This window comes from Leifsonia tongyongensis (genome assembly GCF_010686705.1).
In the GTDB taxonomy this organism is placed as follows: domain Bacteria; phylum Actinomycetota; class Actinomycetes; order Actinomycetales; family Microbacteriaceae; genus Diaminobutyricibacter; species Diaminobutyricibacter tongyongensis.
In genome coordinates this window covers 1,018,197-1,074,957 of the sequence record NZ_JAAGWY010000002.1, presented here as the reverse complement: position 1 = coordinate 1,074,957, position 56,761 = coordinate 1,018,197, and the positions used below count along the sequence as shown (strand labels likewise).

The window sequence follows — 56,761 nt, the reverse complement described above, 5'->3', positions numbered from 1 at the left end:
GGTTGCACAGTTTCTCCGACTGAAGCTCCGGCTGATGGGCAACGTCTTCCGACGGAGCCCCTGGCAGGTCTTCGGCCTCGTGATCGGCCTCATCTACGGGGCCATCATCACGGTCGTCGTCGTCCTCGCGCTGGTCGGCGCCCGGCTCTCGCCCGACATCGCGGTCGTCCACACGGTGCTGGTCGTCGTCGGTTCGGTCGTCGTCGCCGGGTTCCTGCTGCTCCCGCTGGTGTTCGGGGTCGACGACACCCTCGACCCGCGAAAATTCTCGCTGTTCGGCATCCCGAACCGGAGGCTCGCGACCGGACTCGCGCTCGCCGCCCTCATCGGCATCCCCTCGCTGGTGCTCGCGATCTGCTCGCTGACGACCGTCATCACCTGGTCGCGCGACCCGGGGTCGGCGTTCATCGCACTCGTCTGCGCGGTGCTCGCGGTGCCCACCTGCGTGCTGGCGTCGCGGATCTCGACCTCGGTCGCCTCCTTCCTCCTCGCCACCCGGCGGTCACGCGAGTTCGGTGGCCTCGTGGGTGTTCTCGTGATCGTGCTGATCTCGCCCGTGGTCGTCCTCCTGCTCACCGTGGACTGGGGCCGCGACGGTCTCCGCGTGCTCAACGGGTTCGCCGGCTGGCTCGCGTGGACCCCGCTCGGCGCGGTGTGGTCGGCTCCGGGTGCCGCCGCACAAGGCGACTGGGGGGCAGCATTGCTGCAGGTGCTCATCGCTGCCGCGACGCTCGGGCTCCTCTGGCTCGCGTGGGCAGCACTCGTGGCCAAGATGCTCGTGACTCCCCAACGCGAGGCGCAGGCGAAGGCGTACACGGGGCTCGGCTGGTTCGATCGGCTTCCCGGCGGACCGACCGCTGCCATCGCCGCCCGCTCGATCACCTACTGGGGCCGGGATGCGCGGTACTGGATCGCCTTCGTGATGATCCCGATCTTCCCGGTGTTCATCGTCGTCGCGCTGACCGTCGCCGGCATCCCCGCGCACTACACGGCCCTGCTTCCGCTGCCGATCATGTGCCTGTTCCTCGGGTGGACGATCCACAACGACATCGCCTTCGACAACACCGCCATCTGGTTGCACGTCGTCTCCGGCACGCGAGGGATCGCCGACCGGGTCGGCCGGATGTTCCCCGTCATCCTGGTCGGCATCCCGCTGATCGCGATCGGTTCCATCGTGACGACCGCCGTCTTCGGCGACTGGGTGGTCCTGCCGGCGGTCGCCGCCCTCAGCGGTGCCCTGCTGCTCATCGGTCTCGGCCTCTCGAGCTTCGCGTCGGCCATGTTCCCCTATCCCGCGACCAAGCCGGGCGACAGCGCCTTCGCACAGCCGCAGACCTCCGGGGCGTCCTCGGCGCTGGTGCAGTCGCTGAGCTTCTTCGCGATCATCCTGCTCGCGGCGCCCATCATCGCCACCTTCGCACTCGGTCTCCTCGTCGCGCCGTTCTGGATCACCGTGTCACCGGTCGTGGCCGTGCTGATCGGCTTCGGGGTGCTCTTCGGCGGCCTCTACCTGGGCGCCAGGGTGTTCGACCGGCGCGGACCCGAACTGATGGCGTTCGCGACACGGAACGACTGATCACCGACCGACCTACACTGGAACCATGTACGACGCGAGCATCTCCGAACCGGGCGGCATCCCCGACGGTGGTGGAACAACGACCCTCGACCGCGAACTCCAGGAGCTTCTCCAGCACGAGAACATCGAACCGGGCGATCACGAACGCTTCGCGCATTACGTGAAGAAAGAACAGATCCTCGAGTCTGCGATGACGGGCAAGCCGGTCAAGGCGCTCTGCGGCAAGATGTGGACTCCTGGGCGCGACCCGGAGAAGTTCCCGATCTGCCCGACCTGCAAAGAGATCTACGAGCAGATGAAGGACGGATAGGCGCCGATCCGCTAGACGAAGATCGTCGGGAGCACGGGGTCGCCACGCCCCAGGCGGAAAGCCTGGTCGGGGAGTTCGGCCATGGCCGAAGCGCGGTGCTCACGAGCCAGGCGCACCCCGTCCGCGCCCAGGTACCGTCGGTCGGCGACGCCGTCGGTGATCAGCGGGACCAGCAGGTCCCGCCCGCGATCCTTCACGACGTCGTCTTCTCCGATCACGTGGATGGCCTCCGCCACCGCCCGGCCGGACTCGTCCAATCGGCGCACCGGATGTTTGCGCCCGCCCACGCTCGCCTTGCCGTCCGACTTCTTGGCCACCGGGATCCAGTCGCCCACGTGTCCCCGGGGACGGTGGGCCACCAGCTTGTACACCATTCCCGATGCCGGGAAACCGGAACCCGTCACGACGGCGGTGCCGACTCCGTACGAATCGACGGGAGAGGCGGCGAGTGCTGCGATCGTGAACTCGTCCAGGTCGTTCGTGACGGTGATGCGCGTCTTCGTCGCGCCCAGGGAGTCCAGCTGGGCGCGCACCGTGCGGACCAATGACGGCAGATCGCCGGAGTCGAGCCGCACCGCGCCGAGTTCGGGGCCGGCGATACGAACCGCCCGCTCGATGGCGCGCTCGACGTCGAACGTGTCGACCAGGAGCGTCGTGCCTGCGCCGAGCGCTTCGACCTGCGCGCGGAAGGCGTCCTCCTCCGAGTCGTGGAGCAGGGTGAACGCATGGGCTGCCGTACCCATCGTCGGCACGCCCCAGGTGCGCCCTGCCTCGAGGTTCGACGTCGCACTGAAGCCCGCGATGAAGGCGGCGCGCGCTGCCGCCACAGCCCCGCGCTCGTTCGCGCGCCGGGAACCCATCTCGGCGATCGGCCGGCCGACCGCTGCCGTCACCATCCGTGCGGCCGCACTGGCCACCGCCGAGTCGAAGTTGAACACACTGAGGATCAGCGTCTCGAGGATCACCCCTTCAGCGAACGGCGCATCGACGACGAGGAAGGGTGACCCGGGAAAATACACCTCGCCTTCGCGGTAGCCGCTGATCGACCCCGAGAAGCGATAGTCGGCGAGCCAGTCGATCGTCGCATCCCGCACGACGTGGGCGCTCCGGAGCCACTCGAGCTCTTCGTCCCCGAACCGGAACTGCTCGATCAACTCGATGAGGCGGCCGGTGCCGCCGACGATCCCATACCGGCGACCGGGTGGGAGGTGACGGGTGAAGGCCTCGAACACGCACTCGCGATCGTGGGTTCCCGCGAGGAGCGCGGCATCCAGCATCGTGAGTTCATAACGGTCGGTGAGGAGGGCGGATGAACCGGACACGGGGCAAGCCTAGCGATCCGGCCGAAGTTATAGGCTGGCTTCTTGTGACCGATGCGCCGATTGGAATCTTCGACTCGGGTGTTGGCGGCCTCACCGTCGCACGTGCTGTTCGCGACCAGCTGCCGGGGGAGTCGATCCTCTACGTCGGCGACACCGCCCACTCGCCGTACGGGCCGAAGCCGATCGCCGATGTGCGCCGCTACTCGCTCGAGGTCCTCGACTTCCTCGTCGAGCAGGGCGTGAAACTCCTCGTGATCGCCTGCAACACGGCGTCGTCGGCCATGTTGCGCGACGCGCGGGAACGGTACGACGTGCCGGTCGTCGAGGTGATCCAGCCCGCCGTTCGACGAGCGGTCGCCGCGACGAAGACGGGGCGTGTCGGCGTGATCGGAACCGTCGGGACCATTAATTCCCGCGCGTACGAGGATGCGTTCGCCGCGGCGCCCGACCTCGAACTCTTCAGCCAGGCGTGCCCGCGGTTCGTGGAATTCGTCGAAGCGGGGGTGACCAGCGGCGCCGAACTCCTTGCGGTCACGGCCGAATACCTGCAGCCGCTGCGGGACGCGCAGGTCGACACTCTCGTGCTCGGATGCACCCACTATCCGTTCCTCAAAGGTGCGATCTCCTACGTCATGGGCGAAGGCGTGACCTTGGTCTCCAGTGACACGGAGACGGCGAACGATGTCTACCGGGTGCTCGTCGGCCAGGGGCTGGAGCGGACGGCGCCCGGCGCGCCGAGCATCCGCTACGAAGCGACCGGGGCCGATGCAGGCGATTTCATGCGGCTGGCGCATCGGTTCATGGGGGCCGAGGTCGCCAGCGTCGACCTGGTGCGCACCGGCACCATCGACCTCGGAGCGATCGCCGCGCACTCCGACGGGAAGATAGTCTGACCCGGTGAACGAAATCATCCGCGCCGACGGGCGCACCACCGACCAGCTGCGCCCGATCACCGTCGAACGCGGGTGGAGCCGCCAGGCAGAAGGATCCGCACTCATCTCGTTCGGCGACACACGCGTGCTCTGCACCGCATCGTTCACCAACGGCGTCCCCCGGTGGATGGCGGGCAAAGGCAAAGGCTGGGTCACCGCCGAATACGCGATGCTTCCTCGCTCGACGAACGACCGCATGGACCGCGAGTCGGTCAAGGGGCGGATAGGCGGGCGCACCCACGAGATCAGCCGGCTGATCGGCCGGAGCCTGCGCGCCGTCGTCGACATGAAGGCGCTGGGCGAGAACACGATCGTGCTGGACTGCGACGTGCTCCAGGCCGACGGCGGAACCCGCACTGCCGCGATCACCGGTGCCTACGTCGCCCTGGCCGACGCGCTCGAGTGGGGCCGCGAGCACCGTTTCATCGCGCAGAAGGCCACTCCTCTCATCGACTCGGTCTCCGCGGTCTCCGTCGGCATCATCGACGGTGCGCCGATGCTCGACCTCGCGTATGTGGAAGATGTCCGCGCCGAGACCGACATGAACGTGGTCGTCACGGGACGCGGACTCTTCGTCGAGGTCCAGGGGACGGCCGAAGGCGCACCGTTCGACCGCAACGAACTGAACTCGCTGCTCGATCTCGCACTCCAGGGCACCACCACGCTCGCCGGCATCCAGGCCGCGGCGATCGCGGCCGCGAGGTGACCGTGCGCCTGGTCCTCGCGACCCACAACGCGCACAAGGTCGAGGAGTTCCAGCACATCCTGGGCGCATCCGCCCCCGAGCTCGAGATCGTCGCCTACGACGGCGCGGAGCCGGTCGAGGACGGCGTCACCTTCGCAGAGAACGCACTCATCAAGGCGCGCGCCGCCGCGGCGCACACGGGCCTGCCTGCGCTCGCTGACGATTCGGGCATCTGCGTCGACGTGATGGGTGGCGCGCCCGGCATCTTCTCGGCGCGTTGGGCGGGCCGGCATGGCGATGCCGCGGCGAACAGGAGACTGCTGCTCGACCAGCTGTCCGATCTCGGCGACGGCAAACGCCGTGCCCACTTCACAGCGACGATCGCGCTCGTCCTGCCTTCGGGTGAGGAGACGGTCGTCGAGGGCGTGTGGCCGGGTGAGCTCGCCACAGCCGAGAGCGGCGAGCACGGGTTCGGATACGATCCGATCTTCGTGCCTGACGGGCACGACGTCACCGCCGCAGAGCTCGACCCGGCCGTGAAGAACGCCGAAAGTCACCGCGCGAGGGCGTTCGAGAAGCTGGTTCCCGCCGTACGCGCTCTCGCGAACCGACGTTGAGAACGGCACTCATTCCCAACTGCGCCGCGCGACTGGCGAGCCGTGCGCGGCACGCCTACCGTTGAATCACGATGACTCATAACCACGGCCACGCGGCCAACCGCAACCGGCTCCTGATCGCGATCGGGATCGTGGGATGCGTGCTGGTCGTCGAGGCCGTCGGGGCATGGATCAGCGGCTCGCTTGCCCTGCTGGCCGACGCCGGGCACATGCTCAGCGACGTCACCGGACTGATCATCGCGCTCATGGCGACCATCGTCGCGGCCCGCCCGCCAACCGATCGGCAGACCTTCGGCTACCAGCGGGCGGAAGTCTTCGGCGCGCTGATCAACGGTCTGATCCTCGTCGTCGTCGCCGTCTTCGTGACGGTCGGCGCGATCACCCGCCTTGTCGAGGCGGGGCAGCCCGACGTTCAGAGCACGCCGATGCTGGTCGTCGCCGTCATCGGTCTCGTCGCGAACGCCGTGGCACTCCTAGTCCTGCGACCGGGAGCAGGCCACTCGATCAACATGCGCGGAGCCTACCTCGAGGTCTTCGGAGACCTGGTCGGGTCGTTCCTGGTCATCGTCGCTGCGATCGTGATCATGCTGACCGGGTTCGTCGCGGCGGACGCCATCGCGTCGCTGGCGATCGCCGCGATGATCCTTCCGCGTGCGTTCGTGCTGCTCAGAGACGTCGTGCGCGTGCTCAGCGAGTCGGCTCCAGCGGACACCGATGTCGCGCAGATCCGCGAACACATCCTCGGGACGGCGGGCGTCGTGGATGTGCACGATGTGCACGTCTGGGCCATCACCTCCGGTGCGCCGGTATTCACTGCGCATGTCGTCGTGGAGGCGCAGGTGTTCCGGTCGGGTTCGACCGGCGCACTCCTGGATGAGTTGTCGGGATGCTTGTCGAAACACTTCGACGTCGAGCACTCGACCTTCCAGCTGGAGCCGGCCGAGCACGCCGCCCACGAGGACGAACTGCACCGGTGACGGGTCAGAGTTCGTTACGGGTCAGAGTTCGGAGGGCTTCCGCTGGAACACGCTCGGGTCGAGCGCGACCTCGGCGTCCGTCGGCAGCGCTGCTTCGGCGCCGCGTGCGATGGCCGCCTTCCTGGCCTTCCGCGTCGACTGGATGTAGTGGTACAGCGTCGGCACCAGGGTGACGACGACCGCGCCCAGCAGGATGAGGTCGATGTACTTCTGCACGAAGTCGGCGACCGGCGGGATGTAGCCCAGTACGAATCCGAAGTACGTGAGGCCGGCGCCCCAGATGAGCGCGCCGATCGCGTTGTACAGCGAGTACTTCTTGTAGTTCATGTGGCCGACGCCGGCGGCGACCGGCGCGAAGGTGCGCACGATCGGGACGAAGCGGGCGAGGATGACCGCCAGTGCGCCGAAGCGCTCGAAGAACTTGTTCGTGCGCCGCACGTTCTCCATGCTGAACAGTCCGGTCTCTTTGCGTTCGAAGACGCTCGGCCCGAACTTGTGGCCGATCAGATAGCCGACCTCACCGCCCAGGAATGCTCCGACGGCGATGGCGAGCCCGACCCACCAGATGTCGAGACCGAACACGAAAGACGTGTGGGTGAGGAGACCGGAGATGACCAGCAGGGTGTCGCCGGGGAGCAGGAACCCGACGAGCAGTCCCGTCTCAGCGAAGATGATCCCGCACACCACCAGGAGTGCCCACGGTCCGGCCGAGTGGATGATCACGTTCGGGTCGAGCCACGGAATGAGTGCGGCGTGATGGATCACAATTCTCCAGGTGATTCTCGGGTCGAAGGAATGCTCAGAGTTTAGCTGCGGCCGCCTGCGGAATCGATGCGAACGCTATGCGCCACCCGAAAGATCATCCTGAGGTCTCATTGAGCCCCCGATGGCCGCCCATTGTTCGTAATTCAGGAAGTCTGGGCGCCGTGATGCCGTGGACGGGCATCCGACCAGGGGTTTTGTCGCGATTGTGCGCCATGCGGCCGCATCCGCCGCTCAAACTCCTGTTTTACGAACACCGCGGTGAGCGCGTCGCCCGTCCAGGTCTGTAAGTGCGGGAGAAGGGACGTGAACCCTCGGAGTCTGGAAAGTGCGGGAGAAGGGACTTGAACCCTCACGCTCGAAAGCACAGGAACCTAAATCCTGCGTGTCTGCCAATTTCACCACTCCCGCTGGCGCGGTAACAGGTTACCGTGTCAGGCGAGTTGGTCCTCGACGAGAGGCCTCACCTGCGTGCCGTACAGCTCGATCGCCTTCATCAGGTGGTCGTGGCCGAGGGTGCCGTTGCTGATCTTCAGGTCGAATCGCGACAGGCCGAGTCCCTTGGCCGCGTACGCGATCTTGCGGGCGACCGTCTCGGGGGAGCCGACGACCAGCGCGCCGTCCTCGCCGGCCTCGTGTTCGAAGCGCGCTCGTGTCGCCGGCGGCCAGCCGCGCTCCCGTCCGATCCGGTTGGTCATCGTCTCGTAGTGCGGCCAGAGGATCTCCTTGGCCTCTTCGTCGGTCTCGGCGATGAATCCGGGGGAGTGCACCCCGATCGGCAGGTCCGTATCCTTGCCGAACTGTTCGAGCGCGCGCCTGTACAACTCAGTGAGCGGCTGGAACCGCATCGGCCCGCCTCCGATGATGGCGAGCATGAGGGGGAGGCCGTAGTGCGCCGCACGAACGACCGACTCAGGGCTGCCGCCGACGCCGACCCAGGTCTTCAGCGGGCCGTTGTCGAGTTTGGGGTAGACGCTCTGGTTCTCGAGGGATGCCCGCAGTCCGCCCGTCCACGTGACGGGTTCCTCCTTCAGGAGCTCGGCGAAGAGGTTGAGCTTCTCTTCGAACAGTTCCTCGTACTGGGTCAGGTCGAAGCCGAACAGCGGGAAGGATTCGATGAACGACCCGCGGCCCAGGATCACTTCCGCGCGCCCGCCGGAGACGCCGTCGAGTGTCGCGAATCGTTCGAAGACGCGCACGGGGTCGTCCGAACTGAGCACGGTGACGGCGGTGCCGAGGTGGATGTTCGTGGTGCGCCCTGCGATGGCGCCGAGGACGATCTCGGGAGCGGAGACGGCGAAATCCTTGCGGTGGTGCTCTCCGATGCCGATGAAGTCGAGCCCGACCTGGTCGGCGAGCACCCCCTCCTCGACCACATTGCGCAGGACCTGCCCGTAGCTGAGTGGTCGTCCGTCGGCATCCTCGGTGACGTCGCCGAAGGTGTCGATGCCGAGTTCGAGTGTGGCCATGATCGCGATCCCGTCTCTGTGTATGCGTTTGCATGCATCACAACCGGCGCACCTGCGCGCCTATTCCAGCCCAGACTATTCGGGAGTCGCGCGTGGGCTATTCGGGAGTCGCGCGTGGGCGCCGCGGCACGTAACGGGGGATGAACCGCGAGAGCATCACGGCTCCGGCCACGCCCACGATCCCCAGCACTCCGCTCGCGAACGCGATCGAGACCACGGCCGTCAGGAGCGACACGACGAGCGGTGCGATCGCGGATCCCGCATCGCCGGAGAACCGCCACGCTCCGAGGAACGGTGCGGGCTGCTCCTTTGGGGCGAGGTCGGCGCCCAGGGTCATGATGATGCCGCTGCCGACACCGTTCGCCACGGAAAGGAACATCGACACCGCGATGTACCAGCCCACATTCGTCGGGAGATCGTGGGTGAATGCGAGAACGATGAATCCGAGACCGAGACCGGTCATCGAGGGGATCGCACTCCACATCCTGCCGAAGCGGTCCATGATCTGGCCGCTCGAATAGAACAGGGCGAAGTCGATCGCGCCCGCGATCCCGATGATGAGAGCTGTGTTGCTCTCGCTGATCCCGATACTGACCGCCCACAGCGGCATGAGGACGGTGCGCGCCGAACGGAGTGCGCCGATCAGTGCGACTCCGGTGCCCATCCGGGCAAGAACGCCGCGATAGGACCAGATGGTGCGGAACAACCCCTGGGTGCGCTCCGCCGCCTCCTCTTCGCCTTCGCTGCGTCTGACCCCGTCGGAGCCGACCTCCGTCGGGGGCGCACCGAACATCTTCTCGGGGTCGGGGAGGGCGATCAGGACGATCACGGAGCCCAGGCAGCTCACGATGAAGATCCAGAAGACGGACTGGGTGCTGCCGGTCACCTGGATGACGACCGACGCGATCAGCGGTCCCACGAACCATCCGGCCCGGAAGATGCCGCCCAAAGTCGACAGCGCCCGCGCCCGGTATCGCACCGGTACATACGACGTCATGAAGGCGTGGCGCGCCAGTGCGAAGACCGCCGTCGCGAGACCGACGACGAAGATCCCGATCGTCAGGACGAGCGGGTTGGGGGCGACGAGACACACGATCACACCGGCGATCGCGAGAACAGCCGCCCAGATCATCGATGTGCGCTCGCCGAAGCGGCTGACGACCCATCCGCTCGGAATGTCGCCGACGAGTTCGCCCACCATGATCATCGACGCGATGAAGCCAGCCAGGGCGAGGCTCGCTCCTAGATTGTTGGCGGCGATGGGGATGATCGGAATGATCGCGCCCTCGCCCACGGAGAAGAGCAGAGTCGGGAGAAAAGCGGCCAGCGCGACCGAACGGAAACTGAAGGCGCGCTCTTCGGAAGTCATTGATTATCACACTACAACGACCTCAGGTGGTGGTCCGGGACGGGGCATGAACTCAGAACGGTAGGCTGGGATGGCCATGATTGAACTTGATCTCACGCAGCAGATCGCCGAGCTGCGCTCCACCTTCGGTGACATCCGGGCCGTCGTCGATGTCGACAGGCTCACCGAGGAGATCGCCCGCCTCAGCGCAGAAGCGGGTGTGCCCGACCTGTGGGACGACACCGAGCGTGCACAGAAGATCACCAGTGCTCTGAGCCACCGCCAGACCGAGCTCGCGCGCATCACCAGCATCGAGCGGCGCCTCGACGACCTGGAGGTCCTGGTCGAGCTTGCAACGGACGGCGAGGGCGACGAAGAGTCCGCGAACGAAGCGCGGGCCGAACTCGAGTCGCTGCAGAAGACGCTCGGTGAACTCGAAGTGCAGACCCTGCTGAGCGGCGAGTACGATCCTCGCGCGGCCGTGGTCACCATCCGTGCTGGAGCCGGGGGAGTCGATGCTGCCGACTTCGCGGAGATGCTGCTGAGGATGTACCTGCGGTGGGCCGAACACCACAACTACCCGACGACCGTTCTCGACACCAGCTACGCCGAAGAGGCGGGCATCAAGTCCGCGACTTTCGAGGTCGACGCGCCGTATGCCTTCGGCACCCTGTCGGTCGAGGCGGGCACGCACCGCCTCGTGCGCATGAGCCCATTCAACTCCGCGGGAAAGCGGCAGACGAGCTTCGCCGCCGTCGAAGTCGTTCCCCTGATCGAGCAGACCGAGTCGATAGAGATCCCCGACAACGACATCCGCGTCGACGTGTTCCGTTCGTCGGGCCCCGGCGGCCAGTCCGTGAACACGACCGACTCGGCCGTTCGGATCACGCACCTCCCGACCGGCATCGTCGTCAGCTGCCAGAACGAGAAGAGCCAGATCCAGAACCGCGCTGCGGCGATGCGCGTGCTCCAGTCCCGGTTGCTCCTGCTCCAGCGTGAGCAGGAGGCGGCGACGAAGAAGGAGCTCGCGGGTGTCATCACCGCGAGCTGGGGCGACCAGATGCGCAGCTACGTGCTCGCGCCGTACCAGATGGTCAAAGACCTGCGCACCGAATTCGAGGTCAACAACCCGTCGAACGTGTTCGATGGCGACCTCGACGGATTCATCGCTGCGGGTATTCGATGGCGCTCCATGGCTCACATCGACTGACAAACCTTTTGAGTGTCGCTGCTGCATTTGCAGCGAGGTCTGCTTAGGCTCAAGGGGTCATGATTCGGTTCGATCACGTATCCAAGCAGTACTCGGGCACAACGCGCCCTGCGCTCAATGCCATCAACCTCGAAGTGCTGCGCGGAGAGTTCGTCTTCCTCGTCGGTGCTTCCGGCTCGGGCAAGTCGAGCTGCCTCCGGCTGATCCTCAAAGAGGAGAAACCGTCGAAAGGCAAGATCCACGTCCTGGGACAGGACCTGGGGACGATCTCGAGCCGCAAAGTCCCGTACTTCCGGCGCAACATCGGTGTCGTCTTCCAGGACTTCCGGCTGCTGCCCAACAAGACGGTGTTCGAGAACGTCGCCTTCACGCTGCAGGTCATCGGCAAGTCCCGCGGCTTCATCCAGGAGGCCGTGCCGGATGTGCTCAAGATGGTCGGCCTCGACGGCAAGGCCGCGCGGCGCCCGCACGAGCTGTCCGGAGGTGAGCAGCAGCGTGTCGCCATCGCGCGCGCCGTGGTGAACAAGCCGCAGGTGCTCCTGGCGGACGAGCCGACCGGAAACCTCGACCCGGCGACGAGCGCGGGCATCATGGCCGTTCTCGAACGGATCAACGCCGGCGGGACGACCGTGCTCATGGCGACCCACGAGGCCGGAATCGTCGACCAGATGAAGCGCCGTGTGATCGAACTGGTAAACGGCCAGATCGTGCGCGACGAGCGTCACGGTGGCTACGGCTTCACAGCCGCGATCCCGACAGCGCACATCGCGGTGGCCGACGAGCCTGCCGACACGGTCACGCGCGACACCGCGCCGACCCGTCTGCCGCTCCACCAGGCGACCGGGCCCGTGCCGCCTCTCACGCGCGCACCCTCCGCCCCGCAGCACGCGCAGGCCGCCGAGCCGGCACCGCAGTACGAGCCCGCGCCGCAGCACGAGCCGGCGCTGCGGCACGAGCCCGCGCCGCAATCCACGCCCGTGCCTCAGTACGAGCAGGTCGAGCCGGAGCCGCCGTTCGAGCAGCCCCAGCCGGACCCGCAATACGAGCCGGTGCCAGCATCCGCCCCGTCCGACACCGGACAGACCCGGCTGAGCGCACACTTCGCGGCACCCCCGACCCAGCCGGTGATCCGTCCGCGACTGACCGATCACGAGCTCCCCGAGCAGCTCAGCCTCGCCGAGAAGCTCGGGCTTCGCGCGCCGGGCCGCGACGAGGACCCGGGCGAACAGAACGTAGGGCCGACGAAATGAGATTCGGACTCATCTGGTCTGAGGTCGTCAGCGGTCTCAGGCGCAACATGTCGATGGTCGTCTCCGTCATCCTGGTGACGTTCATCTCGCTCACCTTCGTGGGAACGGCCGTTCTGCTGCAGATGCAGATCGGCCAGATGAAGACCTACTGGTACGACCGAGCGCAGGTCGCGGTCTACATGTGCACCGCCACCGACGCGTGCCCGGGCGGTGAGGCGTCGGCGGAGCAGATCGCAGCAGTCAAGACCCAGCTCCAGTCGGCGACGCTCACCCCGTACATCCAGAAGTTCTACTTCCAGGACCACAAACAGGGCTACGAGCAGTTCAAGCAGCAGTTCAAAGGCAACCCGGTCGCCGACTTCGTCACCCCGGACCTGATTCCGCAGACGTTCTGGGTGAACCTGAAGAACCCGTCGCAGTCCGACGTGCTGACCGAGACGCTGTCATCGCTGGCCGGAGTGCAGAGCGTCGTCGACCAGCGCAGCTACCTCGACCAGATCTTCTCCATCCTCAGCGCCGCCAGTTACACAGCGATCGGAATCGCCGTGCTCATGCTGGTCGCTGCGGCGCTCCTCATAGCCACGACCATCCGCCTCTCCGCCTTCTCGAGACGGAGGGAACTCGGCATCATGCGGCTGGTGGGAGCGTCGAACCGGTTCATCCAGACTCCGTTCGTGCTCGAAGGCGTGTTCGCCGCTCTCATCGGGTCGGTGCTCGCGGCAGGAGCGGTCTTCGCGATCGTGCACTTCTTCGTGCGGGGCTACCTCGCCAATCGCATCGTCTCGATCAACTTCGTGAGTGAGAACGACGCGCTGGTGGTGGTACCGATACTGCTCCTCGTCGGTATCGTGCTCGCCGCGATCTCGGCGAACTTCGCCATCAGTCGTTACCTCAAGGTTTAGACGCGATAGACTGTCTGGCTCGCTGAAAAGCAGCGGGAACCCGACGAGTTTGTTCAGGAGAGAGCCGTGCCCAGGGAACGTGGCCAGAAAGTGGTGGCCACCAATCGCAGAGCCCGCCACGACTACACCATCGAAGACACCTATGAGGCCGGACTGGTCCTCACCGGTACCGAGGTGAAGTCGCTGCGGGCCGGCCGCGCATCACTCGTCGACGGCTACGCGTACGTCGACGGAGGCGAAGCGTGGCTCGACGCCGTGCACATCCCGGAGTACGCGGACGGTACGTGGAACAACCATGCGCCTCGCCGCAAGCGCAAGCTCCTCCTGCACAAGGCGCAGATCCTGAAGATCCACAACAAGGTCAAAGAGGGCGGATACACGCTGATCCCCCTGTCGATCTATTTCAGCGACGGCCGCGCGAAAGTCGAAATCGCCGTCGCCAAAGGCAAGCGCGAATACGACAAGCGGCAGACGCTGCGCGAACGCCAGGACAAGCGCGAAGCCGATCGGGCCATGGCCAGCCGCCGGCACCTGGGGGAGTAGGTGCAGCCGTTGCCCGCTGAACGGAAGGACGCCAGAGTGGAGACGATGAGAACCGCGCGCCGCATTCCCGTTCCCGGCACCTACAATTTCCGCGATGTCGGAGGTTATCCGGCAGACGGCGGCACCATCCGGTCGGGCAAGCTCTTCCGTTCTGACGGCATCCACGCCCTCGGTGACGCGGGGAGGCAGGCTCTGCGCGAGCTCGGGGTCCGGGAGGTCATCGACCTCCGCGACGACTTCGAAGTCGAAGCGATGCCCGACGACATCGCCGGCCTCGACGCGAAGGTGCTGCGACTTCCGGTGTTCGAAGGATCCGGCGCGTCCCAGGACACCGTGGGGATCAGCCTTGAAGCTCTCTACGAGCGCATCCTGACCCTCCATGCCGATGTCGTGGTCTCAGCACTCCGCGAGCTCGCCGGCTCGGGCGACGAGGGCGTGCTGATCCACTGCACGGCAGGCAAGGACCGCACCGGCATCGTGGTCGCGCTGGCGCTCCTGGCCGTCGGTGTCGATCGGGAGACGGTGATCGCCGACTACGCGGAGTCGGAGTCGAATCTCAGCGGAGACTGGCTCGATGCCATGCTCACCCTGGTCGAAAGCCACGACGTCGAGATCACGCCGTCGCTGCGCATCCTGCTCGGCGGCAGCCCTCCCGAGGCGCTGGACGGCGCGATCGCCCGCATCGAGAAGGAGCATGGGAGTGTGCGCCAGTACCTGCTCGACTCGGGTCTCAGCGAGCTCGAACTCGCATCCCTCCGCGCGGTGCTCGTCGAGCCCAGCTGACTGAGCGGCAGTCGTGTCACGACGCGGCGAACCGTGCGTGCACCTGGATCTGGATGACGATCTCCTCGGGTTTGAGCGTAAGGGATGCGTTCGACGTGTCCGAGACGGCACGCGCGAACAGGGGCTGAGGGGGCTGGACCGGCGCCGACCCGTCGCCGAGCATCCCCGGGTCGCTGAGCGCGACCGGACGGACCGTACTCAGGCCGAGGCTGGTCGCATAGACGGTCGCCTTGGCCACCGCATTCTCGACCGCGCGTCGCCTGGCTTCCTGTACGAGGGTCTGGCGGCGTGCATCCGTCAGGCTCCAGGTGACGCCGGCGACCGTCACGCCGCTCAGCAACGAGGTGGTTCCGACCCAGTCAGAGAGGGCGGCGAGGTCGCTGAAGGTCACCTCGAGGTCGAGCTCCGCGTGGTGGATGACGGGCAGCTGTTCCCCGGTCTGGCTCCAGGGGCGGTCGCCCCAGACGCGCAGGGAGCCGGATGTCCAGGACGTGACCGGTCCGGCCTGGGAATCGTGCAGGTCCCGCAGTTCGCTCACCAGGAAAGCCTGCCGTTCGGTGGTGTGGGCGAGCACCTCCTCCCGGTCGGGTCCGTCGAAGGTGACGGACAGTCGGACGTATCCGCGCTCGGCCGCATGCTTCAACTCGTACTCGCCCTGGACCGTGATGATCGTCTCCGCCATGAAGTGATCGTGGCATAGAACGGGACCTCAGAATGTTGTATGCTGATGAGCTCGCCTTCAGGCGATTGCAGTTCGACAACTCAACAGCGTGTGACAGTGACCCGGCTACAAGCCGTGCATGGGGATGATCGGTTTCGACATTGCCTGCGCAATTGTGAGAAGCGGGTCGAGGATGCAGGGTTATCTCGTTAACGATCCCCGCAAAAAAATAAGTGCCAATTCAAACCGCACTGTCTCTGCCAAGGCAGACTTCGCCCTCGCGGCGTAAGTTTCCTTCCGGCAACTTATAGAGACCGTCAGACCGGGAATGCTCTCTACCCGGATCCTGGCGTTAGCTAGAGAGATTGCTTCTGCGTTTCGTCTGAGGGCGCAGAGGGACTTCAACTGAGACTGGGCTCGTTGGTTTAGCTGCCAATGGCAAATACCAGAGCCGAGTAGAACGCTTCCATTGGATACACCCGTAGAAGGCACATGACCACAGCAGTGGACGGGGGTTCAATTCCCCCCATCTCCACAATCGGTCGCTGTCACACGCTGCTTGTTTTCTGTCGCTCAATGAGCCGATGCCTTGAGACATGAGACATATTCAGTATTGTCGCCGGGCGGTGTGGGGCGTAGGCTCCGGCCCATGCGCATCAGCAGATCTCGATCACGTTTGGTCACGGTTGCTCTCGCCGCACTCGCCGCGGTGGGGCTGACTCTGGGTACGGCGGCGCCGGCGTCCGCCAGTGCATGGAATGATCCGCATTGGCGGGAGCTGCGATACGTCGCGCTCGGTGACTCCTACGCCGCGGGGCAGGCAAGCGACTGCACGCACACCGCCTCCAGCTACCCTCTCCTGCTCGACCGGCTGCCGAGCGTAAACCTTGTCAGTGACGTCAGCTGCGCCGGAGCGACGACGACCACCGTCATCACCAGCCAAATCGGCGCGGTCAACCGGACCGTCAGCCTCGTCACTGTCACCGTGGGCGCCAACGACCTCGACGTCGCCGGGCTGCAGGCCGTCTGCGCCGTCAACCCCGCATCCGCGCCCTGTGCAGCGGCAATCCAGGCTCGTCAGGCCCAGCTCCCCGCCCTGTTTGCAAACCTCGCCGCGACGTATTCCCAGATAGCGGCAGCGTCCCCGGCGGCGACGATCCTCGTCACCGGCTACGCGCCGCTGGTCTCCACCGGGCCGCTCTATACCGCGGAGCAGGCCCTCAACGCGACCATTCAGGGCGCCGTGACCAGCGTCGCCGCAGCGGGCGCTCACATCCGCTACGTGGCTGTAGCCTTTACCGGCCACACGGCGGACAGCCCGCATCCGTGGTTTGTTCTCACAGGCCCGAACATCTTCCACCCAACCTGGCAGGGGAACCTGGCGTACGCGGCCGCGATCGCCAGTGCGCTTCTGGCTGTCGAGTTGGGCCGCTAGCTCGCGGCGTCGTAGCCGAACTCGCGGAGCTCCTGCGAACACCGGCAGGCCGCAGCGATCTTCCGCGCCCACTCGACCGCGTCCTCGCGCGTCGGCAGCTCCAGCACGGTGAAGCCGCCCTTGACCTCGCTGCCGGGATAGATCGTGGTGCTCACGGATCCGTCGGCGGAGACCAGGACGGGATCGACGCTCTCCTCGATCCCTCCGCCGAACACGTAGACGCCTGCGGCTTTCGCCTCTTCGATCACGGCGTGCGATTCGGCGACGACGATCGGGAACTCGTCTTCGGTGAGGACCATGGCTTCGCTCGGAAAGGAGATGAGGTATTTGGTCATGCCTCGATGCTGGCCTGCCGGCGGTCCGGGGAGCAACCCTCAGTCGTTCGGCTCCGGGGGTGGGGCGGATGCCTCGAGCTGGGCCCGGACGGCTGTCGAGACGTTCCCGTGGATGTTGGCGGCTCCGACGCGTTGGAGGACACCAGCTCGGTCGAGCGTGGCCTTGACTGCGGGTTTCAGGCGGGCGAGGCGGAGGGCGATGCCCGCATCCGCCGTGAGGGTGACGACGTCGCCCAACGACGCAGCGCCCTGAGAGTCGATGAAGTTGACGCCCGCGCAGTCCAGGACGATTCCGGTCAACCCGGACTCCGAGTGGATGATCTCGCGCAGGCGATCCTCCAGCGCATCCGAGGTCGCGAAGAAGAGGCCTCCGTCCATGCGGATCACGACGACACCGGGGATCTGCTCGTCGTCCGGATGCTCGCTCAGGTCACGGAAGACATCCGTCTTCGGCTTCCGGGCGAGGACGGGGATGTGAGGATGCGTGGCGACTCCGATGAGCCAGAGCAGCGACAACCCGATTCCGATCATGACACCGGCGAGGACGCCGAACGCAAGGGTGCCGACGATCGCGGCGATCGCGATCCAGAAGTCGAACGGCTGAACGCGGGCGAGGCGCCGCATCTCGGGAATGTTGATCATGCCCGAGACGACGGCTTCGATGATGAGGGCTGCGAGGACCGGCTTGGGCAGCGAGGAGAACAGCGGGGCCAGGACGAGGAGTGTCAACAGAACCATGACACCCGAGGTGAGTGACGCCAGTCCCGTGCGGGCACCGGAACGATCGTTGAGCGAACTCGCCGACAGGCTGGTCGAGACGGGCATGCCCTGGAACAGCCCCGCACCGGTGTTCGCCACCCCTTGGGCGACCGACTCCTGGTCGATGTCGACCTGGTAGTTGTGTTTGGCCGCGAACGCCCGGGCATCGCCTGCCGTCTGGGAGAAGCCGATCAGTACCAGCGCAACTGCCGCGATGGCCACGACACCGGCGTGAGACCACATCAGGCCGAGATTCGGAATCGCCGGTACGGGCAGCCCGCGAGGCACATCCCCGACGAGAGCCACGCCGCGGTCCCCGAGTTGAAAGAGCCAGGAGGCGAGCAGACCTCCGACGACCAGGACCAGCGCTCCCGGAACCTGCGGGGCCACCTGCCTGAGCCCGAAGACCACGACGAGCGAGACGACACCGACGACCACGGTCGCCTGGTTCCATGAACCGAACGTGCCCAGCCACGACCACAGTTCCTGAAATGTGTTATCGCCGCTGGTCTTGGTGCCGGTGAGCTTGGGGAGCTCTCCGATGACCACGTCGATGGCCGCTCCGAACAGGAACCCGGTCACGACGGCACGGGAGAGGAACTGCGCGATCCATCCGGCTTTGAGTACTGCGAGCAGCAGGAACAGGATGCCCGACGCGAGGGTGATGCCCGCAACGAACGACGCGATCTCTCCCTCGTCGGTGAGGCCGACGGCGAGCACCGCGCTCGCGGCGACGGCGGCCAGCCCCGAGCTCGGGCCCATCGAGATCTGGCGGCCGGTACCGAAGATCGCGTACAGGATGGCGCCGGCCGCGGCGGCGTACAGCCCGTTCTGAAGGGGGATCCCGGCTATCCCGGCATAGCCGAGGTTCTTCGGAACGATCAATGCCGCGACGGTGACTCCGGCGATCAGGTCGCCGCGCAGCCAGCGCCGGTCATAGGTGCGAAGCCAGCCCAGGATCGGGACCAGCTTGGTCAGGCCTCGCCTGCGGCTCACGATGCGCGGTGGGACATCGACATGTGCACCATGGTGACATCAAACTGTTGCCGGTGCTACGGGCTCACAGCACCGGGAGTGCCAAGTCAGTTCTCCGGGATCGGCTCCTTCGGGAGTTTGCGCACCTTCGCGCGCCGTCGGCGGCGCTCCGGGATCATCGATCGCATCTCCTCAAGCTTGCCGAAGCAGAGCAGCCGGTCGCCCGACTCGAGTTCGACACCACCACGCGGGTTCGGGATGACCGTGGCGCCGCGGTGCAGCGTCAGCACCGTGATGTCGCGATCGCCGAGCCCGGAGTCGCGGATCGCCTTGCCGACCAGGTCGGCGTTGCCGTGCACGAGCAGTTCGGCCACGCCGTAGCCGGTCGACACGCTGAGCCGCTGGCGCACGTCGATCTCGGGGAAGGCGACCTGGTTGGCGATGAAGTCGATGATCGCCCCTGCGACGTCGAGGCTCGTCGCGCGCTCGATGCCCTCGAGGCCGGGAGACGAGTTCACCTCCATGACCAGCGGGCCCTCGTTGCCTTCGAGCATGTCGACACCCGCGACACGCAGGCCCATGATCTGCGCCGAGCGCACAGCTGCCTGCTCGTACGCCGGTGTGAGCTCGACGGGCTCCACGGTGCCACCACGGTGGACGTTCGAACGGAACTCGTCCCCGCTCGCAACGCGGCGCATCGCAGCGACGACGCGGTCACCGACGACCAGTGCCCGGATGTCGCGACCGCGGCTCTCAGAGATGAAGCTCTGGATGAGCACGTTCTGCTTCGTCGAATGAAGCGTCTCGATGATCGCCTCCGCGATCTTCACCTCGGGGGCGAGGATGACGCCGATGCCCTGGGTGCCCTCGAGGAGCTTGATGACGACCGGGGCGCCCCCGACGCGTTCGATGGCGAGCCGCACATCCGCCCTGCTGTGCACGAATGCCGTGGCCGGCATCCCGATGTTATGACGGGAGAGGATCTGGGTCGCGCGCAGCTTGTCGCGCGAGTTCGTGATGCCGTTCGCGGTGTTCGGGGTGTACACATCCATCTGCTCGAACTGGCGTACGACGGCCGTGCCGAAGTACGTGATCGAGTTGCCGATGCGCGGAAGCACCGCGTCGTAGTCGGACAGGAGCCGCCCGCGGTACTGGAGGTCGGGTTCATGCCCGGACAGGTCGATCGCGAAGCGCAACGTGTCGAGCACTTTGACCTGATGGCCGCGTTGCAGCGCGGCCGCTCGGAGTCGCTGGGTGGAATACGCCTGCGGAGCGCGCGAGAGGATCGCCAGTTTCATCGTGTGCCCCTGCAAAGATGGTGGAGTGCAAACAGACTTCCATTCAAGCACCATCGCGGGCTGGCGCGAATGGGTGAGCCTGCCAGGCATCGGGGTGCCGTGGATCAAGGCGAAACTCGACACCGGCGCGCGCAGTTCGGCCCTGCACGCGTTCGACGTGGAGGAACTCCGCCGTGACGGGGTCGACCTGGTGCGTTTCCGGGTACGGCCGTGGCAGAAGTCGGAGCGCGACTCGGTCGAGGTCGAATGTCCCGTGCACGACCGCCGGCTCGTCCGGAGTTCGTCCGGTCACAGCGAGGAGCGGATCGTGGTGCTCGTCGAGGTCGAGCTGTTCGGGCGCACGGTCATCGCCGAGACGACGTTGAGCAATCGCGACCAGATGGGTTTTCGCATGCTCATCGGCCGTGAGGCGCTTCGGCAGGGGTTCGTCGTCGACCCGGGGGAGTCGTTCCTCGGCGGTCGCGCGCCCCGGGTCATTCGTCGCCGCAATCGCGGTCGGGAATAGCAGCTCTCCCGAGGCTGTACAACGCCGCCCCCTTGCGACGAGAATCGCGGGATGAGCGAAGAGCGACCGGCACCACAGGTGCCTGAAGGCGCGGGATCAGCGGCCGCGCTGAGAGCGCAACTGCTCGCGACCGAGCACTGGAGTCTCCTCGCCTCCCGCAGCACGACCCAGAGCGAGGTGCTGACCCGCATCAGCATCCTGCTCACCCTCGCCAGCGCGGCCCTCGTCAGCGTCGCCCTCGTCGGGCAGGCGACGAAGTTCTCGGGCACGTTCTCGATCTTCGCGAACATCCTGCTCGGAGTGCTCGTGCTGGTCGGTGTCCTCACGCAGTTGCGCGTGATGAACGTGAGCATGGAAGACCTCATGTACGTCCTTGCGATGAATCGACTGCGCGCCGCGTACGCCGACCTCGCGCCGGGTGTCGAATCCTCGTTCATGACCTCGCTGAACGACGACTTGGCCGGATCGCGGGAGACCTACTACTTCCTCGGTCGCCGTGGAGTGACGCAGGTGCTGGGCAGCAGCCTGGTCTTCGTCGTCGTCGTGAACGCGACCTTCGTGGGACTGCTCGTCGCGAGCCTCATCGTGACGGCCGGAGCCTCCTTCGTGGCCGGCGTGATCAGCGGTGCAGTGGTGGGTGTCGTCTACGCGGTCGTGTCGATGCTCATCTCGGGCCGGATCTATTTCCGGCTCTGGAAGACCTACGTTCCACGCAGGCCCACTCCCGGTTCGTGACGGATCGAGCCCACACGCCGGTTCCGCTCAGCGCACCTGGAGCAGGATCTTGCCGATGTGCGTGGAGGACTCCATCCGGAGGTGTGCCTCGGCAGCATCCTCGAGCGGGAAGACCGAGTCGACCACCGGACGGACCCGGCCTGCCTCGATCAGCGGCCAAACCCGGCTGCGCACCTCGGCGATGATCGCGACCTTCTCGGCGAGCGGCCGGGCACGCAGTGTCGTCGCCCAGATCAGGCCACGCTTCATCATCAGGTGGTTGATGTCGAACGTCGATGGGCCTCGCCGGCTGGCGATCTCCATGATGCGGCCCTCGCGAGCGAGTGCGCGGATGTTCCGTTCGAGGTAGTCGCCGCCCACGATGTCGAGGACCACATCCGCTCCCCGTCCATCAGTCGTGTCAAGGACCACCTCCACGAAATCCTGCTGTGTGTAGTCGATGGCGACCTCGGCGCCGAGGCGGCGGCAGAAGGCGGTCTTCTCGGGGGATCCGGCGGTCGCGATCACGTGGGCTCCGGTAGTCGCACCCAGCTGGATCGCCATCGACCCGATGCCGCTGGACCCGCCGTGGACCAGAAGCGTCTCACCAGGCTGGAGCTTCGCGTGCCCGTAGACGTTCGACCAGACGGTCGCGGCGACCTCGGGGAGACCGGCAGCCTCCACCAGGTCGACGCCTTCCGGCACCGGGAGGACGAGCCCTGCATCCACGGCCACGAATTCGGCGTAGCCGCCGCCCGCGAGGAGCGCACAGACGGTGTCGCCGACGGACCATCCGGACACGTCGGGGCCGATGGCGGCGATCTCGCCCGAAACCTCGAGGCCGAGCCAGTCCGGGGCGCCCGGCGGAGGGTTGTAGTGCCCCCGCCGTTGCGAGAGATCGGCGCCGTTGACGCCGGCGGCCGTGACCCGGATGAGGACCTCATGGTCGCCGACGACCGGCTCCGGAACGTCCGCGAGGACCATCGCCTCGGGTCCGCCCGGCCTCGGAACCGTTATCGCGCGCACGGTCGCACCTCCGTCTGGCGGGAACTCTGGGGGAGTCTCACGGGGCGTCTCACCGGCTGGGCTCCGCCTCTGTGACCGGCCGTCGGGCCAGCACATCGCGGATCGAGACCTTGCGGGTGTACTCGATCGATCCGTATCGGAACAGCCGGACCGCGAGCCGGAGAACGATGGCCGACAACACGAACAGCTCGACGATGACGAATATGGCCTGCCACAGCGGTAGCGTCCCGAACGCGTTCCGCAGCAGGGCCGTCACCGGCGCGGAGTAGGGGAAGAACGTGAAGACCTGCACGATGAACGCATTCGGGTCGCTCACGACGAGGGTGACCGTGTAGAAGGGGATGAAGATCAGGATCATCAATGCACCGAAGATGGGCCCGGCGTCCTTCGCCGTGGGCATCACCGCGCCGAGCGCCACGAGGGTGCCGGTGAAGAGCGAGAATCCGCCGAGAAGGATGAGCACTCCGATGATCATCGTCTGCGGATCGAAGACGAACTGCGACAGGTCGAGTTCGGGGATGCTCAGCTGTTGCCGGAAGAACAGATAGGCGAGAACTGTCGGGATGGCGAACACCAGCATCTGCACCAGGCCGACCATGAACAGCGAGAGCACCTTGCCGACGATCAGGCTCGTCGGATTGATCGTCGTCAGGATCATCTCCGTGACGCGGTTCTCTTTCTCTTCGAGAGTCGAGTTCAGCATCTGGTTGCCGAGAAGCAGGATCACGATATAGAAGATCACCAGGAAGAACAGGGCCGGAACGACGGCATTGAATCCACCGGACACCGAGCCGTTCTTGTACGTCGTCGTGGTCGTGTTCACCGACCCCTGCAGGATCGCCGTCGTCTGCGGTGAGTTCACCTTCTGTTCGACGCTGGCCTGCAGGATGGACTCGGCGACCGATGAGTACTTGCCGTTTGCGAAGAGCCCGTTGTCCTGTCCGTACACGCGGATGGTCTGCTTGGCCGGATCGGCCGGATAAGCGAAGTAGGCGTCGACCTCACCCGACTTGACCGCGGCGATGCCCGCCTCCTCGCTGGAGGCCTGTGTTCCGCCGAGGCTTTCGACGATGGCCGGGCTCACCAGCCCTGACTCATCGGTGTACTGGAACGAGAAGTGGGCGTTCTTCTGCGCCTCCGCCGACGTGCGCGTCGAACTGTTCGACACGAAGACCAGCACGAAGACGATGATCAGCAGCACCGGCACGAAGAGTGTCGCGACCCAGAAACGGCGCTTCGCGATGGTGCGGATGAACTCGAATCGCACCACGGTGCCGAGGTTGTGTCGTGCCATCAGTCGGCCACCGCGTTCTCGGCTCCATAGACCTCGACGAAGATGTCGTCGAGGGATTTCCTGGTCGGCGCGAACCGGCGAACCGCAATGCCCGCATCCACCATCGTCCGCAGGATCACGCTCGGATCCGCGTCGTCGGCGACCTCGAGTTCTGCGTGCCCGTCCGCATCCGCGACGATCGTGTACGCCGGGGAGGGAGGGATCACCCCGTCATGGTCGATGTGCACCACCGTGCCACCGAACTGCTCCTGGACCTCGGCCACCGTTCCGTACGCCCGTGACACGCCGTCCTTCAGCAGGATGACCCGATCGCAGAGCCGCTCGACCTCCTCCATCTGGTGGGTGACCATCATCACCGTCGAACCCGCCCTCTTCTGGTCGTCGATGATGTCCATCAGCAGCCGCCGGTTGACCGGGTCGAACCCCTTGGTCGGTTCGTCGAGGATCAGCAGCTCGGGGTCGTTCATGATGGTCACGCCCAGCTGCACCTTCTGCTGCTGGCCGCCCGAGAGCTTGTCGAGCCGGACCTTCTCTTTGTCGCCGATGCCCACCCGTTCGAGATAGTCCTGCGACCAGCGTCGAGCCTCATCGCGGCTCAGCCCCTTGAGCTTCCCGAAGTAGACCATCACGTCGATCACGGACTCCTTCTTGTAGAGCCCGCGCTCCTCAGGAAGGTAGCCCAACCGCTCGCCCGTCTCAGGCGTGAACGGACGTCCATCGATATGGAGGACGCCGCCGGTCGGCTGGTAGATGCCGAGAAGCGCACGGATCGTCGTCGTCTTGCCCGAGCCGTTGCTGCCGAGGAAGCCGAACGTCTCACCACGCTGGATGTCGAACGACAGATCGCGAATCACCGTCGTCTTGCCGAAGTCCATTCGGAAGTGATCGATGTGTACGAGCGGGGGGCCTGACGTAGTGCTCACTGAACCAAACCTATCGGCGACCTGCGACATCCGCTCGGTTTTCGGTGGTTCTTACGCGAGCGCGTCGAGCAGGGCCTCGTGAAGGTGGCCGTTGCTCGCCAGCGCGCTCCCGTCATCGAGATCGCGTGTTCCGGTGGCACTGGTGAAACGTCCGCCCGCCTCCTCGACGATCGGGATCAGCGCGGCCACATCGTACGATTTCACGCCGAACTCCCCGGCGGCGTCGATGAGACCCTCGGCCAGCAACATGTACGACCACATGTCCCCGTACGCGCGGTCACGCCACACCCGCCGGGTGAGCGCGATCAGGCGGTCGAGGTACCCCGCGCCGTCCCATTGGGCGATGCTCTGGAAACTGATGGATGCGTCGGCCAGGTCGCTCACCCCGGAGACGCGGATACGCCGGGGCGCGTCCGCGCCTTCCGCCAGCCACGCCCCGGAACCGCGGGCGGCCCACCAGCGCCTGCCGAGGGCGGGGGAGCTCACAACTCCCACCTGGGGAACCCCGTCGACGACCAGAGCGATCAGCGTTCCCCAGACCGGAACGCCGCGGAGGAAGTTCGCCGTACCGTCGATCGGGTCGATGATCCAGCGGCGGCTCGATTCGCCCTCGGTGCCGTACTCTTCGCCGAGGATGCCGTCGCCGGGCCGTTCGGCTGCGATCCGCTCCCGGATGGCGCGCTCCACGCTCTGGTCCGCATCCGTCACCGGTGTCCGGTCGGGCTTCGTCGTGACCCGGAGGTCGAGCGAGCGGAACCGGTCACTCGAGATCTGGTCTGCCGCATCCGCCAGGCGGAGCGCGAGGGCGAGGTCGTCGTCGAGGGAAGCATCCGGAGTCGTCGTCACGCTTTCAGGATAGTGAGGGCGTCAGGCGACTGCTCAATTGGCATCGGGCCCGCGACGGATGCTAGTGTTATCCCTCGGTTCGGGTTCCGATTCGACACCGACTGCACCTCTAGCTCAATCGGCAGAGCAACTGACTCTTAATCAGTGGGTTCAGGGTTCAAGTCCCTGGGGGTGCACCATTCTTGCTCCTGCTTACGCCAGGTCTGGTGCAGGCTTTCGCACGTGTCCGATGGCTGCGACCACGATGACGATGAGCGCCGCGATCGCGAGTCCCAGAGCGATCTGGATGTGCAGGGCCGCGGCCCCGACGAGGGCCCCGAGGCCGATCAGGACCACGGCGCCGGCTCGGCGCTTCCACAGTTGCCCTGTTCCCGCGCCGAGGACGGAATCGGCGGCCAGACCGGTGAGAGTCGATGTGACGACGACGGTGGTGACGTCTTTCACAGCGATGTGGCGCGCGGCGGCGGCCTGCATGCCCATCGCCAGGCCGAGGGCGCCGGTTGCGATGTACTGGAGCGGGAGCGGGACCGCTCCGCCGAATGGCGCGAGTACGACCGCGGATGCAGCGAGGATGCCGCCGACGATACCGAAAAGGGTTGTCGAGCGGCGCGTCCAACCGGCGGGGATCGGTCGCAGGACGCGTCCGGAGATCGCCGCACCGGCCATGAAGAGGACGAGCGCCACGACCGGACCCAGCACAGGGAGATGGTCGGCGCCGAGCAGGCCCATTCCGAGGATCACCACGTTGCCGGTCATGTTCCCCGTGAAGACGCGGTCGAGTCCGAGATAGCCGACGGCGTCGATCATCCCTGTCGAGAACGTCAGCGCCAGCATGAGCATCAGGTGGAGTCGTTCATGGTCTGTGGGGTTCGCGGCCGTCATGATTCTCCTCGTCGTGCGGGCGAGCGATGCGCGGGGCCCGACCGCGAAATCCTATCCGCTCGGCACGCTCGAGCCGTCCACGCCGGTCGCGTCGCCTGAAGGAAGCACAGGCAGGTTGTCGCGCATCCGTTCGAAGTAGGCGAGCTCGGCGCTGTTGCCCGCGAGTGCGATCGCCGCATCGTAGGAAAGGCCTGCCTGCGCGAATCGTCCCGTCCGACGGAGGAGGTCTGCGTGGACGGCGTGGAACGCGGCGACATCGGGAAGGTCGAGGGCGGCGATGGCGGCGAGCGCCGCATCCGGACCCTCGACCTCCGCCACGGCGACGGCGCGATTCAGTTCGACGATCGGGCTCGGAGCGATCGCGAGCAGCTGATCGTACAGCTGCAGGATCTGGTGCCAATCGGTCTCGGAGGACGTCCGGGCGTCGGTGTGCACTGCATTGATGGCGGCCTGGAGCTGGTACGGCCCCGGGCGGTTGCGACGGAGGCACTGACGCACGAGGTCGTGGCCTTCAGAGATCAGCGCGGGATCCCAGATCGACCGATCCTGATCGGCGAGGAGGACCAGTTCGCCTCGCGCGTTCAGCCGGGCCGGGCGGCGCGCCTGGATGAGGAGCATCAAGGCCAGGAGACCGAGCACTTCCGGTTCGTCGGGCATCAGTTCGGCGAGGAGACGGCCGAGTCTGATCGCCTCCGTGGACAACTCGTCGCGCACGAGGCCCTCTCCGGTGTGCGAGGCGTAGCCCTCGTTGAAGATCAGGTAGATCACGGTGAGGACGGAAGCAAGGCGGTCAGGGAGGTCTGCGTCGCGAGGGACGCGGAACGGGATGTTCGCATCCCGGATCTTGCCCTTCGCGCGAACGATCCGTTGTGACATCGTCGTTTCGGAGACGAGGAACGCTTGAGCGATTTCGGGCGTCGTCAGGCCGCCGAAAAGCCGGAGGGTGAGCGCAACCTGCGCCTGCCGCGCGAGCGCGGGGTGGCAGCAGGTGAAGATCAGCCGGAGTCGTTCGTCGTGCACCGGACCCTCCTCGATGGGTGGGGACTGCGCGTGGATCAGGGCCGCCTCCGCATGGCGGTCATTGCGAGACGCTTCGCGCCGGAGTCGATCGATCGCTCGGTTGCGGGCTGTCGTGATGATCCAGCCAGCAGGACTGGGAGGGATGCCGGAACCGGGCCAGCGCTGGAGAGCGATTTCGAAGGCGTCCTGGACCGCGTCTTCAGCGATGTCGAGATCGCCGAAGACGCGGCACAGTACGGCTACCGCCCTCCCGTATTCGGCCCGGAAGATCGAAGAGACCGAACCGTTTACTGTCGGGGTCGGCATCGGTGACCTACTCACTCTGGGGTGACCTACTCACTCTGGATGGGGCGGATCTCGACCGGCACGGTCACGGCTTCAGCCATCCGTCGGCCCCAGCCCAACGCAGCGTCGAGGTCGGGTGCTTCGATGATCGAGAACCCTCCGAGCACCTCCTTGCTCTCCACGTAGGGTCCATCCGTCACGAGTACCTCGCCACCCGTAGGGGTGAGGACGGTCGCGGTACTCGGCGGGTAGAGTCCGCCCGCGAACACCCACGCTCCGGCAGCGCGGAGATCGGCGTTCACGACTTCGAGGTCGGCGGTGATCTGTGCGAGCGTCTCGGGTTCGGGCATCGTGCCACCTTCCGGATACCAGACGCTGAGCAGGTACTGGCTCATGATTCCTCCAGGATTCTTTGCCGGCGCCCTGCCGGCTCTCACCAACTACACGAATGGAGTGAGGCGAATTCGACAGCTCGCTACAACCCCTTCACGAGTCCTCCGTCGATCATGAAATCGGAGCCGTTGACATTCCCGGCTCGATTGCTCGCGAGCAGGAGCACCAGATCGGCGACCTCTTCGGGCCGAGTGAAGCGCCCGGTGGTGAAGCCGCCCTGAGCCGCGACGGTGTTCGCTTTCGCCGTTTCGAAGTCCGTGCCCGTCGCCGCGGCTATCGTCGCAGCGACTCCGTGCTCGCCCAGCCAGAGCGGGGTCTCCACCGGCCCCGGGCTGACCGTGTTGAAGCGGAGTCCCTGCGGTCCGAACTCCTTCGACAGCGATTTGGATACGTTCCACAGGGCCGCCTTCGCTGCGGAGTAGTCGAGGACGCCCGGGTCGGGCAGGTACGCGTTCACGGATGCGACCGTCACGACGTTCCCGCCGCCACGCTCGAGGAGAAGAGGGATCGCGGCTCGCGTGGTGCGGATGGCCGCAAGCAGGCCCAGGTTGAGCGTCGCCAGCCATTCCTCGTCGCTGATGGACAGGAAGCCGTCCACACGTGGCGTGAGCGCACCGACATTGTTGACCACGATGTCGAGACCACCGAAGTGAGCGCTCTGGGCGACAAGGTCGGACGGGCCGTTCGGCGTCGACAGGTCGACCGGAACCGCAATCACCTTCGACGTCGCTTCGAGGTCGGTGAGTTCGCCGCCGACATCTCTCGCGCCGGCCACGACGGACGCCCCTTCATCGACCAGTGCGCGCGTGATCGCAAGGCCGATCCCTTTGCTCGCTCCGGTGACGACGGCGACTTTTCCTGACAGATGCAGATCCATGGGGCCGAACGTATTCGGCGGTCCGTTGCAGTGTCAAGGAATGGGCGTGTACCGCCGCAGTCTTCTGACTTCGCTCGGGAGAAATGGCGGGTGCGACGGGGAGCCGTACGGTGTGATCACGTTCACGGAGTTCCTCGCGCACCGCGTTCGGTGACGTGATCGGGGGTTTCGTCGAGTCCTCCACAATTGGGCGTTTCTGGAATCTATCCACAGGGAAATTGCTGATCAAAGGTTGTTTATTCACGGCCCCGAATGTCGGTGGTTGCTGGTTAGGTTGAACCATGACCTTCCCACCCGCCGACGATCTCGACGCGGTCGCTGCTGCGCTCGACGCGTTGCGCGCGCTCGAAACGGATCCGGTGGTGGATGCGGTGGGTCGAGGCGACGACGGGGCCGGCAGCGATGTGGGTGCAGGTGATGTCGATCTGAGTGAGGCGCAGCTGCACGCCCGCTCCCTGGCGGCGATCGGCGCAGTGCGGGCGGCGCTGGAGCGGGTGGCGTTGCGGCGGATCGCCGCCCTGAACCGGGCCGGCAGCCTCGACCCGGCGACGGATCCGGTGCGGGCCGGCGGGCACGGTGATATCGGGTCGTTCCTGGCGGAACTGTGGCGCACCAGCCTGCCGCACGCCCGCCAACTCTGTGCGGTGGCCAGGGCAACCGCACCGAAACACACGCTCACCGGTGAAGAACTGCCACCGGAGTTCCCCGAACTGGCTGCCGCGCTGCTCGGTGACCCGGGCCATTCTGGTGATCCGGGCGACCCGGAAGCCTCGGGCGACCCCAAGACCGGCGCTGCGCCCACCGGTCACGTGTCGGTGGAGCAGGCGGCGGTGATCATCCGGGAGCTGGGTAAGACCGGCGACGGCTGCAGCCTGGAGCAACGCCATAGGGGTGAGCGGTTGCTGGTCGAACATGCACCGGCCCTGACCGTGGAGCAGATGCGCCGGTCGGCGATCCAGCTGCGGGACCGGCTGGACGAGGATGGCACCGAACCACGTGAGCAGATCCAGCGCAGGCGCCGGTCGTTGACGATCACGACCACCCGGGATGGGATGACCCGGATCGACTGGCTCCTCGACGCCGAATCCGCCGGCCATGTGGTGCCGCAGATCACCGCCTACGTCTCCCGCGACCTCCACGACAAACGCAACGGCCGCAACACCGGTGACGGTCACGACGTAGGCGAATCCCGCGACACTGGCGACACCTTCGACGGTCACTACTTACGCGACTCCCGGGGCACTGGCGACACTGGCGACACTGGCGACATTGGCGACTCCGGTGACACCGGTGACGCCCGCGATGCGTCGGCTCGGCCGACGGGGGTGCGGTTCGAAGACCCCGAACCCGACACACCGGACACGCCAGCGATGCCGGAGACCCGGAGTATGGCCCAGCTCCGGTCGGATGGGGCGGTCGAGGTGTTCCGGCACCGGGCCGGCTGCACCACCGGGGCAACCAGTCCGCCGGTGACCATGATCGTAAGAGTCAGCCTGGCCGACCTGCGCTCCGGGAAAGGTGCGGCCGAGGTCGACGAAGTGCCCACCCCGGTCAGCGCGGCGACGGCCCGGCGGCTCGCCGCCGACGCGAACCTGATCCCCATGGTCTTGGGGCGTGACAGCGAAGTCCTCGACCTGGGTCGCAAGCAGCGACTGTTCTCCCCGGCGCAGAAGCACGCTCTGGCCGAACGGGACGGCGGCTGCGCCTGGACCGGCTGCCCACACCCACCGTCCTACACGCAGGCGCACCACATCCGCTGGTGGGATCGGGACACCGGACCGACCGATCTGAAGAACGGGATCCTGCTCTGCTCGCACCACCACCACCGGGTGCACGACGACGGCTGGGACATCCAGGTCCGCGACCACATTCCCTGGTTCACCCCACCGGCGCACCTCGACCCGACCCGCACGCCCCGCAAAGGCGGACGCATCCGCCTGCCCGACTCAGCACCACCATGACACAGACCGCGATCACCGGCACCACCGTGTCTCGGCACAGCCATGACCGGCACCAGCAGGACCAGGACCAGCATGATTCGCGCGCCACGGGACGACGATCTCGTAAGCGATCCTTCAGCTGGACCGAATTCACGCCCCGCTCTTTCGCGCGCGGGTGGCCGCTCCTAGACTGGCGACCAGTGCAGGCCCGACGTCGCGGCCGTCCGCGACCCACCCGGCTCGAACCGGCGCTCGACCTAGAGGGGGACGCTCGCATGGAGTACAAAGACATCCCGACCAGAGCCGACATCGAACGAATTGCGGCCATTCGCGAACCCGGCAGCGTCACGATCTACCTCCGATCAGGGCCGCTTCCCGCAGACGCGGATATCGCCCGGATCGAACTGAAGAACCATCTCGCGCAGGCCCTCCGCGAACTGGAAGCGAACAAGATCCCGAAAGCGCGGATCGGTGCGATCGCTGCGGAAGGTGACGTGATCGTCGAGAACAGGGACTTCTGGCGCTACCAGTCGCGAAGCCTGGCCGTGTTCCTCAACGGGGAAATCAGCGAAACGTACCGACTGCCCAACCGGCTGTCGTCGTCCTGCGATGTGTCCGACCGGTTCTACATCAAGCCGCTCCTGCGTACGGTCACGTTCCCGCAATCGGCATACATCCTCGCGCTGGCGCAGAACTCGGTTCGCCTGGTCAAGATCTCACCGGAAGCGCCCGCAGAGACCATCCAGGTTGAAGGAATGCCCCACGACCTCGAAAGCTTCATCGGGCGGACGACGATCGACGACCGGAGTTCGGCAGGCCGCGTGCGCGGAGCGGAGGGGCAGAAGGTACGGATGCTCGAATACTCCCAGGCCATCGATCGAGCGCTGCATCCGGTGCTTGCGAACTCGACCGAACCGCTCATCGTGGCGGCGGCCGAACCTCTTCTCGCGATCTACCGAGGGGTGTGCGATTACCCACGACTGGTGGACTCGTCGATCACGGGCAACCCGGAGGAGCGCAGCGACGAAGAACTGGCGACGGCCGCGCGCGGCATCCTCGATGAGGTCTACGCGAAGAAGACAGCGGAGCTCAAAGACGATTTCGAAGCACGAATGGCAGCGGGCACGGCCACAGGCGACCTCAGCGACATTGCGCGCGCGGCGACCTACGGAGCAGTCGAGACGCTCGTCTTCGACATCGATCGGCGAGTCCCCGGAACGATCGACGACGAGACGGGTGTGATCACGTTCGACGACGAAGACGAGTTGTCCAACTACGGCGTGATCGACGAAATCCTGAGACGCTCACTGACCTCGAAAGCGAAGGTGTTCGCTGTGCGTGCCGAAGACGTGCCAGGAGGGGGCGTTTCGGCGGCGGCCGTCCGCTTCCCGGTCTGATCGCGGCGCTGACCGCCGCGCCGCCCGCCGCCGCCGGGCCACCGCCGCGCTGGCAGCATAGCGCAGGCGCTCACGCATCAGTGCTCGTCAGCGTGCTCGACAGGCTTCACGACGAACCCGCGCCGTGCTGCGGATCCGCCACTCACGGTAGCGACCGCGACGGTGATCAGCGCACCGACGATGATGGCTCCCGCCTCGGCGGACGACAACAGCCCCGACTGCGTACCGACCGTCACGGCCGCGAGGGGTACGCCGACCTGCGCTCCGGACAACAGTCCCAGCGAGACCGGCTGGCCCACGAGCCTGGTCGCGAGATGCGCGATCAGGGCACCGGCCCCCAGCACGAAACCAAGGAGCAGGTAGCGCGGCTGCGCCCACAAACCGGTCAGGTCCAGTGAGGCGCCCAGCCAGACGAAGAACAGCGGACCGAGAAAACCCTCCGTGATCGCGAAAAGCTGTCGTGCAAGCCGGCGTGGCACACCGATGGCGGCGATGACGAGTCCGAGCGCGAACCCCGCGAGCATGACCGAGACCCCGGTGAAGATGGCGAGGGCGGCGAGCGCGAACAGGATGATGAGATCGATCCGCAGTTCGAGCGCGAACCCACGCTGTTCGGAGACGCGGTGGATGCGGTGACGCAGTCCGGAGCGCTCGGCGGCACGGAACAGGAAGAAGACCACGATGGAGCAGGCGATCACGGCCAGTGAGCCGACCGCAGCACGTCCGGCATGGCTGGGATCCACGACAAGCGGCACAGCGACGATGCAGGCGACATCGGCCATCGCAACCTGTGCGGTCATCTGAAGCACGCGACTGCCACCGAGGCCGAGTCCACCGATGATCGGCAGGACCAGCGCGGCCGACGATGACGCCATCAGCACGGCGTACAACGGCGTATGAGATGTGCCGAACGCTGCGGCGACGAGCACCCCGACACCGATGGACACGGCCGCCACGACCACCAGGCGGACCGCGCCTGCGCCGACGGCGGCACGCACGGCCGAATCCCTCACCGGAACATGCGAGCCCGCGACGAACATGACCAGGGCGAAACCGAGTTCGGCAAGGAACGTCAGCGTGGGATCGTGAGCGTCGATGACCCGGAAGCCCGTGGCTCCCAGCACGATGCCCACGAGCAGCTCGCCGACGACGATCGGGATGTGCCAGCTCTTCTTCAGCGCGAGCAGAGGACCGGCCAGGGCGGCGACCGAGACGATCGCGAGGGTGACGAACGTCATTGCTCGAGCGAGGAGTCGAGCACATCGATGAGCGTCTCCTGGAGAAACGCCAGCCAGTCGAACAGCGCTCTCAAGAGCGCGGTCTCGTCGTCGTGGATGTCACCTTCGTCCCCATCCTGCACGATGCCGAGCCGAGCGCCGAGGACGAGGCGGATGTCGGTGATGGTCCGAAGCCACGCGAGTGAGGCGACGTCGTCGAGGCGTACGACGATGGGATCGCTGCCCTCGGATCCGGCGAGCATCTCGACGACGATGCGCGCGTTGAGGATCTTTCGCTGGGCGAGACCATCGGTGGTGAAACGGCGGAATTCGGCGGATGCGGCCGGGTCCTGCGGGTAGGCGTCGGGCAGGAGGCGGATGACGGCGGGGTCCGTGGGCAGGGCGTCGGTGCGGCGTGCCTGGTCGACGAGCTCAGCACTCTCGCCGGCGAGCTGGACGAGCAGTGCGGCCTCCTCGGGGGCGAAGGATGCGACAGCGCATCCGTCCCTGTCAGTGTGGAATCCGTTCATGCGTCCGCCTTCGTCAGCGTCGCCCAGAGCCCGTAGTCGTGCATGGCTTCGACGTGTCGTTCCATCTCTTCGCGGGGGCCGGTGGCCACGACGGCGCGCCCCTCGTTGTGCACGAGCAGCATCAGGCGTTCGGCTTCGCGGCGGGGAAACCCGAAATAGGTCTGGAACACGTAGGTGACGTACGACATCAGGTTGACGGGATCGTTCCACACGATCGTGACCCACGGCGTCCCCAGTTCGGTCACCTCGTCGGTGCCGATCTCCTCCTGGGTTCCTGGTGCGATCGTCGCAGCCGCAACAGAGGTCATCACTGCATCATCCCAGTTCAGTGCTGTTCCGCGGCGCTTATCGCATCCGCGGCGCGTACGAGGGCGAGATGGGTCAGCGCCTGCGGAGTGTTTCCCGCCTGGGAGCGCCCTTCGACGTCGTATTCCTCGCTGAGCATCCCGACATCGTTCGCGAATCCGAGGAGTCGCTTCATGAGAGACCGTGCGTCGCTGACCCTGGCGGAGTTGGCGTACTGCTCCACCAGCCAGAACGAGCAGGCGAGGAACGGATGCTCACCAGGGGCGAGCCCGTCGACACCGGTCTCGGTGCGGTAGCGGAGCGGAAGTCCGTCGCGCATGAGTTCGCGTTCGATCGCGGCGACGGTCCCGAGCATCCGCGGGTCGTCGTAGTCGCAGTAGCCGACCTGTGCGAGCTGGAGCAGTGAGGCGTCCACCTCACCGGAACCGAAGTACTGCGTGTACGTGTGCTTCTGGCGGTCGTAGCCGTTCGCTTCGATATCGGCCCGCACTTCGTCGCGCAGTTTGCGCCAGCGGGCGACCGGTCCGTCGAGCCCGAAGTCTTCGACTGCCGCGACAGCACGGTCGAAGGCCGCCCAGACCATGACGCGCGAATGCGTGAAGTGGCGGGGTTCGCCGCGGATCTCCCAGATTCCGTGATCGGGCCGTCGCCAGTGTTCTTCGAGGTAGCCCAGGAGCGCCCTCTGCAGCGCCCACGAGAAGCGGGTCTCCTCGACGCCGTTCTGGCGCCCTTTGTGGAGCGCGAGCATGACCTCCCCGATCACGTCCGCCTGGAATTGGGACGACGCGGCGTTCCCGACCCTGACGGGCGACGCGCCCTGGTAGCCGGGCAGGGTGGTGAGGACCCGTTCATCGAGGTTGCGCTCGCCGGAGAGACCGTAGACGATCTGGACATCCTTGGGGTCGCCGGCGACCGCGCGCAGAAGCCAGTCGCGCCAGTGGTCGACGAAGTCGCTGTAGCCATGGTCGAGGAGTACGGAGATGGTGAGCGACGCATCCCGTAACCAGACGTAGCGGTAGTCCCAGTTGCGGTCGCCGCCGAAGTTCTCGGGCAGTGAGGTGGTCGCAGCGGCGACGATGCCGCCGGTGCGCAGATGGGTAAGCGCCCTCAGCACGAGAAGGGAACGCACGACCTCCTTGCGGTAGGGACCGTCGTGGTTGCACCCGGCCGCCCACTCGAGCCACCAGGAGCGTGCCCATTCGAGCGCGCCGTCGACGTCCGGTGGTGGCGGCGTCGGCTTGTGCGACTTGAACCAGGTGAGGCTGAGATCGACGACCTGACCGGCTTTCACATCGAACTGTCCGACATGGCTGTGGTCGGCCGCACGCAGTCGCGGTCCCCGGATGACGAGGGCGTCCGGTCCTGAGACGGCGATCAGGGCGGACGGATGCTCGGAGGTCTCCTGCCGAACCCAGGGGACGGCCGTCGCATAGCCGAAGCGGATGCGGAGATCCTGGCGCATCCGCACCGTCCCGCTCACCCCGCGGATGCGTCGCAGCACGTCCGCCCGGTGGTCGCCGTGGGGCATGAAATCGGTGACTTCGACCTCGCCGTCGGTGGTCTTCCAGCGGGTGATGAGGATCATGGTGTCGCCCTCGTAGTGACGGCTCGAACGCGCTGCCGCATCGACCGGTGCGAGGAGCCAGCGTCCGTGGTCCTCGGTGCCGAGGAGCGCACCGAACATCGAGGGCGAGTCGTAGCGGGGGAGACACAACCAGTCGATGCTCCCGTCGTGGCCGACCAGGGCTCCTGTGTAGCAATCGCTGATCAGGGCGTAATCCTCGATGGGGAGGGACATATCTTCAGTATGGCCGTACTGTGAAACACATGACGCAAGCCGTAACCACTCTTCTCGTTCTGGGAGGGAGTGGGGACCTCGCGTCCAGACTCCTCCTGCCGGCGCTCGGCGATCTGCTGACGAGCGAGCCGCAGCGGCGGGTCACGCTGATCGGCGCGGGCAGCGAAGACTGGACGGATGTGCACTGGCGGCACGTGGTCCGCACGTCGTTCGCGACGATGAAGGCGAAGGGCCCGGCCGTCGACGACCTGTTGAAGAAGACGCACTACATCCGGGCGGACGTGACGAAGGCGGATGACCTGTCGCGCCTTCTCGAGGCGTGCGAAGGAACCCCTGCGCTCTATTTCGCCCTGCCACCTGCGATCGCCGCGATGGCGTGCAAGGCGCTGGAGAAGGTCAGCCTCCCGCCGAAGACCGTGCTTGCGCTGGAGAAGCCGTTCGGAACCGATCGTCGTTCGGCCATCGCCCTGAACGCGCAACTCGCGAAGCTGGTCCCGGAGGACCAGGTGCAGCGGGTCGACCATTTCCTCGGCAACTCGACAGTGCTCAACCTCCTCGGACTCCGCTTCGCCAACCGGATTCTCGAACCGGTCTGGAATTCCGACCACATCCAGCGGGTGGACGTGATCTACGACGAGACGCTCGCGCTCGAGGGGCGCGCACGCTACTACGACAAGGCCGGCGCCCTGATCGACATGATCCAGAGTCACCTGTTGCAGGTGCTCGCCGTCATCGCGATGGAAGCGCCGTCGACGCTCAGCTCGCAGGATCTCCGGGATGCGAAGGGCGCCGTGCTGAGGGCGACTCGCGTCTGGAACGACAGCCCTCTCGAATCGAGCAGGAGGGGCAGGTATACGGCTGGCACGGTCGGACGGGAGAAGGTCCCCTCCTATGTCGACGAGCCCGGTGTCGACCCCTCCCGCGAGACGGAGACGCTCGCCGAAGCCACGTTCCAGATCGACACGTGGCGCTGGGCCGGGGTTCCGTTCACCCTCCGTTCGGGCAAAGCGATCGGTGAGCGCAGGCGCGAGATCGTCGTCACGTTCCGACCCGCGCCGCATGTGCCTACGGGCCTGAGGGGAGCGCACCAGCCCACGAAGCTCAGGCTCATGCTCGCTCCGGACACGATGTCGCTCGAGCTGAACATCAACGGCCCTGGCGACCCGGACGTCATCGAGCGCGCATCCCTCACGGCGGACTTCGGTCCGGGCCAGTTGCGCGCCTACGGCGAAGTTCTCGCCGGTGTGCTCGACAGCGACCCCGCGCTGTCCGTCCGGGGCGACACGGCTGTCGAGTGCTGGCGGATCGTGGCGCCCATACTCAAGGAGTGGTCGGAGGGCAAAGTCCCGCTCGACAGCTACCGCGCGGGATCCATGGGCCCGTCAGGCTGGATCGGGATCGGCTGAGACCCGACGCTCGAGCAGAGTCCCCGACGTCCAAGCCAGAGACTCGCAGTGGCGTCAGGCCGCTGTGCGCTCCACGATGGCCTGGAGTTCACCGGTCACCGGCTTGCGCAGGTCGGTCCACACGGTGATGGGTGCGGGCTCCCATCCGAATGCTGCGGGCTCCCTGACGTCGTCCGCATCACCCGCGGACTCCTCGGCGACGTGCAGCCCAGGCTCGACGGGATCGCCCGATTCGAGCTTGCGCTTCGCGTCCATGATCGCCGCGGTGATCCCGACGGCTACGGAGCGGGCGAGGATGGTGTGGAAGATCGCGTCGGTGTCCGCATCCGCTCGACGGCTCACCGTCCATTCGCCGCGTTCGCCGACGAATTCGGCCAGTTTCTGGTGCACGAGCTCGAGGATCTGCGCCTCGCTCAACTGCGGAACCGGGGCAGCGGAGACTGCAGCGACATGACGTCTGCGACCGAACATCGCGGAACCCCTTCCAGGTCAGCGGACCAACTGGTATAAGTGTCCCCGATCGGGCACGCGACAACTGGCGGACACGCCGCGCGTGTCATCACCGATTTCAGCTGGTCTGCGCTACTTTGAGCGGCCGCAGCCTGAGCCTCGCCGGGCCGGGTGGCCCCAACGGGACTATGCGTCTCCGTCGTCGAGTCGGCGGGATTCCTCGATGACCGTTCCGATCGCGATGGCGAGCGAGATCGCGGAACTGATCCACAGCAGCACCACCTTCCAGTCGCGCGCGCCGTCCTTCGTCCGGCGGACCGTCGTCCAGATGCCGAGCGCCGCGCTGAGCACGGCCCCGTTGAAGATGTACTTGCGCATTCGGCCCTCTCCGTCCTGACCCACGCTAGCCGCACGGGGCCCAGGGGTACAGTGGTGCGACCGCTCAGGATGCGGGTGCCGGCCCGCCGGGCCCTAGTCGAGCGTGGCGAGCTCGCTGAGCCGCACGGTTCTCCGGCGGACGACGGCGCCCACCGTCATACCGAGGCCGAGAACGGCCCACAGGACCAGCGCGCCCAGACCTCGCCAGACTCCGGACGTCCCGTCGATGACACCCTGGATGGCGGTGATCGCGGCCGACGTGGGCAGCCAGGTGACGGAGGCGTCGAAGAACCCGGGGACGGTCGAGATGATCCCCGAGGCGAGGGTGATGACGACGACCAGCATCGAGATGAACCGGCCGATTCCCCCGAGGAGGGCGGTGAGGCCCTGGTTGACTGCGGCGAAGGCGATCCCGGTGAGCGCTGCTACTCCGGCGAACGCGAACCAGTGGCCGACGTCGAGCTGGAGTGCCGCCTGCATGATTCCGGCGACGAGCAGCCCCTGTGCGACACCGATCGCGACAGCGGGGAGGAAGCCGCCGAGAGCGATCCGGGTCGAGGACCGCGTCGTCAGAAGTGCCCGCGCGGAGACCGCCTGGAGCACCAGGAAGGTGGCGAGCGCGCCGAGCCACAGCGCGACGACGGCGAAGAGCGGGATGCTCGAGGCGCCGAACAGGCTCCCTGTGCCTGCCTTTGCCGCTGCGGGCGCGACCGGCTGTGCGACGACACGTGCGAGGTTGGTCCGGTCGCTCGAAGAGTAGGTCGGCATCTTCGAGACGGCTGTGGTGAGACCGGTCGCCAGGGTTGCGGCACCCGCGCTGGTCTTGTCGGCGCCTCCGGCGAGTGCCGTGACACCGTCGCTGAGCTTGACCGCTCCGCTGGCGAGGGAGTCGGCGCCGGATGCCGTCTGCGCGACACCGGATGCGAGCTGCGATGCTCCGGATGCGCTCTGCGCGATTCCCGAGCTGAGTGCGGGCAGGCCACCGGCGAACGCTTTCGCGCCGTCCGCGACCTTCTGGGCCGACGGAGAGAGCCCTGGAGTGCTGCCTGTACCGGTCGTGACCGAGGAGGCGACACCTTCGAGCGAACCGCAGAGCATCGCATCCCCACCGTGTGCTGCGCACATTGCAGCGAGCCCCGTGAGCGCTGTGCCGAGCTTCTTCGTGCCGTCGGCGACGCCCTGGACTCCGCCGGCCAGCTGCGACGCCTGGGCGGGAAGTGCGGCCGTGTTCGACTGGAGTTGCCCGAGGCCGCCGGCGAGCCCCGAGGTCGCGCCCGACAGGTTCTGGATGCCCGCGCTCATGGTCGAGATACCACCGGCGAGTGAGGCGGATGCGGATGCGAGCGAATGCGTGCCGCTTGCGAGCGACGCGACTCCGGATGCGAGGCCGCCCGCGCCATCCGCCGCCTTCGACAGCTGGTCGTGGACGGTGTTGAACCCGACGTAGACGTTTTCGAGGTAGGTCGACGTCAGCTGCTTGTTGAGCACTGACGTGGCGGTGGTCGTCACAGCCTGGCTGACCGCAGAGTCGACGAGTTTCGATTTCGCGCTCGTCTGGACGTCGATCGTCGCCTGCTTGGCTGCGCCTGCTGCGCCCGAATACGAGGTCGCGGCTTTGGAGAAGCCCTTCGGGATGGTGACGACGGTCACGTAACTCCCGTCGGCGAGCCCGGCAGCAGCATCCTTCTGGTCGGTGAGCACCCAGCTGTAGTTCTCGGAGCTCTTTCCGTCGACGAGACCCGCGGAGAGCTCGCGTCCGAGGGGAACGAGCTGATTGCCGATCTTCACGGGCTGGTCGAGGTTGACCACCGCGGCTTTGACGTCGCCGAGCCGTTCGGTGGGATTCCACAGCGCCCAGACGAGCAGGCCGCCGATGGCGAGGGGGACGAGCAGGATGCCGACCAGGGTGAGCCAGGTGACCCGTTTGCTGCTGCGGGCGCGTTCGATGGTGAAGAACGACATGTTCAGGCGTTGACTTTCTGTGGGATGCGGTCGGCGGCGTGGCGGTGTCCGGCTCCGTGGGCGCCGCTCAGGTCGGTGGAGGCCCGGTCCAGGGAGATGGTTCCGGCGTCCGCGTCGGTCGGGAGTGCGTCGTCCACGGCGTCGAGGTCGGCGGCGCTGACCACGAGAGCGAACGGGCGGCCCTCGAGCCGGGCGCGGGAGAACGCGTCACTCAGTTCGTAGCGCAGACGACGCCGGTCGGCCGGGTCGTCGACCCGGTCGATGTCGTCGATCGCGAGGATCTGCGGGTCACCCTGCATGGCCCGCCGGACCTCGTCGACCGGGGTCGTGCTGAGGGCGAGTCGAGCGACGGCGACGTGCGAACGCACCGCGGAGCGCCGCGTGGGGAGCGCGAAGCCGGCGACTTTGAGCTTGCCGCTGTCGGACGCCATGCGGCCGGCGATGGTGAGGAGGAGGGCGGACTTGCCGGAATGGTGGCCCCCTCCGACGACGAGGATGTCGCCGTCGTCGATACGGAACGAGACGTCCGAGTACACCGGCTTGTCACGCCGCGCGAGACGGAGCCCTTCGGCGGCTGCGAGCGCGGTCGAGCCGGGTTCCGGCCACTGGGCCAGCTCGATCTCCTTCTGCAGGCCGTCTCCTTCGACATCGAACGAGGGGAGGATCCGGTCGAGCCACCGCGGCATCCACCACGCCTTGTCGCCGAGGAGTTGCAGCACCGCAGGCACCAGGGTCATCCGCACGATGAACGCGTCGACGAAGACGCCGACCGCGAGCCCGAGGGCGATGGGCTTGATCGAGCTGTCTCCTTCGGGCACGAACGCGGCGAAGACCGAGATCATGATGATCGCGGCCGCCGTGACGACTTTCGCCGAACCGACGAAGCCGCTCTGGACCGCTCGCCGCGCATCGCCGCCGTGCACGTAGTCCTCGCGGATGCGGCTGACGAGGAACACTTCGTAGTCCATGGCGAGCCCGAACAGGACGCCCATGAGGATGATCGGCATGAAGCTGATCACGGGGCCCTCCTTGGCGACGTTGAGTGCGCTGCCGAACCAACCCCATCCGAACACCGCCGCGACGGCTCCGAAGGCGGCGCCAACGGACAGCAGGTAACCGAGTGCGGCCTTGATCGGCACCGCGATCGAGCGGAACACCATGGTCAGGAGCACGAGCGACAGCCCGACCACGAGGATCCCGAAGGGCAGAAGAGCGCCGCCGAGCCGGTCGGACACATCGATCTGGACGGCGGTCGCCCCGGTCACCGCGAGGTCGACGTGGTACGTGTCGAGGAAGTGCTGGTGCTTCGCACGGATGTCGGCCACGAGCTGGGCGGTCGCCGGCGAGTCCGGCGCGGTCGTCGGGATGACCTGGATGATGCCGGTGTCCGCTGTCGCGTTCGGCGTCGCGACGGGGACGGCCGCGACACCCGGCATCGCCGCGATCTCGTCGCCGATCTTCGTCATCAGCCCGACGGGGTCGTGGCTGGACACGATGGAGCCGGTGACGATGAGCGGCCCGTTGTAGCCCGGCCCGAAGTGTTCGGAGACGAGGTCGTAGGTCACGCGCGCCGGGTCGCCTGCCGGGTGGGAGCCGGCGTCGGGCAGGGCCAGTCGCAGCTGCGCTGCCGGGATCGCGGCGATTCCGAGCGCGACGATCACGGCCACGATCGTCACGATGGGGTACCGGGTGACCGAGCGCACCCAGCCGCGGAAGAATCCGGGCGGGATCTCGGCTTTCGCGGCATGCGCGAGCGAGGGCCCGGAGGTGGCTGCGGGTGCGGCATCCGACTCGATGGACTCGGTCAGTTCCCCAGCCGCGGCAGCTCGCGCGGCAGCTCGCTCGCGTCGGCGGGTGGCGCGGTACCCGGGTGTGATGCGCTTGCCCGCGAAACCGACCAGGGCGGGGGTGAGGGTGAGCGAGATGAGGACGGCGATCGCCACGGCGACCGACGCCGCGATGCCCATCGTCGTCAGGAACGGAATGTTCGCGACGGAGAGGCCGAGGAGCGCGATGATCACGGTGATACCGGCGAACAGCACCGCGGATCCTGCCGTTGCGACGGCGCGAGCGGTCGACTCCTCCGGATCCACCCCCGCCTTCAGCTGACTCTGGTGTCGCGAAATGATGAACAGCGAATAGTCGATTCCGACGGCGAGACCGAGCATCAGGGCGAGCAGGGGAGTCGTAGAGGAGATCGGCCCGAAGAGGGTCGCGATGAAGATCAGTGCGACGGACAGCAGCACGCCGAGGAGTGCAGTGAGCAGGGGCATGCCCGCCGCGATGAACGAGCCGAAGGTCAGGATGAGCACGACGAGTGCGACGCCGACTCCGATGAGCTCGGTCGCGCTGATGCTGGGAAGGGTCTGCGAGAACACCTGTCCTCCGACGGCGACCTGGGAGCCGGCGGGTAGGGCCGACTGAAGGTCCGCCCCGGCCGCTTTGACGGCATCCTTGGTCGCCGCCGTGACCGTGCTCTGCTGGCCGGTGAGCTGAACGGTGATGACGGCGGCGGAGCCGTCGGAGGAGACGGTGTTCTTCACCCGTTCGTTGTATGGCGAGGTGACGGCGGCTACACCATGGATCTCGCCGAGCGATTTCACTGCATCCGCCACCGGTGCCGTGATGTCGGCCGCCCGCACGGTGCTGCCGTGGGGTGCGACGACGACGACTTGCGCCGAGGTGCCGCTGACCTGCGGGAAGGTGCGGCTGAGCGTGTCGAGTGCCTGCTGCGACTCGGTTCCGGGGATGCTGAACGAGTTGTCCGTACCCTGGTTGAAGGCCAGCGCGCCACCGCCGAGGGCGACGAGAAGTACGATCCACAAGGAGAGGACGAGTTTTCGACTGCGGTACGCCCAGCGACCGATCGAATAAAGCAGAGAGGACACGCGTTCTCCTACGCAGGGAATGAAATGAGTTTCGATACACCAACGTATCCGATACTCGAATGTATCCGATACAATGATGTATTCAAAAGCGGATTCAGGAAGGTTTCAGCTTGGAATCCCCAGCACTGATCGACGATGCGCCCACCGAGTCGGCACGGCGCCAGAAGACGCGTGCGCGGCTGCTCGACGCCGCATTCGAGATCTTCGCCGAGAAGGGCGTTCACGCCGCATCGGTCGAGATGATCACGGAGGCCGCCGGGTTCACCCGCGGTGCGTTCTACTCCAACTTCTCCACGAAAGAAGAGTTGTTCTTCGCACTCATGGAGCGTGAGAACGCACTCAGGATCGAACAGTTGCAGGTGGGCGTCGCCGAATACCTCGGCCCGTTCGCCGAGCAGGGAGTCGGCATCAGCGACGAAGTGGTCGGCACGGTGATCGCGAAGGTGCTGGAACTGCAGTCCGACGACCGGCGCTGGTGCCTCGTGCAGAGCGAATTCATGCTGCTCGCCATGCGCGACGCGGACGTCGCCAGCTGGTACCTCGACTTCCAGAATCGGTTCTTCGTCGAGCTGACGGCCATCGTCGTCGGTGCCCTCGACTCGGTGTCGCGCCGGTTCGTGATCGATCCGCTCGAGGCGGTCCGGATCATCGCGGAGCTGTGCGAACGCGCAGCGCAGAACGCCATTCTCGCCGGAGACCCGCGCCCACTGTCCGACCGCGTGTCCGAGAGCCTCCGCACCGTCGTGCTCGCCCTCACCGAGAAGATCTGACCGAACCCGAGATCCACCCCGAGATCAGACCGGAAGAAGCTGAACAGTTGTGCCCATGCCCTCCGCGGAGGGTAGCGTCGAACGAATGCGCCGACGTACTCTCCTGATCGCCCTCGCGTCCGTGGTGGCCGTGCTGGCGCTCGCCGCGGGCGCCTGGTCGCTGGGGTCCGTCTCCGGGCCGGTGAGCGGACCCGAAGCGGGCCGGGGAATGGCCGTGAAGAGCCCGGCGCCGGCGCCCGTTCCGAAGGCGGAGGACATGCCGCCCATGACGCTTACCGGCGACACCCGGTACGTCGCCCTCGGTGACTCGTTCGCTGCTGGGATGGGGGCCGGCGATGAGCACGGGGGCTGTGTGCGCAGCGCCGAGTCGAGCTATCCCGCCGTCTTCGCAGCCGACACGGGCGTGCGCCTGCTCCACAACGCCGCCTGCAGCGGTGCGACCACAGACGATCTCGTGAACAAACAGCTCTGGGCGTTGAACGGAGACGTCGACCTGGTCTCCGTCAGCATCGGAGGCAACGACCTCGGCGTCGCAGCCCTCGCGACGGCGTGTGAGCACGGCCCGACGACCGAATGCAAGAACGATTTCAACAAGGCGGTCGACACCATCGGCGTGCTGACCGACCGTCTTTCGGCGACCTACCAGGCGATCGCCGAGGCCGCGCCGAACGCCCGGATCGTCGTGACAGGCTACCCGCTGCTCTTCGAGCTGCCGGCGACCAACAACCCCGAGTTCGCGACGACCGCGGCGGTGAACACGGCGACGGCCGCGCTCGATGCGGATGCCGAGTCGGCCGTCACCAGGCAGCAGGAGCGCGGCGTGAAGATCTGGTACGTCCCCGTGAGTTTCACGAACCACGGAGTCGGCAGCGCGAAGCCCTGGGTCAACCGGAAAGGCCTCGCGGCATACCATCCCACGGCGGCCGGCTATCGCGAATACGCTCGCGCGTTCGAGGCGGCCCTGGCCGGACGGCACTGACCGCGATCGGGTTCAGCGCGAGCCGGGCATCCGGGCGGCGAGCGAACGCCGCGACGGTGAGAAGCGTGGCCGGCGTGGCACCGTAGCGTGCAGCCGGGCGAAGTCGAGCGTCTCGACGAGCATCTCCAGCCGCTCCTGATCGGTGCGTGCCTTGCGTGTGTTCACTTCGGCGACGACGTTGCCCGTCCAGCGCTCCGCCCCGAGGAGTTCGAGCACCTCGGCTACCGGCTGACTTCCGTAGCCCGGCAGCAGATGCTCGTCGAAGACCCGCCCTTCGTCGAGCGACCCCGATCCGTCGCACAGGTGGATGTGCCGCAGCCGTTCGCCGAACGCTCGGGCCAGCTCGAGCCCGTCCTGTCCGCTCAGCGCGGCGTGCGAGAAGTCGAGGGTGACGGAATCGCAGTCCATGGTCCGCGGATCCCATCCCGGGGAGTACGCCTTGAGGCTCCGCCCGGCGACCTTCCACGGGAACATGTTCTCGACCGCGATGTCGACCCCGTAGAGCTCCTCGGTCTCCCGCACGATCTGGAGGAAGTTCTCCGCATAGCCCGCCTGCCAGCGGAACGGCGGATGCACGACCACGGTCGACGCTCCGACGCCACGGGCCAGGTCGGCAGAGCGTTCGAGCTTCACCATGGGATCGCGACCCCACACGAAATGCGTGAGGAGCAGCACGGGTGCGTGGATCGACATGATCGGCATGTCGTATTTGGCCGAGAGGGCGAGCAGCGAACTGCTGCTCTGCGTCGTCTCGTCGTTCGTGACCATGACCTCGACGCCGTCGTAGCCGGCGAGCCTGGCGAAACGGAAACCGTGCTCCGTCGATAGCGGATACACACATGACGTGCTCATGCCGATTCGTAGCATCAACCGCAGTGTAGCCAGCGCACCTGAACGGCGGATGTCCGTTGGAGGAACCGCCGGGGGAGCGCCGACCGGCACGCTGGTAGCCTGAGGGGAGTGCGTAACCCGGCGGACGACGACGGACAGGACTCACCATCTCAGCTCAGAACGGCATCGACGAAGACTCTCGCGACGAGAGGTACGAGCTGGTCATCGTCTCGAACCGCCTCCCGGTCGACCGTGTAGCCGGGGACGACGGGGAGGCGTCGTGGCGGCCGTCCCCAGGTGGCCTGGTCGCAGCTCTCGAGCCGGTCATGCGACAGGAAGACGGCGTATGGATCGGCTGGGCGGGCGTCGCCGACGAGGTGATCGAGCCGTTCGAGGCCGACGGGATCAGCCTCATCCCGGTGCCTCTGAGCGAGCAGGAGATCGAGGAGTACTACGAAGGGTTCTCCAACGACACCCTCTGGCCGCTCTACCACGACGTCATCGCGCCGCCGAGCTATCACCGGGAGTGGTGGGATGCGTACCTGCGCGTGAACAGGCGGTTCGCGGATGCGGCGGCCAGGGCATCCGCACCCGGCGCGGTCGTGTGGGTCCACGACTACCAGCTGCAGCTCGTACCTGCGCTGCTCCGCGAGGCGCGACCCGACCTCGTGATCGGCTTCTTCAACCACATCCCGTTCCCTCCGTACGGCATCTACTCACAGCTTCCGTGGCGCCGGCAGATCATCGACGGACTCCTGGGCGCCGACGTGATCGGGTTCCAGCGGGTCGCCGACGCGGGCAACTTCTCACGCGCGGTTCGCCGGCTCAAGGGTTTCGAGACGCGCGGGCCGATCATCGAGGTGCCGATCGAGTCGGACGACCCGGCGTCCGGGTCGCATCGTCATGTCACGAGCAACAAGCACGGTGGTCTGGTCCGCACCGTCCTCGCCCGTCAGTTCCCCATCTCGATCGACACCCAGAAGTACCAGGACCTCGCCAGCCGTCCCGAGATCCAGGAACGTGCGCGCCAGATCCGAGAGGACCTCGGCAACCCGAAGACGATCATGCTCGGCGTCGACCGTCTCGACTACACGAAGGGCATCGGCCATCGCCTGAAGGCGTTCGGCGAACTGCTCGCCGAAGACAAGATCTCGGTCGACGACGTGACCCTGGTCCAGGTGGCGAGCCCGAGCCGCGAACGAGTGGAGACGTACCGCCTGCTGCGGGATGAGATCGAACTGACCGTCGGCCGGATCAACGGCGACTACAGCAGCATCAGCCACACAGCGATCGCCTATCTGCACCACGGGTATCCCCGCGAAGAGATGGTCGCGCTTTACCTCGCCGCCGACGTGATGCTCGTGACGGCGCTCCGTGACGGCATGAACCTCGTCGCGAAAGAATATGTGGCCAGCCGGGTCGACGAGGACGGCGTGCTGGTGCTGAGCGAGTTCGCGGGCGCCAGCGACGAGTTGCGGCAGGCGCTGCTGATCAACCCGCACGACATCGAGGGGCTCAAGGAGGCGATGCTGGCGGCGATCGCAATGCCGCGCCGCGAGCGCGCACGTCGCATGCGAGCCCTCCGCAAACGGGTGATCACCAACGACGTCGCGCGCTGGTCGGCGTCGTTCCTCGATGCCCTCACGCGCAGCGCCCACGGCGACCACCCCCTGCAGAACCCGCCCACGAACCGGGGATGAACCGAACACGATGACGAACACCGCACCTCCCAGCCGTAGCCAGCCACCGAGCCCTAGCCAGCCACCGAGCCCTAGCCAGCCACCCAGCCGTAGCCAGCCACCGAGCCGCACCGAGTCCGCTGTCGCCCTCGCGGGGGCACTCCGGCGAATCGCCGCAACCGACCGCCTGCTTCTCGCGCTCGACTTCGACGGAACCCTCGCGCCGTTCGTGGACAAGCCGCGCCAGGCACGTGCCCTTCCCGCCGCGAAGGCCGCACTCGACCGGCTCGAGCGGATGCCCGACACCTGGGTCGCCTACGTCTCCGGTCGCCCGCTCAGCAGTCTGGAGCAGGTGACGGAGGCCGACGCGGACGCGCTCCTGATCGGCTCGCACGGTGTCGAGCTCCGGTTCGGCCGCGACGGCGACTCCCTCGACCTGACCGAACCGGAGAAGGCGACCCTCGCCCGCCTCGGTGAGCTGCTCGGAGCGATCGTCGACCGTACCCCCGGCACGCGCCTGGAGGTCAAGCCCGTCGGATTCGGAGTCCACACCCGCAATCTGGACCCTGACGTCGCCGCCCGGACGAACGCTGCCGCGTACGACGCAGCTGCGACGGTCGACGGAGAGCTGACGGTCCGCGACGGCAAGGACATCCTCGAGTTCTCGGTCCGTGGAGCGGACAAGGGGGACGGCATCGAGAGGCTGCGGGAATACGTCGACGCGACGGCCGTGCTGTTCGCCGGAGACGACGTCACCGACGAGGACGGCTTCGCAGTGCTCACCCGCAACGATGTCGGAATCAAGGTCGGCGAGGGCGATACGGCCGCGCAGTTCCGTGTCGCCGATCCGGAGACGATCGCGACGCTCCTCGGCATGCTGGCCGACGCTCGCGGCGAACGCGTGCCCGACTAGAGCCAGTCGTTGCGCTTGAAGGCGAAGTAGAGCGCGACCGAGATCACGACGATCAGCGCACTCGATGCGATGAAGCCCCACTCCGTGGCGAACCCGGGGTACGGCAGGTTCTGTCCGTAGAACCCCGTGATCGCTGTGGGAACAGCGATGATCGCGGCCCAGCTCGTCACCTTCTTCATGATCAGGTTCATCCGGTTGCCCTGGAGGCTGATGTTGGTCTCGAGGATCGTGTTCACCAGGTCGCGGAGCGACTCCGTCCACTCGGTCGCCCGCAGCACGTGGTCGTAGACGTCCTGGAAGTACGGCGTCATGGCCGGGTCGATGGCTTCGAGGTCGCGCCGCATGAGCGTGTTGACCACCTCGCGCATGGGCAGGACGGCGCGCCGCAGGAGCACCAGGCTCTTGCGGAGCTCGAACGACCGCCGTTGCAGTTCCGGTGACTTCGGTTTGGGGTCGAACAGGGAGTCCTCGAGCTTTTCGATCTGGGCGTCGAGTTCCTGCACCGTCTCGAAGTGGCCGTCGACGACGGAGTCGAGCAGGCCCCAGAGCAGGAAGGAGACGCCGTGCCCGGCGAGGTCGGGTTCGTCATCCCACTTCTTCTTGACAGCGGCGATGTCGAACGATTTCGAATGAACGGTCACGAAAGCGTGCGGGGTGATGAACGCTTTGACGGGCTGGGTCGAGAGGACGCCCGTCTTCTGATCCAGGCTCACGGCGTAGGCGGCGAGGAACAGGTGGGTGTCATACCGGTCGACCTTCGGCCGCTCGAAGTCGGCGACGGCGTCGTCGACGGCAAGCCGGTGGAGGCCGAGCTCCTCCTCCAGGGCCGCCAGGTCCTTCCTGGTGGGGTTGGTGAAGTCGACCCAGACGGTGCACGCCGGTTCGAGGATGTGGTCGGAGACGTCGTCGAGCGGGAAGTCCTCGAGTTCGACGACGCCGTTGCGGTACAGGCGGGTGTGGATCATGCGCTCATGCTAAGGCAGCTGACTGCTACAGTCGCTCGTGTCGGCTTCGGGAGGGGGAGCGCACGTGATCGAGCACGCGCAAGAGGCGGCGGAGGCGCCGCACGGCGGCATCGTCGTCGGTGGTCTGTCCAGGTCGTTCGACGGGGTTCCCGTGGTGCGCGAGGCGACCTTCGAGGTGCGGCCGGGATCGGTCACCGCCCTTGTCGGTCCGAACGGGGCTGGCAAGACCACGGTCATGCTCATCCTCGCGAGCCTGCTGCAGCCGACATCCGGTTTCGTCCGTGTCGGAGGGTTCGACCCGGTGACGGACCCGGCTTCGGTTCGTGCTGTGATGGGGTGGATGCCGGACACGCTCGGGTCGTGGCCCACCCTGACCGTGCAGTCGGCGATCCGCACGACGGCGCGCATGTACGGCATCGACGCCGAGGCGTCCGCACGCCGTGCCGACGAGCTGGTCGAGCTGGTCGGGCTGGGTGCGCTGGCCGGTTCGCCGACGCGGGTGCTGTCGCGCGGCCAGAAGCAGCGCCTCAGCCTGGCTCGCGCGCTCGTGCACCGGCCGTCCGTGCTCATCCTCGATGAGCCGGCATCCGGCCTCGACCCGGCCGCGCGCGCCGACCTGCGGGAACTCATCCGGAGGCTCGCCGGCGAGGGCGTCGCGATCCTCGTGTCGAGCCATGTGCTCGCCGAGCTGGAGGAGATGGCCGACAGCGCCGTGTACCTGACCGCGGGTGTGACCGCCTCGGCCGACACGGTCGCCCGCGCGACCTCGGCCCGCCGCCAGTGGCGCATCCGCGGACTCGACCGCGACGCCGTCCCCGCCGCGCTCGCCGCCATCGGCGTGACCGGCGATCGGGTGCAGGTCGACAACCTGGGCACGCTGGTGTCCGTGTCGGGGGAGGCGGATGCGGCGGCTCTCCTGCGTGCGCTCGTCGCATCCGGTGTCGAGATCAGCAGCTTCTCGCCCGCTGTCGGCGAGCTGGAGCACACGTTCCTCGACCTCAACCGCTCGTCGAGCATGGAAGGGGACCTCCGATGAAGGCGTTCTTCCCCGGGCTGTGGCTGATCGTCGGCCTCGAGCTCCGCCAGCGCGTGCGCGGCGCGGCCTGGTACGTGCTCATCGGGATCTTCGCGGTGGTGCTGCTGGCCGTGACCGTGCTCTTCACCTGGTTCACCGTGACCACCCCGGGCGCCGACAGCGGCGGGCCGTTGTACTCGGTCATCATGTACATCGTCCTGCTGCTCAGTACCCTGATGACGCCGGCGCTCAGCGGGAGTGCGATCAACGGCGACCGCGACACGGGGACGCTCGCGACCACGCAGGTGACCCTGATCACCACGGGCCAGCTGGTGCTGGGCAAGTTCCTCGCTTCGTGGGTGAGCGCGCTCGCCTTCCTCGTGGTGAGCCTCCCGTTCATCATCGTGGCCGTCACCCTCGGCGGTCTCAGCCCCCTCACGATCGTCACGTCCGCGCTCATCCTCGTCGCCGAGCTCGGGGTCTTCGCCGCGATCGGCGTCGGCCTCTCCGGGCTCGTGAACCGCCCGCTGTTCTCGGTCGTGGTCAGCTACCTCACGATCGCCGCACTCTGTGCGGGAACGCTGATCTCGTTCGGGCTGCTGACCCTCGTGACCCGCAGCGACGTCGTCGTGACGGAGACGAACGTGTCCCAGTCGTCGGGAGACCCGTCCACGACGGACCCGTCGCAGATCGTGTGCGACCCGCCCACCACGTACACGTTTCAGGTTCCGCGTTACGACTACTACTGGTGGATGCTCGCCGCGAACCCCTACGTGGTGGTCGCCGACGCCACGCCCGGGTCCTTCTCGAAGGAGGGCACGCCGGCCGATCTCTTCACGATCATCGCGACGGGGGTGCGCACGGCGCAGCACGCTCCGCCGCTCGCCGAGACGAACGACTATTGCGCCCAGGTCAAGGCGGAAGCGAACGGCAACCGCCCGACCGACAATGGGCCGACGCCGAAGGAGGTCTACGAGTCGTCCGTTCCGTCCTGGTTCGTCGGTCTGGCCATGCACGTCCTGCTGGCGGGCGCGTTGCTCGCCGGGGCTTGGGCGCGCACACGCACGCCCGCACGCCGGCTCTCGAAGGGCAGCCGCATCGCCTGAGCCCGGATGAAAAATCACGGGTCGCGGTCGTTCTAGACTCGTCACATGCCTGAAATCGACTGGAAACCGCGTTCGCGGGTCGTCACCGACGGGATCGAAGCCACGACGAGTCGCGGAATGCTCCGCGCGGTCGGGATGGGCGACGCCGACTGGGAGAAGCCCCAGATCGGCATTGCGAGCTCGTGGAACGAGATCACGCCGTGCAACCTCTCGCTCGACAGGCTCGCCCAGGGGGCTAAGGAGGGTGTGCACTCGGGCGGCGGATACCCCCTCCAGTTCGGCACGATCTCCGTCTCCGACGGCATCTCGATGGGCCACGAAGGCATGCACTTCTCGCTCGTGTCCCGTGAGGTGATCGCCGACTCCGTCGAGACCGTCATGATGGCGGAGCGCCTCGACGGCACGGTGCTGCTCGCGGGATGCGACAAGTCACTGCCCGGCATGCTCATGGCCGCGGCGCGACTCGACCTGGCCGCGGTGTTCCTGTACGCGGGCTCGATCGCCCCCGGCTGGGTCAAGCTCTCGGACGGCACCGAGAAGGACGTCACGATCATCGACTCGTTCGAGGCGGTCGGCGCGTGCAAGGCCGGCAAGATGAGCGAAGAGGACCTCAAGCGCATCGAGTGCGCGATCGCCCCGGGTGAGGGCGCGTGCGGTGGCATGTACACGGCCAACACGATGGCGTCCGTCGCCGAGGCGCTCGGGATGAGCCTGCCCGGCTCGGCCGCTCCGCCCTCGGCCGACCGTCGCCGCGACTACTTCGCGCACCGGAGCGGCGAGGCGGTCGTCAACCTGCTCAAGCTCGGGATCACGGCCCGCGACATCCTGACCAAGGAAGCGTTCGAGAACGCGATCGCGGTCGCGATGGCCTTCGGCGGTTCGACGAACGTCGTTCTCCACCTCCTCGCCATCGCCCGCGAAGCCGAGGTCGACCTGACCATCGACGACTTCAACCGCATCGGCGACCGGATCCCGCACATCGGCGACCTGAAGCCCTTCGGCAAGTACGTGATGAACGACGTCGATCGCCACGGCGGCGTGCCGGTCGTGATGAAGGCGCTCCTCGACGCGGGTCTGCTGCACGGCGACTGCCTGACCGTCACTGGCAAGACGGTCGCGGAGAACCTGGCCGAGATCAACCCTCCTGCGCCCGACGGCGAAGTGATGCGCACGCTCGACAACCCGATCCACAAGACCGGCGGCATCACCATCCTCAAGGGCTCGTTCGCGCCGGAGGGCGCCGTCGTCAAGACGGCCGGCTTCGACGCCGACGTGTTCGAGGGACCGGCTCGCGTGTTCGAACGCGAGCGGGGCGCGATGGATGCGCTGACCGAGGGCTCGATCAACGCGGGCGACGTGGTCATCATCCGCTACGAGGGCCCGAAGGGCGGCCCGGGGATGCGCGAGATGCTTGCGATCACCGCCGCCATCAAGGGCGCAGGCCTCGGCAAGGATGTACTACTATTGACAGACGGTCGATTCTCAGGCGGCACAACCGGACTGTGCATCGGCCATATAGCACCCGAAGCGGTGGACGCAGGTCCTATCGCCTTCGTGCGCGATGGTGATCTGATACGGGTCGATATCGCAGCTCGCTCCCTCGACCTACTTGTCGACGACTCCGAGCTCGCCGCTCGCCGAGAAGGCTGGGCACCGCTACCTCCGCGCTATACCCGTGGCGTTCTCGCAAAATACTCGAAGCTCGTGCACTCCGCCGCCGAGGGCGCGATCACCGGGTAGCCTGCGCTCTCATCATCCGTTTCGTACGTAGGGATTCGCTCACTCATGTCCACGGAACCACCAACGACCGTGTTACCCACCCCGCAGCCCGGCCGGGCCGCGCCCGAGATGCTGACCGGCGCGCAAGCGGTCGTGCGCACGCTCGAACTCCTCGGAATCGACAACGTCTTCGGGCTGCCGGGCGGTGCGATCCTGCCCATCTACGACCCGCTCATGGATTCGAAGAAGATCCGCCACATCCTGGTCCGCCACGAGCAGGGGGCCGGGCACGCCGCTGAAGGCTATGCGGCGGCCACCGGGCGCGTCGGTGTCGCGATGGCGACCAGCGGCCCGGGGGCGACGAACCTCGTCACGGCGATCATGGATGCGCACATGGACTCGGTTCCGACGCTGTTCATCACCGGCCAGGTCTTCTCCACGCTGATGGGCACCGATGCGTTCCAGGAGGCCGACATCGTCGGCATCACGATGCCGATCACGAAGCACTCGTTCCTCGTGAAGAGCGCGGCGGACATCCCGTCGACGATCGCGGCCGCGTACCACATCGCGGGAACCGGACGCCCCGGCCCGGTCCTCGTCGACATCACCAAGGACGCCCAGCAGGAGACCGTTCCGTTCGTCTGGCCGCCCAAGATCGACCTCCCGGGCTACCGTCCGGTGACGAAAGCCCACGGCAAGCAGATCCTCGCGGCGGCCCAGTTGCTCGCCGAAGCGAAGAAGCCCATCCTCTATGTCGGCGGTGGCGTGATCCGGGCCCGCGCATCCGAGGAGCTGCTGGCACTCGCCGAGGCGACGGGCGCCCCGGTGACCACGACGCTCATGGCCCGTGGTGCGTTCCCCGACGCGCACGCCCAGCACCTCGGCATGCCCGGCATGCACGGCACGGTGCCGGCGGTGCTCGGCCTGCAGGAGGCCGACCTCATCGTGTCCCTCGGTGCGCGGTTCGACGACCGCGTCACCGGCAAGACTGCGCTCTTCGCCCCGAACGCGAAGATCGTCCATGTCGACGTCGACCCGGCGGAGATCTCGAAGATCCGCACGGCCGACGTCCCCATCGTCGGCGATGCCAAGGACGTCATCGTCGACCTCACGACCGCGTACAGGCAGGCGACGAAGGACAGCCCGCCCGACCTGGTCGAGTGGTGGACTTACCTGAACGGACTCCGCGAGGAGTTCCCGCTCGGGTTCTCGCCGACCTCCGACGGACTCCTCGCGCCTCAGTATGTGATCAAGCGCATCGGCGAGCTGACCGGCCCTGAGGGCATCTTCACCGCCGGTGTCGGGCAGCACCAGATGTGGGCCGCCCAGTTCATCAAGTACCAGCGTCCGAACTCCTGGCTCAACTCCGGGGGAGCGGGAACGATGGGGTACTCGGTTCCCGCTGCAATGGGTGCGAAGGTCGCCGAACCCGAACGCGTGGTGTGGGCGATCGACGGCGACGGATGCTTCCAGATGACCAATCAGGAGCTCGCCACCTGCACGATCAACAACATCCCCATCAAGGTGGCGATCATCAACAACTCGTCGCTCGGTATGGTCCGCCAGTGGCAGACCCTCTTCTACGACGGCCGGTATTCCAACACCGACCTCAACACCGGGCACGACACCATGCGCGTCCCCGACTTCGTGAAGCTTGCGGAGGCGTACGGCGCCCTCGGCATCCGCGTCACGAAAGAAGACGAGGTGGATGCGGCCATCAAGCTGGCGCTCGAGACGAACGACCGGCCGGTCGTCATCGACTTCGTCGTCAGCGCGGATGCGATGGTGTGGCCGATGGTGCCGCAAGGCGTCAGCAACAGCTACGTGCAGTACGCGAAAGACCACAGCCCCGCGTTCGAGGAGGAGGCTTAATCATGAGCACCCACGTCCTGTCGCTCCTCGTCGAGGACAAGCCGGGTCTGCTGACCCGGGTCGCCGGGCTCTTCGCCCGTCGCGGCTTCAACATCGAGAGTCTCGCGGTCGGCACCAGTGAGGTCGACGGGCTCTCGCGGATCACCGTGGTGGTCGACGTCGAGGATCTTCCCCTCGAGCAGGTGACCAAACAGCTCAACAAGCTGATCAACGTGATCAAGATCGTCGAGCTCGACCCTGCGCAGTCCGTGCAGCGTGAGCACCTGCTCATCAAGGTGCGCGTCGACAATTCGACGCGATCGCAGGTGCTCGAAGCCGTCAACCTCTTCCGGGCCAGGGTCGTCGACGTGGCGACCGATGCGCTGGTCATCGAGGTGACCGGCGACAGCGGCAAGACCCAGGCGCTGCTCAAAGTGCTCGAGCCGTACGGGATCAAGGAGATGGCCCAGTCCGGGCTGCTCGCGATCGGTCGCGGCTCGAAGTCCATCACTGAACGCGTCTTCAAGAACTAGCTCGCCCGTTGGGCGACGCCGTACCGAAAACCTCGCCCTTCCGGGCGACGAACCAACTCGCACCACATCATTAAGGAGATACAACAAAGTGGCTGAGATCTATTACGACAACGACGCCGATCTGTCGATCATCCAGGGCAAGAAAGTCGCCGTCATCGGCTACGGCTCGCAGGGGCACGCGCACGCGCAGAACCTCCGCGACTCGGGCGTCGAGGTCGTCGTCGGCCTGAAGGAGGGCTCGAAGTCCAAGCCCAAGGCCGAAGAGGCCGGATTCCAGGTCCTGAGTGCGGCCGACGCAGCCAAGTGGGCCGACGTGATCGTGATCCTCGCGCCCGACCAGGTGCAGCGTCACCTGTACGCCGACGACATCCAGCCGAACCTGTCCGAGGGCAACGCTCTCGTCTTCGGCCACGGCTTCAACATCCGCTTCGGCTACATCGAGGCGCCGGAGGGCGTCGACGTCATCATGGTCGCCCCGAAGGGCCCTGGCCACACGGTTCGCCGTGAGTACGAGGCCGGCCGTGGCGTCCCCGTGATCGTCGCCGTCGAGAAGGACGCGACCGGAAACGCCTGGCCGCTCGTCCTGAGCTACGCCAAGGGCATCGGCGGACTCCGCGCCGGCGGCATCAAGACGACCTTCACCGAGGAGACCGAGACCGACCTGTTCGGTGAGCAGGCGGTGCTCTGCGGCGGCGTCTCGCAGCTGGTCCAGTACGGCTTCGAGACCCTCACCGAGGCCGGCTACCAGCCGCAGGTGGCCTATTTCGAGGTGCTGCACGAGCTCAAGCTGATCGTCGACCTCATGTGGGAGGGCGGCATCGCGAAGCAGCGCTGGAGCGTCTCCGACACCGCCGAGTACGGCGACTACGTCTCCGGACCCCGTGTGATCGACCCGCATGTGAAGGAGAACATGCAGGCCGTGCTCGCCGACATCCAGGACGGGACGTTCGCGAAGCGTTTCATCGCCGACCAGGATGCTGGAGCACCCGAGTTCTTCGCGCTCCGTGCGAAGGGCGAGGCGCACCCGATCGAGGCGACGGGCCGCGAACTCCGCAAGCTGTTCGCCTGGAACGCCTCGAACGACGACGACTACGTCGACGGCGAAGTCGCACGCTGAGCTGAGCTGACGTCGAGTCGTCACGTTCTCCCCTCATCCTCGACGGGGAAGGGGGGGACCGGGCGACGCGCCACGGTGGGGGGGGGGAGAAACGGGG

General features: G+C 66.7%; 54 protein-coding genes, 2 tRNA genes and 1 other RNA gene (2 of these 57 only partly in view). 30 read left to right on the top strand and 27 right to left on the bottom strand.

Going from position 1 to position 56,761, the window contains the following annotated elements; translation table 11 throughout:
• Positions 1-23 carry the 3' end of an ATP-binding cassette domain-containing protein gene (locus G3T36_RS20175; protein ID WP_338031576.1) on the top strand. Its footprint begins 1,735 nt before the window's first position, so the window shows 23 of its 1,758 coding nt (coding positions 1,736-1,758); the start codon falls outside the window, past its left edge; its stop codon occupies positions 21-23.
• Positions 1-1,576 carry the 3' portion of a hypothetical protein gene (locus tag G3T36_RS13145; protein ID WP_338031575.1) on the top strand. The gene continues 2 nt to the left of window position 1, outside the view, so the window shows 1,576 of its 1,578 coding nt (coding positions 3-1,578); its start codon straddles the left edge of the window (only 1 of its three bases is visible, at position 1); it ends in the stop codon at positions 1,574-1,576. Before G3T36_RS20175 ends, G3T36_RS13145 begins: the two co-directional genes overlap by 25 nt.
• A gap of 25 nt (positions 1,577-1,601) precedes the next feature.
• Entirely contained in the window at positions 1,602-1,886 is a 285-nt protein-coding gene (locus G3T36_RS13140; RefSeq protein ID WP_163290184.1) for a DUF3039 domain-containing protein, read from the top strand.
• Between the two features lie 11 nt (positions 1,887-1,897).
• Here the strand turns inward: G3T36_RS13140 and G3T36_RS13135 are convergent, their stop codons facing one another.
• On the bottom strand, positions 1,898-3,208 hold the full coding sequence (locus G3T36_RS13135; protein ID WP_163290183.1) for a nicotinate phosphoribosyltransferase: 1,311 nt from the start codon (positions 3,206-3,208) through the stop codon (positions 1,898-1,900).
• A gap of 44 nt (positions 3,209-3,252) precedes the next feature.
• Here G3T36_RS13135 and murI point away from each other — a divergent pair, with 44 nt between their 5' ends.
• The 4 genes from murI (at position 3,253) to G3T36_RS13115 (ending at position 6,419) form a co-directional block, all read left to right on the top strand.
• The gene (murI, locus tag G3T36_RS13130) at positions 3,253-4,101 is read left to right on the top strand and encodes a glutamate racemase (protein ID WP_163290182.1); all 849 of its coding nucleotides are present in this window, start codon (positions 3,253-3,255) and stop codon (positions 4,099-4,101) included.
• A 4-nt stretch (positions 4,102-4,105) separates the two neighbouring features.
• Positions 4,106-4,846, top strand: coding sequence for a ribonuclease PH (gene rph / locus G3T36_RS13125; RefSeq protein WP_163290181.1), 741 nt, complete (start codon positions 4,106-4,108; stop codon positions 4,844-4,846).
• Positions 4,843-5,442 (top strand): RdgB/HAM1 family non-canonical purine NTP pyrophosphatase, encoded by a 600-nt coding sequence (gene rdgB, locus G3T36_RS13120; protein WP_163290180.1) that lies wholly within the window; start codon positions 4,843-4,845, stop codon positions 5,440-5,442. The genes rph and rdgB overlap by 4 nt, the downstream gene beginning before the upstream one ends.
• Before the next feature lie 71 nt (positions 5,443-5,513).
• Positions 5,514-6,419 (top strand): cation diffusion facilitator family transporter, encoded by a 906-nt coding sequence (locus tag G3T36_RS13115; RefSeq protein ID WP_163290179.1) that lies wholly within the window; start codon positions 5,514-5,516, stop codon positions 6,417-6,419.
• Positions 6,420-6,440: 21 nt separating this feature from the next.
• On the opposite strand, the gene G3T36_RS13110 is transcribed toward G3T36_RS13115, so the two are convergent.
• The 4 genes from G3T36_RS13110 to G3T36_RS13095 form a co-directional block, all read right to left on the bottom strand.
• Positions 6,441-7,184: a DedA family protein gene (locus G3T36_RS13110; RefSeq protein ID WP_163290178.1), complete on the bottom strand. Its 744-nt coding sequence runs from the start codon at positions 7,182-7,184 to the stop codon at positions 6,441-6,443.
• Between the two features lie 326 nt (positions 7,185-7,510).
• Positions 7,511-7,592, bottom strand: a tRNA-Leu gene (locus tag G3T36_RS13105).
• A gap of 23 nt (positions 7,593-7,615) precedes the next feature.
• Positions 7,616-8,650 carry an LLM class flavin-dependent oxidoreductase gene (locus G3T36_RS13100; protein WP_193571094.1) on the bottom strand — a complete coding sequence of 345 codons (1,035 nt, stop codon included), beginning with the start codon at positions 8,648-8,650 and terminating at the stop codon, positions 7,616-7,618.
• A 97-nt stretch (positions 8,651-8,747) separates the two neighbouring features.
• Positions 8,748-10,019: an MFS transporter gene (locus G3T36_RS13095; protein ID WP_163290177.1), complete on the bottom strand. Its 1,272-nt coding sequence runs from the start codon at positions 10,017-10,019 to the stop codon at positions 8,748-8,750.
• Positions 10,020-10,095: 76 nt separating this feature from the next.
• On the opposite strand from G3T36_RS13095, the gene prfB reads away from it, so the two are divergent.
• The 5 genes from prfB to G3T36_RS13070 all read left to right on the top strand — a co-directional run bounded on the left by prfB (position 10,096) and on the right by G3T36_RS13070 (position 14,686).
• Positions 10,096-11,208, top strand: a complete 1,113-nt coding sequence (prfB, locus tag G3T36_RS13090; protein WP_163290176.1) for a peptide chain release factor 2 — start codon at positions 10,096-10,098, stop codon at positions 11,206-11,208.
• Positions 11,209-11,267: 59 nt separating this feature from the next.
• Positions 11,268-12,458, top strand: coding sequence for a cell division ATP-binding protein FtsE (gene ftsE / locus G3T36_RS13085; RefSeq protein ID WP_163290175.1), 1,191 nt, complete (start codon positions 11,268-11,270; stop codon positions 12,456-12,458).
• Entirely contained in the window at positions 12,455-13,360 is a 906-nt protein-coding gene (gene ftsX, locus G3T36_RS13080) for a permease-like cell division protein FtsX (RefSeq protein ID WP_163290174.1), read from the top strand. Before ftsE ends, ftsX begins: the two co-directional genes overlap by 4 nt.
• A gap of 66 nt (positions 13,361-13,426) precedes the next feature.
• Complete coding sequence (gene smpB, locus G3T36_RS13075) at positions 13,427-13,903, top strand: SsrA-binding protein SmpB (protein ID WP_163290173.1); 477 nt, start codon at positions 13,427-13,429, stop codon at positions 13,901-13,903.
• Positions 13,904-13,948: 45 nt separating this feature from the next.
• Positions 13,949-14,686 (top strand): tyrosine-protein phosphatase, encoded by a 738-nt coding sequence (locus G3T36_RS13070; protein ID WP_163290172.1) that lies wholly within the window; start codon positions 13,949-13,951, stop codon positions 14,684-14,686.
• A gap of 16 nt (positions 14,687-14,702) precedes the next feature.
• Here the strand turns inward: G3T36_RS13070 and G3T36_RS13065 are convergent, their stop codons facing one another.
• Positions 14,703-15,368, bottom strand: coding sequence for an SIMPL domain-containing protein (locus tag G3T36_RS13065; RefSeq protein WP_163290171.1), 666 nt, complete (start codon positions 15,366-15,368; stop codon positions 14,703-14,705).
• Positions 15,369-15,488: 120 nt separating this feature from the next.
• Between G3T36_RS13065 and ssrA the strand changes: the two genes are divergently transcribed.
• Positions 15,489-15,885, top strand: a transfer-messenger RNA (tmRNA) gene (ssrA, locus tag G3T36_RS13060).
• Positions 15,886-15,996: 111 nt separating this feature from the next.
• A complete protein-coding gene (locus tag G3T36_RS13055; RefSeq protein WP_163290170.1) occupies positions 15,997-16,782 on the top strand; it encodes a GDSL-type esterase/lipase family protein in 786 nt (261 codons plus the stop codon).
• Here the strand turns inward: G3T36_RS13055 and G3T36_RS13050 are convergent.
• From G3T36_RS13050 to rimK, 3 genes are all read right to left on the bottom strand, one after another.
• Positions 16,779-17,117 carry a YciI family protein gene (locus G3T36_RS13050; protein WP_163290169.1) on the bottom strand — a complete coding sequence of 113 codons (339 nt, stop codon included), beginning with the start codon at positions 17,115-17,117 and terminating at the stop codon, positions 16,779-16,781. The two genes, G3T36_RS13055 and G3T36_RS13050, sit on opposite strands and share 4 nt — an antisense overlap.
• Positions 17,118-17,156: 39 nt before the next feature.
• Complete coding sequence (locus G3T36_RS13045) at positions 17,157-18,872, bottom strand: sulfate permease (RefSeq protein WP_163290168.1); 1,716 nt, start codon at positions 18,870-18,872, stop codon at positions 17,157-17,159.
• A gap of 86 nt (positions 18,873-18,958) precedes the next feature.
• A complete protein-coding gene (gene rimK / locus G3T36_RS13040; RefSeq protein ID WP_163290167.1) occupies positions 18,959-20,149 on the bottom strand; it encodes a 30S ribosomal protein S6--L-glutamate ligase in 1,191 nt (396 codons plus the stop codon).
• Positions 20,150-20,174: 25 nt separating this feature from the next.
• On the opposite strand from rimK, the gene G3T36_RS13035 reads away from it, so the two are divergent.
• Complete coding sequence (locus G3T36_RS13035) at positions 20,175-20,654, top strand: putative ATP-dependent zinc protease (RefSeq protein ID WP_163290166.1); 480 nt, start codon at positions 20,175-20,177, stop codon at positions 20,652-20,654.
• A 51-nt stretch (positions 20,655-20,705) separates the two neighbouring features.
• Positions 20,706-21,389: a hypothetical protein gene (locus G3T36_RS13030; RefSeq protein ID WP_163290165.1), complete on the top strand. Its 684-nt coding sequence runs from the start codon at positions 20,706-20,708 to the stop codon at positions 21,387-21,389.
• Between the two features lie 27 nt (positions 21,390-21,416).
• Here G3T36_RS13030 and G3T36_RS13025 read toward each other — a convergent pair whose 3' ends face one another.
• The 4 genes from G3T36_RS13025 to hisN all read right to left on the bottom strand — a co-directional run bounded on the left by G3T36_RS13025 (position 21,417) and on the right by hisN (position 25,457).
• Positions 21,417-22,394, bottom strand: a complete 978-nt coding sequence (locus G3T36_RS13025) for a zinc-binding dehydrogenase (RefSeq protein ID WP_163290164.1) — start codon at positions 22,392-22,394, stop codon at positions 21,417-21,419.
• A gap of 49 nt (positions 22,395-22,443) precedes the next feature.
• Positions 22,444-23,688: an ABC transporter permease gene (locus G3T36_RS13020; RefSeq protein WP_163290163.1), complete on the bottom strand. Its 1,245-nt coding sequence runs from the start codon at positions 23,686-23,688 to the stop codon at positions 22,444-22,446.
• Positions 23,688-24,563 (bottom strand): ABC transporter ATP-binding protein, encoded by an 876-nt coding sequence (locus G3T36_RS13015; protein WP_193571210.1) that lies wholly within the window; start codon positions 24,561-24,563, stop codon positions 23,688-23,690. Before G3T36_RS13015 ends, G3T36_RS13020 begins: the two co-directional genes overlap by 1 nt.
• A 99-nt stretch (positions 24,564-24,662) precedes the next feature.
• Positions 24,663-25,457 (bottom strand): histidinol-phosphatase, encoded by a 795-nt coding sequence (hisN, locus tag G3T36_RS13010; protein ID WP_163290161.1) that lies wholly within the window; start codon positions 25,455-25,457, stop codon positions 24,663-24,665.
• Positions 25,458-25,560: 103 nt separating this feature from the next.
• On the opposite strand from hisN, the gene G3T36_RS13005 reads away from it, so the two are divergent.
• A tRNA-Lys gene (locus G3T36_RS13005) sits at positions 25,561-25,636 on the top strand.
• A 13-nt stretch (positions 25,637-25,649) separates the two neighbouring features.
• Here G3T36_RS13005 and G3T36_RS13000 read toward each other — a convergent pair.
• The 4 genes from G3T36_RS13000 to G3T36_RS12985 form a co-directional block, all read right to left on the bottom strand.
• Positions 25,650-26,339 (bottom strand): YoaK family protein, encoded by a 690-nt coding sequence (locus G3T36_RS13000; RefSeq protein ID WP_163290160.1) that lies wholly within the window; start codon positions 26,337-26,339, stop codon positions 25,650-25,652.
• 51 nt (positions 26,340-26,390) lie between these two features.
• On the bottom strand, positions 26,391-27,665 hold the full coding sequence (locus G3T36_RS12995) for an RNA polymerase sigma factor (RefSeq protein ID WP_163290159.1): 1,275 nt from the start codon (positions 27,663-27,665) through the stop codon (positions 26,391-26,393).
• A 26-nt stretch (positions 27,666-27,691) separates the two neighbouring features.
• Complete coding sequence (locus G3T36_RS12990) at positions 27,692-28,039, bottom strand: YciI family protein (protein WP_163290158.1); 348 nt, start codon at positions 28,037-28,039, stop codon at positions 27,692-27,694.
• An 80-nt stretch (positions 28,040-28,119) separates the two neighbouring features.
• The gene (locus tag G3T36_RS12985; RefSeq protein WP_163290157.1) at positions 28,120-28,914 is read right to left on the bottom strand and encodes an oxidoreductase; all 795 of its coding nucleotides are present in this window, start codon (positions 28,912-28,914) and stop codon (positions 28,120-28,122) included.
• A gap of 281 nt (positions 28,915-29,195) precedes the next feature.
• Between G3T36_RS12985 and G3T36_RS12980 the strand changes: the two genes are divergently transcribed.
• Entirely contained in the window at positions 29,196-30,875 is a 1,680-nt protein-coding gene (locus G3T36_RS12980) for an HNH endonuclease signature motif containing protein (RefSeq protein ID WP_163290156.1), read from the top strand.
• A 254-nt stretch (positions 30,876-31,129) separates the two neighbouring features.
• Positions 31,130-32,251: a baeRF11 domain-containing protein gene (locus G3T36_RS12975; RefSeq protein WP_163290155.1), complete on the top strand. Its 1,122-nt coding sequence runs from the start codon at positions 31,130-31,132 to the stop codon at positions 32,249-32,251.
• 77 nt (positions 32,252-32,328) lie between these two features.
• On the opposite strand, the gene G3T36_RS12970 is transcribed toward G3T36_RS12975, so the two are convergent.
• From G3T36_RS12970 to G3T36_RS12955, 4 genes are read right to left on the bottom strand one after another with little or no spacing between them, the layout of a single operon-like run.
• A complete protein-coding gene (locus G3T36_RS12970) occupies positions 32,329-33,489 on the bottom strand; it encodes a cation:proton antiporter (RefSeq protein WP_163290154.1) in 1,161 nt (386 codons plus the stop codon).
• Complete coding sequence (locus G3T36_RS12965) at positions 33,486-33,998, bottom strand: DUF2017 domain-containing protein (RefSeq protein ID WP_163290153.1); 513 nt, start codon at positions 33,996-33,998, stop codon at positions 33,486-33,488. The genes G3T36_RS12970 and G3T36_RS12965 overlap by 4 nt, the downstream gene beginning before the upstream one ends.
• Entirely contained in the window at positions 33,995-34,306 is a 312-nt protein-coding gene (gene clpS, locus G3T36_RS12960; protein ID WP_163290152.1) for an ATP-dependent Clp protease adapter ClpS, read from the bottom strand. The genes G3T36_RS12965 and clpS overlap by 4 nt, the downstream gene beginning before the upstream one ends.
• Before the next feature lie 17 nt (positions 34,307-34,323).
• Entirely contained in the window at positions 34,324-36,102 is a 1,779-nt protein-coding gene (locus G3T36_RS12955) for a glycoside hydrolase family 15 protein (RefSeq protein WP_163290151.1), read from the bottom strand.
• 29 nt (positions 36,103-36,131) lie between these two features.
• On the opposite strand from G3T36_RS12955, the gene G3T36_RS12950 reads away from it, so the two are divergent.
• Positions 36,132-37,508, top strand: a complete 1,377-nt coding sequence (locus G3T36_RS12950; protein ID WP_193571092.1) for a glucose-6-phosphate dehydrogenase — start codon at positions 36,132-36,134, stop codon at positions 37,506-37,508.
• Between the two features lie 54 nt (positions 37,509-37,562).
• Here the strand turns inward: G3T36_RS12950 and G3T36_RS12945 are convergent, their stop codons facing one another.
• From G3T36_RS12945 to G3T36_RS12930, 4 genes are all read right to left on the bottom strand, one after another.
• Positions 37,563-37,979 (bottom strand): hypothetical protein, encoded by a 417-nt coding sequence (locus tag G3T36_RS12945; RefSeq protein WP_163290149.1) that lies wholly within the window; start codon positions 37,977-37,979, stop codon positions 37,563-37,565.
• A gap of 165 nt (positions 37,980-38,144) precedes the next feature.
• Complete coding sequence (locus tag G3T36_RS12940; protein WP_163290148.1) at positions 38,145-38,336, bottom strand: hypothetical protein; 192 nt, start codon at positions 38,334-38,336, stop codon at positions 38,145-38,147.
• Between the two features lie 93 nt (positions 38,337-38,429).
• Complete coding sequence (locus tag G3T36_RS12935) at positions 38,430-40,298, bottom strand: YhgE/Pip domain-containing protein (protein WP_163290147.1); 1,869 nt, start codon at positions 40,296-40,298, stop codon at positions 38,430-38,432.
• Between the two features lie 2 nt (positions 40,299-40,300).
• Positions 40,301-43,186 (bottom strand): efflux RND transporter permease subunit, encoded by a 2,886-nt coding sequence (locus G3T36_RS12930; RefSeq protein WP_163290146.1) that lies wholly within the window; start codon positions 43,184-43,186, stop codon positions 40,301-40,303.
• 110 nt (positions 43,187-43,296) lie between these two features.
• Between G3T36_RS12930 and G3T36_RS12925 the strand changes: the two genes are divergently transcribed.
• Both G3T36_RS12925 and G3T36_RS12920 read left to right on the top strand, forming a co-directional pair.
• A complete protein-coding gene (locus tag G3T36_RS12925) occupies positions 43,297-43,956 on the top strand; it encodes a TetR/AcrR family transcriptional regulator (RefSeq protein WP_193571091.1) in 660 nt (219 codons plus the stop codon).
• Between the two features lie 85 nt (positions 43,957-44,041).
• The gene (locus G3T36_RS12920) at positions 44,042-44,935 is read left to right on the top strand and encodes an SGNH/GDSL hydrolase family protein (RefSeq protein ID WP_163290145.1); all 894 of its coding nucleotides are present in this window, start codon (positions 44,042-44,044) and stop codon (positions 44,933-44,935) included.
• Between the two features lie 12 nt (positions 44,936-44,947).
• On the opposite strand, the gene G3T36_RS12915 is transcribed toward G3T36_RS12920, so the two are convergent.
• Entirely contained in the window at positions 44,948-45,787 is an 840-nt protein-coding gene (locus G3T36_RS12915) for a sugar phosphate isomerase/epimerase family protein (protein ID WP_420811045.1), read from the bottom strand.
• Positions 45,788-45,951: 164 nt separating this feature from the next.
• On the opposite strand from G3T36_RS12915, the gene otsA reads away from it, so the two are divergent.
• Positions 45,952-47,466 carry an alpha,alpha-trehalose-phosphate synthase (UDP-forming) gene (gene otsA, locus G3T36_RS12910; protein ID WP_163290341.1) on the top strand — a complete coding sequence of 505 codons (1,515 nt, stop codon included), beginning with the start codon at positions 45,952-45,954 and terminating at the stop codon, positions 47,464-47,466.
• Between the two features lie 10 nt (positions 47,467-47,476).
• Complete coding sequence (gene otsB / locus G3T36_RS12905) at positions 47,477-48,358, top strand: trehalose-phosphatase (RefSeq protein ID WP_163290143.1); 882 nt, start codon at positions 47,477-47,479, stop codon at positions 48,356-48,358.
• Here otsB and G3T36_RS12900 read toward each other — a convergent pair.
• Positions 48,355-49,323 carry a magnesium transporter CorA family protein gene (locus G3T36_RS12900; protein ID WP_193571090.1) on the bottom strand — a complete coding sequence of 323 codons (969 nt, stop codon included), beginning with the start codon at positions 49,321-49,323 and terminating at the stop codon, positions 48,355-48,357. The two genes, otsB and G3T36_RS12900, sit on opposite strands and share 4 nt — an antisense overlap.
• A gap of 37 nt (positions 49,324-49,360) precedes the next feature.
• Between G3T36_RS12900 and G3T36_RS12895 the strand changes: the two genes are divergently transcribed.
• The 6 genes from G3T36_RS12895 to ilvC all read left to right on the top strand — a co-directional run bounded on the left by G3T36_RS12895 (position 49,361) and on the right by ilvC (position 56,664).
• Positions 49,361-50,359 carry an ABC transporter ATP-binding protein gene (locus G3T36_RS12895; RefSeq protein WP_338031573.1) on the top strand — a complete coding sequence of 333 codons (999 nt, stop codon included), beginning with the start codon at positions 49,361-49,363 and terminating at the stop codon, positions 50,357-50,359.
• Positions 50,356-51,444 (top strand): ABC transporter permease, encoded by a 1,089-nt coding sequence (locus tag G3T36_RS12890; protein ID WP_163290142.1) that lies wholly within the window; start codon positions 50,356-50,358, stop codon positions 51,442-51,444. The genes G3T36_RS12895 and G3T36_RS12890 overlap by 4 nt, the downstream gene beginning before the upstream one ends.
• 45 nt (positions 51,445-51,489) lie before the next feature.
• A complete protein-coding gene (ilvD, locus tag G3T36_RS12885; RefSeq protein ID WP_163290141.1) occupies positions 51,490-53,184 on the top strand; it encodes a dihydroxy-acid dehydratase in 1,695 nt (564 codons plus the stop codon).
• A gap of 45 nt (positions 53,185-53,229) precedes the next feature.
• A complete protein-coding gene (locus G3T36_RS12880) occupies positions 53,230-55,035 on the top strand; it encodes an acetolactate synthase large subunit (RefSeq protein ID WP_163290140.1) in 1,806 nt (601 codons plus the stop codon).
• A gap of 2 nt (positions 55,036-55,037) precedes the next feature.
• The gene (ilvN, locus tag G3T36_RS12875) at positions 55,038-55,547 is read left to right on the top strand and encodes an acetolactate synthase small subunit (RefSeq protein WP_163290139.1); all 510 of its coding nucleotides are present in this window, start codon (positions 55,038-55,040) and stop codon (positions 55,545-55,547) included.
• Between the two features lie 88 nt (positions 55,548-55,635).
• Positions 55,636-56,664, top strand: coding sequence for a ketol-acid reductoisomerase (gene ilvC, locus G3T36_RS12870; RefSeq protein WP_163290138.1), 1,029 nt, complete (start codon positions 55,636-55,638; stop codon positions 56,662-56,664).
• The last annotated feature ends 97 nt before the right edge of the window (positions 56,665-56,761 follow it).

Bases quoted from the DNA above. Each gene is read 5' to 3' on its own strand.
- G3T36_RS13140 (WP_163290184.1), top strand. From the start codon at position 1,602: ATGTACGACGCGAGCATCTCCGAACCGGGCGGCATCCCCGACGGTGGT.
- otsB (WP_163290143.1), top strand. From the start codon at position 47,477: ATGACGAACACCGCACCTCCCAGCCGTAGCCAGCCACCGAGCCCTAGC.
- G3T36_RS12915 (WP_420811045.1), bottom strand. From the start codon at position 45,787: ATGAGCACGTCATGTGTGTATCCGCTATCGACGGAGCACGGTTTCCGT.
- G3T36_RS12990 (WP_163290158.1), bottom strand. From the start codon at position 28,039: ATGAGCCAGTACCTGCTCAGCGTCTGGTATCCGGAAGGTGGCACGATG.
- G3T36_RS12940 (WP_163290148.1), bottom strand. From the start codon at position 38,336: ATGCGCAAGTACATCTTCAACGGGGCCGTGCTCAGCGCGGCGCTCGGC.
- ilvD (WP_163290141.1), top strand. From the start codon at position 51,490: ATGCCTGAAATCGACTGGAAACCGCGTTCGCGGGTCGTCACCGACGGG.
- G3T36_RS13115 (WP_163290179.1), top strand. From the start codon at position 5,514: ATGACTCATAACCACGGCCACGCGGCCAACCGCAACCGGCTCCTGATC.
- G3T36_RS12970 (WP_163290154.1), bottom strand. From the start codon at position 33,489: ATGACGTTCGTCACCCTCGCGATCGTCTCGGTCGCCGCCCTGGCCGGT.
- G3T36_RS13070 (WP_163290172.1), top strand. From the start codon at position 13,949: ATGAGAACCGCGCGCCGCATTCCCGTTCCCGGCACCTACAATTTCCGC.
- prfB (WP_163290176.1), top strand. From the start codon at position 10,096: ATGATTGAACTTGATCTCACGCAGCAGATCGCCGAGCTGCGCTCCACC.
- G3T36_RS12965 (WP_163290153.1), bottom strand. From the start codon at position 33,998: ATGAACGGATTCCACACTGACAGGGACGGATGCGCTGTCGCATCCTTC.
- G3T36_RS13100 (WP_193571094.1), bottom strand. From the start codon at position 8,650: ATGGCCACACTCGAACTCGGCATCGACACCTTCGGCGACGTCACCGAG.
- G3T36_RS12955 (WP_163290151.1), bottom strand. From the start codon at position 36,102: ATGTCCCTCCCCATCGAGGATTACGCCCTGATCAGCGATTGCTACACA.
- clpS (WP_163290152.1), bottom strand. From the start codon at position 34,306: ATGACCTCTGTTGCGGCTGCGACGATCGCACCAGGAACCCAGGAGGAG.
- G3T36_RS12880 (WP_163290140.1), top strand. From the start codon at position 53,230: ATGTCCACGGAACCACCAACGACCGTGTTACCCACCCCGCAGCCCGGC.
- G3T36_RS12935 (WP_163290147.1), bottom strand. From the start codon at position 40,298: ATGTCGTTCTTCACCATCGAACGCGCCCGCAGCAGCAAACGGGTCACC.
- G3T36_RS13095 (WP_163290177.1), bottom strand. From the start codon at position 10,019: ATGACTTCCGAAGAGCGCGCCTTCAGTTTCCGTTCGGTCGCGCTGGCC.
- G3T36_RS13000 (WP_163290160.1), bottom strand. From the start codon at position 26,339: ATGACGGCCGCGAACCCCACAGACCATGAACGACTCCACCTGATGCTC.
- G3T36_RS12945 (WP_163290149.1), bottom strand. From the start codon at position 37,979: ATGTTCGGTCGCAGACGTCATGTCGCTGCAGTCTCCGCTGCCCCGGTT.
- ilvN (WP_163290139.1), top strand. From the start codon at position 55,038: ATGAGCACCCACGTCCTGTCGCTCCTCGTCGAGGACAAGCCGGGTCTG.
- G3T36_RS12975 (WP_163290155.1), top strand. From the start codon at position 31,130: ATGGAGTACAAAGACATCCCGACCAGAGCCGACATCGAACGAATTGCG.
- G3T36_RS12890 (WP_163290142.1), top strand. From the start codon at position 50,356: ATGAAGGCGTTCTTCCCCGGGCTGTGGCTGATCGTCGGCCTCGAGCTC.
- G3T36_RS13015 (WP_193571210.1), bottom strand. From the start codon at position 24,563: ATGGACTTCGGCAAGACGACGGTGATTCGCGATCTGTCGTTCGACATC.
- G3T36_RS12980 (WP_163290156.1), top strand. From the start codon at position 29,196: ATGACCTTCCCACCCGCCGACGATCTCGACGCGGTCGCTGCTGCGCTC.
- G3T36_RS12920 (WP_163290145.1), top strand. From the start codon at position 44,042: ATGCGCCGACGTACTCTCCTGATCGCCCTCGCGTCCGTGGTGGCCGTG.
- G3T36_RS13050 (WP_163290169.1), bottom strand. From the start codon at position 17,117: ATGACCAAATACCTCATCTCCTTTCCGAGCGAAGCCATGGTCCTCACC.
- G3T36_RS12950 (WP_193571092.1), top strand. From the start codon at position 36,132: ATGACGCAAGCCGTAACCACTCTTCTCGTTCTGGGAGGGAGTGGGGAC.
- G3T36_RS13020 (WP_163290163.1), bottom strand. From the start codon at position 23,688: ATGGCACGACACAACCTCGGCACCGTGGTGCGATTCGAGTTCATCCGC.
- G3T36_RS12900 (WP_193571090.1), bottom strand. From the start codon at position 49,323: ATGATCCACACCCGCCTGTACCGCAACGGCGTCGTCGAACTCGAGGAC.
- G3T36_RS12985 (WP_163290157.1), bottom strand. From the start codon at position 28,914: ATGGATCTGCATCTGTCAGGAAAAGTCGCCGTCGTCACCGGAGCGAGC.
- G3T36_RS13065 (WP_163290171.1), bottom strand. From the start codon at position 15,368: ATGGCGGAGACGATCATCACGGTCCAGGGCGAGTACGAGTTGAAGCAT.
- G3T36_RS13030 (WP_163290165.1), top strand. From the start codon at position 20,706: ATGAGCGAAGAGCGACCGGCACCACAGGTGCCTGAAGGCGCGGGATCA.
- ftsE (WP_163290175.1), top strand. From the start codon at position 11,268: ATGATTCGGTTCGATCACGTATCCAAGCAGTACTCGGGCACAACGCGC.
- ftsX (WP_163290174.1), top strand. From the start codon at position 12,455: ATGAGATTCGGACTCATCTGGTCTGAGGTCGTCAGCGGTCTCAGGCGC.
- G3T36_RS12995 (WP_163290159.1), bottom strand. From the start codon at position 27,665: ATGCCGACCCCGACAGTAAACGGTTCGGTCTCTTCGATCTTCCGGGCC.
- G3T36_RS13055 (WP_163290170.1), top strand. From the start codon at position 15,997: ATGCGCATCAGCAGATCTCGATCACGTTTGGTCACGGTTGCTCTCGCC.
- rimK (WP_163290167.1), bottom strand. From the start codon at position 20,149: ATGAAACTGGCGATCCTCTCGCGCGCTCCGCAGGCGTATTCCACCCAG.